The 57,671-nt window shown below is 35.9% G+C and carries 50 protein-coding genes and 1 pseudogene (1 of these 51 only partly in view); 45 read left to right on the top strand and 6 right to left on the bottom strand.

Going from position 1 to position 57,671, the window contains the following annotated elements; all coding sequences use genetic code 11:
- Positions 1-2: 2 nt before the first annotated feature.
- From GZH82_RS14015 to GZH82_RS00345, 18 genes are all read left to right on the top strand, one after another.
- Complete coding sequence (locus tag GZH82_RS14015) at positions 3-209, top strand: TIR domain-containing protein (RefSeq protein ID WP_238989592.1); 207 nt, start codon at positions 3-5, stop codon at positions 207-209.
- A 546-nt stretch (positions 210-755) separates the two neighbouring features.
- Positions 756-1,940, top strand: coding sequence for a DUF418 domain-containing protein (locus GZH82_RS00275; protein WP_343236263.1), 1,185 nt, complete (start codon positions 756-758; stop codon positions 1,938-1,940).
- A gap of 104 nt (positions 1,941-2,044) precedes the next feature.
- Positions 2,045-2,275 (top strand): hypothetical protein, encoded by a 231-nt coding sequence (locus GZH82_RS00280; RefSeq protein ID WP_162680796.1) that lies wholly within the window; start codon positions 2,045-2,047, stop codon positions 2,273-2,275.
- Positions 2,276-2,409: 134 nt separating this feature from the next.
- Entirely contained in the window at positions 2,410-2,631 is a 222-nt protein-coding gene (locus tag GZH82_RS00285) for a hypothetical protein (protein ID WP_162680797.1), read from the top strand.
- Positions 2,632-3,071: 440 nt separating this feature from the next.
- On the top strand, positions 3,072-4,187 hold the full coding sequence (locus GZH82_RS00290) for an alanine dehydrogenase (RefSeq protein WP_162680798.1): 1,116 nt from the start codon (positions 3,072-3,074) through the stop codon (positions 4,185-4,187).
- Between the two features lie 36 nt (positions 4,188-4,223).
- The gene (tdcB, locus tag GZH82_RS00295) at positions 4,224-5,264 is read left to right on the top strand and encodes a bifunctional threonine ammonia-lyase/L-serine ammonia-lyase TdcB (protein WP_162680799.1); all 1,041 of its coding nucleotides are present in this window, start codon (positions 4,224-4,226) and stop codon (positions 5,262-5,264) included.
- A gap of 35 nt (positions 5,265-5,299) precedes the next feature.
- Positions 5,300-6,613: an APC family permease gene (locus GZH82_RS00300; protein WP_162680800.1), complete on the top strand. Its 1,314-nt coding sequence runs from the start codon at positions 5,300-5,302 to the stop codon at positions 6,611-6,613.
- A gap of 1,336 nt (positions 6,614-7,949) precedes the next feature.
- Positions 7,950-9,938, top strand: coding sequence for a heavy metal translocating P-type ATPase (locus tag GZH82_RS00305; RefSeq protein ID WP_457853109.1), 1,989 nt, complete (start codon positions 7,950-7,952; stop codon positions 9,936-9,938).
- A gap of 577 nt (positions 9,939-10,515) precedes the next feature.
- Complete coding sequence (locus GZH82_RS00310; RefSeq protein ID WP_162680802.1) at positions 10,516-12,627, top strand: AAA family ATPase; 2,112 nt, start codon at positions 10,516-10,518, stop codon at positions 12,625-12,627.
- A gap of 84 nt (positions 12,628-12,711) precedes the next feature.
- Positions 12,712-13,320, top strand: coding sequence for a stage II sporulation protein M (locus GZH82_RS00315; protein WP_162680803.1), 609 nt, complete (start codon positions 12,712-12,714; stop codon positions 13,318-13,320).
- A 223-nt stretch (positions 13,321-13,543) separates the two neighbouring features.
- On the top strand, positions 13,544-14,542 hold the full coding sequence (sph, locus tag GZH82_RS00320) for a sphingomyelin phosphodiesterase (RefSeq protein WP_162680804.1): 999 nt from the start codon (positions 13,544-13,546) through the stop codon (positions 14,540-14,542).
- 334 nt (positions 14,543-14,876) lie between these two features.
- Positions 14,877-16,979, top strand: a complete 2,103-nt coding sequence (locus GZH82_RS00325) for a sialidase family protein (RefSeq protein WP_162680805.1) — start codon at positions 14,877-14,879, stop codon at positions 16,977-16,979.
- 20 nt (positions 16,980-16,999) lie between these two features.
- Positions 17,000-17,140 (top strand): hypothetical protein, encoded by a 141-nt coding sequence (locus GZH82_RS00330; protein WP_162680806.1) that lies wholly within the window; start codon positions 17,000-17,002, stop codon positions 17,138-17,140.
- A 348-nt stretch (positions 17,141-17,488) separates the two neighbouring features.
- A complete protein-coding gene (locus tag GZH82_RS14025) occupies positions 17,489-17,686 on the top strand; it encodes a hypothetical protein (protein WP_238989705.1) in 198 nt (65 codons plus the stop codon).
- 38 nt (positions 17,687-17,724) lie between these two features.
- Positions 17,725-17,940 carry a hypothetical protein gene (locus GZH82_RS14030; protein WP_238989593.1) on the top strand — a complete coding sequence of 72 codons (216 nt, stop codon included), beginning with the start codon at positions 17,725-17,727 and terminating at the stop codon, positions 17,938-17,940.
- A gap of 30 nt (positions 17,941-17,970) precedes the next feature.
- Positions 17,971-18,162, top strand: a complete 192-nt coding sequence (locus tag GZH82_RS14035; protein WP_238989594.1) for a hypothetical protein — start codon at positions 17,971-17,973, stop codon at positions 18,160-18,162.
- 128 nt (positions 18,163-18,290) lie between these two features.
- A complete protein-coding gene (locus GZH82_RS14470) occupies positions 18,291-18,548 on the top strand; it encodes a hypothetical protein (RefSeq protein WP_343236277.1) in 258 nt (85 codons plus the stop codon).
- A gap of 220 nt (positions 18,549-18,768) precedes the next feature.
- Positions 18,769-19,674, top strand: coding sequence for a type II restriction endonuclease (locus GZH82_RS00345; RefSeq protein ID WP_162680807.1), 906 nt, complete (start codon positions 18,769-18,771; stop codon positions 19,672-19,674).
- Between the two features lie 282 nt (positions 19,675-19,956).
- Here GZH82_RS00345 and GZH82_RS00350 read toward each other — a convergent pair whose 3' ends face one another.
- Positions 19,957-20,163, bottom strand: coding sequence for a hypothetical protein (locus tag GZH82_RS00350; protein WP_162680808.1), 207 nt, complete (start codon positions 20,161-20,163; stop codon positions 19,957-19,959).
- Between the two features lie 506 nt (positions 20,164-20,669).
- Here GZH82_RS00350 and GZH82_RS00355 point away from each other — a divergent pair.
- Together GZH82_RS00355 and GZH82_RS00360 are read left to right on the top strand one after the other, a co-directional pair.
- Positions 20,670-21,479 (top strand): DNA adenine methylase, encoded by an 810-nt coding sequence (locus GZH82_RS00355; RefSeq protein ID WP_162680809.1) that lies wholly within the window; start codon positions 20,670-20,672, stop codon positions 21,477-21,479.
- Positions 21,480-21,491: 12 nt separating this feature from the next.
- Positions 21,492-22,271, top strand: coding sequence for a DNA-methyltransferase (locus GZH82_RS00360; RefSeq protein ID WP_238989595.1), 780 nt, complete (start codon positions 21,492-21,494; stop codon positions 22,269-22,271).
- A gap of 62 nt (positions 22,272-22,333) precedes the next feature.
- Here GZH82_RS00360 and GZH82_RS14040 read toward each other — a convergent pair.
- Positions 22,334-22,504 (bottom strand): annotated as a pseudogene (locus GZH82_RS14040) (group II intron reverse transcriptase/maturase); the annotation flags it as partial.
- Between the two features lie 528 nt (positions 22,505-23,032).
- On the opposite strand from GZH82_RS14040, the gene tnpA reads away from it, so the two are divergent.
- The 3 genes from tnpA to GZH82_RS00380 all read left to right on the top strand — a co-directional run bounded on the left by tnpA (position 23,033) and on the right by GZH82_RS00380 (position 25,820).
- Positions 23,033-23,437 carry an IS200/IS605 family transposase gene (tnpA, locus tag GZH82_RS00370; RefSeq protein ID WP_162680810.1) on the top strand — a complete coding sequence of 135 codons (405 nt, stop codon included), beginning with the start codon at positions 23,033-23,035 and terminating at the stop codon, positions 23,435-23,437.
- A 15-nt stretch (positions 23,438-23,452) separates the two neighbouring features.
- A complete protein-coding gene (gene tnpB, locus GZH82_RS00375) occupies positions 23,453-24,595 on the top strand; it encodes an IS200/IS605 family element RNA-guided endonuclease TnpB (protein ID WP_162680811.1) in 1,143 nt (380 codons plus the stop codon).
- 220 nt (positions 24,596-24,815) lie between these two features.
- Positions 24,816-25,820: a virulence RhuM family protein gene (locus GZH82_RS00380; RefSeq protein ID WP_162680812.1), complete on the top strand. Its 1,005-nt coding sequence runs from the start codon at positions 24,816-24,818 to the stop codon at positions 25,818-25,820.
- 1,320 nt (positions 25,821-27,140) lie between these two features.
- Here the strand turns inward: GZH82_RS00380 and GZH82_RS00385 are convergent.
- Positions 27,141-27,614 (bottom strand): GNAT family N-acetyltransferase, encoded by a 474-nt coding sequence (locus tag GZH82_RS00385; RefSeq protein ID WP_203232863.1) that lies wholly within the window; start codon positions 27,612-27,614, stop codon positions 27,141-27,143.
- A gap of 479 nt (positions 27,615-28,093) precedes the next feature.
- Between GZH82_RS00385 and GZH82_RS00390 the strand changes: the two genes are divergently transcribed.
- The 21 genes from GZH82_RS00390 to GZH82_RS00490 all read left to right on the top strand — a co-directional run bounded on the left by GZH82_RS00390 (position 28,094) and on the right by GZH82_RS00490 (position 56,467).
- Positions 28,094-32,389 carry a lectin-like domain-containing protein gene (locus GZH82_RS00390; protein ID WP_238989596.1) on the top strand — a complete coding sequence of 1,432 codons (4,296 nt, stop codon included), beginning with the start codon at positions 28,094-28,096 and terminating at the stop codon, positions 32,387-32,389.
- Between the two features lie 104 nt (positions 32,390-32,493).
- The gene (gene secY2 / locus GZH82_RS00395) at positions 32,494-33,717 is read left to right on the top strand and encodes an accessory Sec system protein translocase subunit SecY2 (protein ID WP_162680815.1); all 1,224 of its coding nucleotides are present in this window, start codon (positions 32,494-32,496) and stop codon (positions 33,715-33,717) included.
- 3 nt (positions 33,718-33,720) lie between these two features.
- Positions 33,721-35,286 (top strand): accessory Sec system protein Asp1, encoded by a 1,566-nt coding sequence (gene asp1, locus GZH82_RS00400; RefSeq protein WP_162680816.1) that lies wholly within the window; start codon positions 33,721-33,723, stop codon positions 35,284-35,286.
- On the top strand, positions 35,270-36,832 hold the full coding sequence (gene asp2, locus GZH82_RS00405; protein ID WP_162680817.1) for an accessory Sec system protein Asp2: 1,563 nt from the start codon (positions 35,270-35,272) through the stop codon (positions 36,830-36,832). Before asp1 ends, asp2 begins: the two co-directional genes overlap by 17 nt.
- A complete protein-coding gene (asp3, locus tag GZH82_RS00410) occupies positions 36,822-37,343 on the top strand; it encodes an accessory Sec system protein Asp3 (RefSeq protein WP_162680818.1) in 522 nt (173 codons plus the stop codon). The genes asp2 and asp3 overlap by 11 nt, the downstream gene beginning before the upstream one ends.
- 24 nt (positions 37,344-37,367) lie before the next feature.
- On the top strand, positions 37,368-39,758 hold the full coding sequence (gene secA2, locus GZH82_RS00415) for an accessory Sec system translocase SecA2 (protein ID WP_162680819.1): 2,391 nt from the start codon (positions 37,368-37,370) through the stop codon (positions 39,756-39,758).
- 14 nt (positions 39,759-39,772) lie between these two features.
- Positions 39,773-41,281 (top strand): accessory Sec system glycosyltransferase GtfA, encoded by a 1,509-nt coding sequence (gtfA, locus tag GZH82_RS00420; RefSeq protein WP_162680820.1) that lies wholly within the window; start codon positions 39,773-39,775, stop codon positions 41,279-41,281.
- Positions 41,278-42,618, top strand: coding sequence for an accessory Sec system glycosylation chaperone GtfB (gene gtfB / locus GZH82_RS00425; RefSeq protein WP_162680821.1), 1,341 nt, complete (start codon positions 41,278-41,280; stop codon positions 42,616-42,618). Before gtfA ends, gtfB begins: the two co-directional genes overlap by 4 nt.
- A 393-nt stretch (positions 42,619-43,011) precedes the next feature.
- Entirely contained in the window at positions 43,012-43,674 is a 663-nt protein-coding gene (locus GZH82_RS00430; protein ID WP_162680822.1) for a Wzz/FepE/Etk N-terminal domain-containing protein, read from the top strand.
- A gap of 18 nt (positions 43,675-43,692) precedes the next feature.
- Positions 43,693-44,391, top strand: coding sequence for a polysaccharide biosynthesis tyrosine autokinase (locus GZH82_RS00435; RefSeq protein WP_162680823.1), 699 nt, complete (start codon positions 43,693-43,695; stop codon positions 44,389-44,391).
- Positions 44,388-45,155: a tyrosine-protein phosphatase gene (locus tag GZH82_RS00440; RefSeq protein WP_162680824.1), complete on the top strand. Its 768-nt coding sequence runs from the start codon at positions 44,388-44,390 to the stop codon at positions 45,153-45,155. The genes GZH82_RS00435 and GZH82_RS00440 overlap by 4 nt, the downstream gene beginning before the upstream one ends.
- Before the next feature lie 17 nt (positions 45,156-45,172).
- On the top strand, positions 45,173-46,999 hold the full coding sequence (locus tag GZH82_RS00445; RefSeq protein ID WP_162680825.1) for a polysaccharide biosynthesis protein: 1,827 nt from the start codon (positions 45,173-45,175) through the stop codon (positions 46,997-46,999).
- A 2-nt stretch (positions 47,000-47,001) separates the two neighbouring features.
- Positions 47,002-48,276, top strand: a complete 1,275-nt coding sequence (locus GZH82_RS00450; protein WP_162680826.1) for a nucleotide sugar dehydrogenase — start codon at positions 47,002-47,004, stop codon at positions 48,274-48,276.
- Positions 48,277-48,293: 17 nt separating this feature from the next.
- The gene (locus GZH82_RS00455) at positions 48,294-49,403 is read left to right on the top strand and encodes a glycosyltransferase family 4 protein (RefSeq protein WP_162680827.1); all 1,110 of its coding nucleotides are present in this window, start codon (positions 48,294-48,296) and stop codon (positions 49,401-49,403) included.
- A 5-nt stretch (positions 49,404-49,408) separates the two neighbouring features.
- Positions 49,409-50,611 (top strand): hypothetical protein, encoded by a 1,203-nt coding sequence (locus GZH82_RS00460; protein ID WP_162680828.1) that lies wholly within the window; start codon positions 49,409-49,411, stop codon positions 50,609-50,611.
- Positions 50,612-50,628: 17 nt separating this feature from the next.
- Positions 50,629-51,588, top strand: coding sequence for an ATP-grasp fold amidoligase family protein (locus GZH82_RS00465; protein ID WP_238989597.1), 960 nt, complete (start codon positions 50,629-50,631; stop codon positions 51,586-51,588).
- Between the two features lie 21 nt (positions 51,589-51,609).
- On the top strand, positions 51,610-52,815 hold the full coding sequence (locus GZH82_RS00470) for an O-antigen ligase family protein (RefSeq protein WP_162680829.1): 1,206 nt from the start codon (positions 51,610-51,612) through the stop codon (positions 52,813-52,815).
- A 36-nt stretch (positions 52,816-52,851) separates the two neighbouring features.
- The gene (locus GZH82_RS00475; RefSeq protein WP_162680830.1) at positions 52,852-54,096 is read left to right on the top strand and encodes a glycosyltransferase family 4 protein; all 1,245 of its coding nucleotides are present in this window, start codon (positions 52,852-52,854) and stop codon (positions 54,094-54,096) included.
- An 11-nt stretch (positions 54,097-54,107) separates the two neighbouring features.
- Positions 54,108-54,704, top strand: coding sequence for a sugar transferase (locus GZH82_RS00480; protein WP_162680831.1), 597 nt, complete (start codon positions 54,108-54,110; stop codon positions 54,702-54,704).
- Positions 54,701-55,321 (top strand): acetyltransferase, encoded by a 621-nt coding sequence (locus GZH82_RS00485; RefSeq protein ID WP_162680832.1) that lies wholly within the window; start codon positions 54,701-54,703, stop codon positions 55,319-55,321. The genes GZH82_RS00480 and GZH82_RS00485 overlap by 4 nt, the downstream gene beginning before the upstream one ends.
- Positions 55,322-55,324: 3 nt before the next feature.
- The gene (locus GZH82_RS00490; protein WP_275401863.1) at positions 55,325-56,467 is read left to right on the top strand and encodes a DegT/DnrJ/EryC1/StrS family aminotransferase; all 1,143 of its coding nucleotides are present in this window, start codon (positions 55,325-55,327) and stop codon (positions 56,465-56,467) included.
- A 162-nt stretch (positions 56,468-56,629) separates the two neighbouring features.
- On the opposite strand, the gene GZH82_RS14045 is transcribed toward GZH82_RS00490, so the two are convergent.
- From GZH82_RS14045 to GZH82_RS14480, 3 genes are read right to left on the bottom strand one after another with little or no spacing between them, the layout of a single operon-like run.
- Positions 56,630-56,857 carry a PhzF family phenazine biosynthesis protein gene (locus GZH82_RS14045; RefSeq protein ID WP_238989598.1) on the bottom strand — a complete coding sequence of 76 codons (228 nt, stop codon included), beginning with the start codon at positions 56,855-56,857 and terminating at the stop codon, positions 56,630-56,632.
- Positions 56,858-56,870: 13 nt separating this feature from the next.
- On the bottom strand, positions 56,871-57,125 hold the full coding sequence (locus GZH82_RS14475; protein WP_343236264.1) for a PhzF family phenazine biosynthesis protein: 255 nt from the start codon (positions 57,123-57,125) through the stop codon (positions 56,871-56,873).
- Positions 57,106-57,294, bottom strand: a complete 189-nt coding sequence (locus GZH82_RS14480; protein ID WP_343236265.1) for a PhzF family phenazine biosynthesis protein — start codon at positions 57,292-57,294, stop codon at positions 57,106-57,108. The genes GZH82_RS14475 and GZH82_RS14480 overlap by 20 nt, the downstream gene beginning before the upstream one ends.
- 164 nt (positions 57,295-57,458) lie before the next feature.
- Here GZH82_RS14480 and GZH82_RS00500 point away from each other — a divergent pair, with 164 nt between their 5' ends.
- Positions 57,459-57,671, top strand: the 5' end (the start) of a protein-coding gene (locus GZH82_RS00500; protein WP_238989599.1) for a DUF2975 domain-containing protein. It continues 243 nt past the right edge of the window; the window shows 213 of its 456 coding nt (coding positions 1-213); it begins with the start codon at positions 57,459-57,461; its stop codon lies beyond the right edge, outside the window.

A 57,671-nucleotide genomic window follows, 5' to 3' on the forward strand; every position in this document is an offset into this window, starting at 1 on the left:
TGATGAAATTACAAAGAAGAGATAAAAATGGAGAAAAAATCTTTATTTCATACGTGTGGGATGAAAAAGTAGTTGATCTAGTAGAAATGTTGGAAGAATATAAAGAATTAAATATAAAATTTGATAAATGGCATGTAAATAAAGGACAAGAATTACCGCATTTTGTGAACAGGAATTCAACAATCAGACTTTGTATTAGTAATTTGTAGTAAACGTTATAAAGAAAATACAGATAAAAGAATAGGAGGGAGTGGGCATGAAGCGAGATTAATGTCTGATTAATATTTTAAGAAGTATTAGTAAAGAAAGATTTTTACCCATATTATTAAACGAAGAGGATAAAGACTATATACCTAATTTCCTTAAAGGTAGTGTTTGGACAGCCTTATACCATGAAAAAGATTCTAAACAATTTAACACTGAAATGGATGATTTATTGGCAACGATAGTAGGTCATGTGTAAATGGCGGTTATAAAATGTAGGAAAATAGCCAAATAAAAGTGCTGTTTTCCTACATTTTTAATTCCCTGATTAATTACTATACCATCTCATTTATTCTGCTCGGAAAAATGTAAGGATTTAAAGAAATAGACAGCAGCCCCCTTATAAGTCCAATTAATCAAGCTACAGTACATGCTACCGCGTTGTATTCATTAACCCAAACTTAGTCGAAATCATAATACATTAAAATTAAATGCTATTATTTTGAAAAGTCGATAAATTGATGGTGATTTATGTTAAGATACACGATGAGGTGAAAAAATTGCAGAGGATTAGAGTAGCTGATGCATTAAGAGGTTTGAGTTTATTAGGGATTTTTTTAGCGAATTTATTAATCTTTCAATATGGTCTTGCAGGGAAAGAATACATAGAATTTTATCGTTTAAATACAGTGAATACAGGTACTTTTCATTTTATTAAAATATTCATTGAAGGTAGTTTCATGCCTATATTTGCGATATTGTTCGGTTTTTCATTGGATAAAATGTATCAATCGATGAAGCGTAAAAATATAAAACGTCCGAGAATTAAGCTTTATCGAAGAGCTTTTCTTCTATTTGTGATTGGTACGATGCATGCGATATGGATATGGGAAGGAGATATTTTAAGTGGTTATGCGCTTTCTATGATGTTTCTCATTCCTTTTATTTCACTTAATAAAAGCTTCTTTAAATGGGAAACAGTTCTTGTTGCGATTACGTTTATCATAATGCTTGTATTTTCCTTTTTCGATGACACAAACGTACCGCATGACACATATAAGGAAGAAACCTTTGTTCAAGAGACAAAAGATTTGTATCAACAAGGGAGTTATAGCGAAATTATTAATAAGTCACCTGATAACAATGATCCATATTTTGAACAATTAAAAGCGATGTTTGGGATTTCTCCTGGTCTTCTCATTTTAGGTGTGATTATCTTTGAGAGTTTGGTTTTTGGTATCGGTATCTATTTCTCGAAAATCGGTTGGTTTGAAAAAGATGCGAATGATTTTTGGTCGAACAAACTGTTTGTCTACTTAACGCCGGTAGTTTTACTGCTCAAATCAAGCTATTTGTGGTTTGATAATGAAAATATTACAGATACATTTAATTTTGTTTTCGGCCTTTTCCTAGCAATATGTTATATGGCACTTTTTAAATATCTGTATCAAAACCATTCTCGACATATTATTTTTCGGGGCTTAGAAAGTCTAGGAAAGATGTCACTCACGTTTTATATTATGCAAAGTATCATCGGTGTATTGATATTTTACGGCTTTGGTCTCGGCCAATTTGGAAAAGATACACTCCTTTACAGTGTCGTTTTTTTTATCATTTTATTTTTAATTCAAATGGTCATCGCATTTTGGTATCAGAAGTATTTACGTTATGGCCCGCTGGAATATGTTTTAAGAGTGTTTACATATTGGACATTTAAGAAACAACGATGGAAATAGAATGAGTAGGCCGAAATAAACGAAAAGATGACGTCTTTGTTCAGAATAATTGTGCGCATACCTCATTGAAGAAAATCATACACTCTATAAGAAGGTGAATATCATTGGAATTTAATGGTTGGAACATTGTTGTTAAATATAAAGATGCCTATGAAATACTAAAAAATGACAAGTCCGTTGTTATTTTAGATAAAGACAACGATATAGCGGCGTTAATTAAAGAAGTTAACAATGAGCTTAAAATTGCCAAAAGTGGTTATAGTAATACGTATACGATCAATGCTGAAGAAAAGAAGCTAACAGTTGAAATTACTAATCTATTTGAGGAAGATTAGCTCATCATACATTAAATTAAAAAATAGACGTCCTTCAAAGTAACATATCAAAAATGATGTTTTCTATTATCATTTTAAGCACTGTACTGTGGTATGTCTGGTGCTACAGCAAGTTTTTGTATGAGGTGTGAAGAATGTTTGAAAAACCTCAAATAGCCAATAATAAAATTTTTAATATCATTTTAATCGTTATAAGAATTCTTGGATTTGTCCTATTTTACTTTGTTTTTGATGCAGGGTATTTGTTAAGTTTTATCATTGCTTTTGTACAGGTTATAGTAGGTATCATTAATTTGAAAAAAAAGTTAAGTTCAGTTAGCGATCTTTTTATAGGTCGCTTCTTTATTTTGAGTTAGAACGATGCATCAAATCAATGGCAACGCATCAAAATCTTGTTCCTTGAATTGATGACCACCAATGAAATTTTAAGTTGCTGTCAATGCCTGTAACTATGATGCTACCTAGAAAACAAGACTCCCCTTAGACTCCCCCCGACATAGTAGTATGTGTCGTAATGTTTCTCGTATGATAGATGTATCTGCTACTTACAATCCCCTCAATCTTAACGAAACCTTAAATAAAAGTTGTAATGTTCAGATTATTTTAATAATATTTTCATTTTGAATTTATTGCATTTTCAATTGACTTTAGCTAAATTTGAAGCTAACATGTTAGTGAATTAATTCACAAACTCTATAGCTATAGACACTTCATAATGCTTTTTTAATTTTCAATAAGATATATTTAGCATTGAAATTAAAATACAGTTTCAATGACCTAACAAGGAGTGTTTAACATGAAAATTGGTATTGTTAAAGAATTAAAGCCGGGTGAAGGACGTGTAGGCTGTACACCTGAAAATGCTAAAATTCTTAAAGATCAAGGACATGAAGTATATGTGGAACATGATGCAGGCATAGGTTCTGGTTTTACGAATGAAGCCTATGAAAATGCGGGTGCGACACTTGTTTCACATGAAAAGTGTTGGGAAGCGGATTTAATGATTAAAGTGAAAGAGCCTCACGAAAGCGAGTTTCAATATTTCAAAAAAGGCCAAGTGATTTGGGGCTTCCAACATTTGGCGTCATCTAAAAAGACAGTTGAGATGATGCAACAAGCGGGTGTGACAGCTATTGGCGGAGAAACGATTGAACAAGATGGGAAAGCCATTTTATTAGAACCGATGAGCGCGATTGCTGGACGCCGTTCGATGTTAATGGGTGCGTATTACTTAGAGGCGCAACATCAAGGCGAAGGGATTTTAATTTCTGGTATTGATGCGATTTCGGGTATTCCGTCTGGTAAAGTGGTGATTTTCGGTGGTGGTTCTGCGGGTGTCAATGCGGCGACGATTGCGTTAGGTTTACAAGCAGAAGTCGTGATCATTGAATTAAAAGATGAACGTATTGCGTGGCTTGAAGCACATTTTAAAAACGACAATGTAACTGTTGTGAAATCTAACGAAGCTAATTTAGCTCGAGAAATCAAAACGGCGGATGTGTTTATTTCAACGATTTTAATTCCAGGTTCTAAACCACCTAAACTGGTCACTAAAGATATGGTACGTAGCATGAAAAAAGGTTCTGTGCTTGTAGATATTGCGATTGACCAAGGCGGAACTGTTGAAGGCATTCACCCAACAACAATTAGTAATCCGATTTATGTTGAAGATGGGGTCATTCATTATGCGGTGCCTAACCAACCTGGTGCTGTACCGCGCACATCTACAATGGTGTTGGCAGCGGGGAACATTGACTTCCTATCAGAAATTAGCAATAAAGGCATCGAACGCGCAATTAAAGAAAGTCCAGTCTTAGCCTCTGGTGTGAATATTTATCAAGGACACATTACAAATCAAGGTTTAGCACAATCACATGATATGCCTTATGAAAAGTTAGAAGACTTAATCTAGTTCGTACAACATCAATTTGAAAAGAGGATGATCGTGATGGCAACAAATGCTGTAATGATACAAACTGAAAAATATTGTAATATACATGACATTAAAGAAGCTAAAATGAAAATTCAAGATTATGTACGTGAAACACCGCTCATTAAATCAATGTTTTTAAGTAACAATATTACAGGTGGTAACGTTTATTTAAAACTTGAGAACATGCAATACACCGGATCGTTCAAATTTAGAGGCGCACTCAATAAAATCTTACACTTAACAGATGAACAAAAAGCGAAAGGTATCATCACTGCTTCAGCGGGGAATCATGCGCAAGGTCTCGCGTTGACAGGACAACTGCTCGGTATTGATGCAACGGTTGTCATGCCTGAAGAAGCACCGATTTCTAAACAAGAAGCGACGCGTGGTTATGGTGCAGAGGTCATCCTTAAAGGAGAAACGTTTAATGACTCTCGCCTGTATATGGAACAACTGGCAGCGGAAACAGGTAAAACGATTGTGCACCCTTATGATGATGTTGAAGTGATGGCGGGTCAAGGTACGATCGGTTTAGAAATATTAGATCAAATTTGGGACATTGATACCGTTGTGGTACCTGTCGGCGGTGGTGGTTTGATTGCTGGCTTGGCAACGGCTTTAAAATCATTTAATCCATCTATTCATATTATCGGTGTGCAATCTGAAAATGTTCACGGTATGGCAGAATCAATCAAAGAAGGCCAAATGACGTCACAATTTACAGCACATACCATTGCAGATGGCACTGAAGTCACCATTCCTGGTCATAAAACATATGCCGTTGTTGAAAAATTAGTCGATGAATTTGTATTAGTTTCAGAAGATGAAATTGCAAATGCCATGCGTCATTTAATGCAACGTACTAAAATCATTACAGAAGGTGCAGGGGCATTACCAACTGCTGCACTATTATGTGGTAAAATCGACCCACGTTGGATTAAAGGCAAAAACATCGTCGCTTTAGTATCTGGGGGTAATGTTGACCTCACACGCGTTTCACATATTATTGATGATTTATTGAAACCTGCTGATACGAGTGAAGGTGTGGTCGGTTAGCCCATCATCTATGGAATGAAATGGAGGCAACAGCAATGAGTACAAATACATCTCTAAAGAAAAACATCGGCTTTTTTGCATCGCTTTCACTTGTCATGGGATCAGTCATTGGCGCAGGTGTATTTTTCAAAACTTCAAGTGTGACGGAAGTGACCGGTTCAACGAGTATGGCACTCTTTGTTTGGTTGCTTGGCGGTATCATGACCATTTGTGCCGGTTTGACAGGTGCTGAACTTGCTGCAGCCATTCCTGAAACTGGAGGACTCACTAAGTATATCGAATACACTTATGGCGACTTTTGGGGATTTTTATCAGGCTGGGCGCAAGCGTTTATTTACTTTCCAGCTAATATCGCTGCATTAGCCATTATTTTTGGGATGCAAATCATTAATTTATTTCATTTATCGACATCATTGTTATTACCTATCGCAATCTTAAGTGCCGTTTCGATATTACTGATTAACTTTTTAGGATCTAAAGCAGGCGGGACTTTACAATCCATTACGCTTGTTATTAAGTTGATACCTATTGCACTTATTGTCATTATTGGCTTCTTTCATACGAGTGACGTATCATTTTCTCTCTTTCCCGTTGTTAATGGTACAAATTCGAGTTGGTTTGAAGCGATTGGTGCAGGTCTTCTTGCGACAATGTTTGCGTATGATGGTTGGATTCATGTTGGTAATATTGCCGGGGAAATGAAAAATCCTAAAAAAGACTTACCAGGTGCTATTACGCTCGGTATCGGTCTTGTCATGGTCGTATATTTACTCATTAATGCTACTTTTTTAATGACACTCCCAATTCACCAAATTGAAGGTAACTTAAATGCCGCAAGCGAAGCATCTTCAATTTTATTCGGTGCAGGGGGCGGAAAATTAGTCACGATTGGTATTTTAATTTCTGTATATGGCACCATGAACGGCTATACAATGACCGGCATGCGTATTCCTTATGCTATGGCAGAACGTAACCAACTGCCATTCAAGCGTTTATTTTTAGACTTATTACCTTCACGGACACCATGGCTCGGTGGCATGATTCAAATTGTCATCGCTGTAATCATGATGTTATTAGGTGCTTTTGACACGATTACGAATATGTTGATATTTGTCATATGGACATTTTATTGTATGGCTTTCTTAGCGGTATTGATTCTTAGAAAACGAGAGCCAGAATTACATCGTCCATATAAAGTACCATTGTATCCCGTCATACCTGTGATTGCATTGCTAGCAGGCACGTTTGTCTTGCTGAATACATTATTCACCCAACCCCTTCTTGCAATCATTGGAATCGGGGTCACAATGTTAGGTATTCCGATTTACTATTATCAGAAAAAACATTAATCATACAAATAACACTTTACTTATAAAATTTTGACACGACTACAATGCGTCCGAGACTTTCGTAATGCATAGCGAAATGTCTCGGATTTTTTCTGTTGTGTTTATTTTTGATACATATTTTCATATATTGAGGGACAATTGAGCTATCGCATGGTCTTCTCTCTTGATACATACTTTTCATTGAAGGCTGGTTTTTGACATCGATATCTCATTATCTGAGAGACGTTGATTTTGTGAGGGGAGCAGTGATTTTGACTCAAATGCTCAATTAAGTCACGACAATTTTTAAGTTTTAATTTTGTTTTTGCCTTTTTTATAATTGATATTGATTAATAATAACCATATTTATAGTAAAGTCTCATGATAGGATGTGGAATGATGTGCCAAAATTACATGTATAAAAAACCTGATGTAAGCGTCAAAAAATAAGACATATCGCAATGATGATAGCCACACCTAAAAAATCCCCTCACTCGGCAAAGTGAGGGGATTGGTGCATTCATGCTAGAATTCTTGTTAATTGATTTATAACATTGGTTAGATAGAAATGCAAAAGCATAAAATTGATACCATTTATGCTTAAAAATGATAATGTATCTAACATAAAGGACTTTTTAATACTGTGTTATGTGTTTAGGGCAAGGTTAAGGTGTAGGAAAACGGAAATTTAAAACTTTTATTTCAATTTCCTTTTGGTTGGAACCGACACATAGCATATTCCAACCAAAAGTTTTCTCGGCATAAAACGTCTCCAGACTCACACAGAGCCACACCATTTGCTTGTAAACATTTTCGCAAATCAACAAATACCCCTAACATAAAAATCACTCATAATTCGTCTCAAGTTCACTCTATACTCGGTTACATTTTGTCTCATGACAACGACAAGTTTCCATGACAAAAGATAATAAAACATGACTCATTTCCAACCACCAACTTTTTATTCTTTCTTTCAAAAAAAGTTGAATCAAAAATGGCAAACTTATGAATGCCAGCTGGAAACTTTTATTCTATTATTAACATTTACATTTTTATTATAGCTCTGTATAAATTGTATCTCTAATAAATTGACCTACATATTATAAATATACATAACAAAGTGTTTATGGAAATTTGATAAAGGTAAAATGCTATTTTTGACAACTTTGTGAGTGAGGATATACGAATATAACATCAAATGAAACTGCAACACTTCATACCCCCTATAGGTATGTGCTATGCTAGAGATGTATTGAGTTATAGCCTGATAGACAGAGGAGGCATTATTTTGAAAAACGATCAAGAGCACTATCATCACCAACACGCGCATGAAAGTCATGACCACCACAATCATCATATGCATCACGATCATGACGACCATGCGCATCACCATCATGGGAATTTTAAAGTGAAGTTTTTTGTGTCACTCATTTTTGCGATACCGATTATCATTTTTTCTCCAATGATGGGCGTACAATTACCATTCCAATTCACATTTCCAGGTTCTGACTGGATTGTGTTAATCCTTGCGACCATTTTATTCATTTATGGTGGACAACCGTTTTTGTCTGGTGCGAAAGATGAAATGGCTTCGAAAAAACCGAGCATGATGACGCTCGTTGCTTTAGGTATTTCAGTTGCTTACATTTACAGCCTGTATGCTTTTTATTTGAATCATTTCAGTAATACAACAGGTCATACGATGGACTTTTTCTGGGAACTCGCGACATTGATTTTAATTATGTTGTTAGGCCACTGGATTGAAATGAATGCGGTTGGAAGTGCTGGCGATGCATTGAAGAAAATGGCAGCACTGTTACCGAACACGGCGATTAAAGTTACGGATGATAATCAACGTGAGGAAGTTAAAATTTCGGACATCGTGATAAATGATATCGTTGAAGTAAAAGCAGGCGAAAGTATTCCGACAGACGGCATTATCGTTCGAGGTGAGACTGCGATAGACGAATCGTTAGTGACCGGGGAGTCTAAAAAAGTACAGAAAAAGGCAAGTGACCAAGTAATCGGCGGTTCTATCAATGGGTCTGGCACGATACAAGTGAAGGTGACGGCTGTAGGAGAAGACGGTTACCTTTCGCAAGTGATGGGGCTTGTGCATCAGGCTCAAAATGATAAATCTCGCGCGGAGTTATTATCTGATAAAGTGGCAGGTTATCTGTTCTATTTTGCCGTAAGTGTCGGCGTGATTGCATTTATCGTATGGATGTTGATTGAGAATCATATGGATTTCGCATTAGAACGACTTGTTACGGTGTTAGTCATTGCTTGTCCACATGCGCTAGGTTTGGCTATTCCTTTAGTCACTGCACGTTCGACGTCAATAGGGGCGCATCATGGCTTAATGATTAAAAATAGAGCGGCGATAGAAACTGCACAATATATCGATTATGTCATGATGGATAAGACAGGTACACTCACTGAAGGCAACTTTTCAGTCAATCATTATGAAAGTTCTAAAGCGGATATGAGTGACGATACTGTATTGAGTTTGTTTGCGTCATTAGAAAGTCAATCGAATCATCCATTAGCGACAAGTATTGTGGATTTCGCTAAAAATAAAAATATTTCGTCTGCTCATCCTGAAGATGTTCAAAATATACCTGGTGTTGGGTTAGAAGGGATAATTAACGGTCAAGCTTATAAAATCACCAATGTGTCATACTTGGATCAACATAAATTGAATTATGATAAAGCGTTGTTCACTAAATTAGCACAACAAGGCAATTCCATCAGCTATTTAATCGACGAGCAACAAGTTGTGGGTATCATCGCACAAGGAGATCAAATCAAAGAGAGTTCAAAACAAATGGTGACAGATTTACTAGCAAAAGAGATTACGCCGGTCATGCTCACGGGTGATAATCAAGAAGTGGCAGAAGCGGTTGCTCAAGAACTAGGAATCCGTGATGTTCATGCACAACTGATGCCAGAAGATAAAGAAAAGATTATAAAAGATTATCAAAATCAAGGTAAGAAAGTGATGATGGTGGGAGACGGTATCAATGATGCGCCAAGTCTGATCAGAGCCGACATTGGTATCGCCATTGGAGCAGGAACAGATGTGGCCGTTGATTCTGGTGATATCATCCTTGTTAAAAGTGAGCCGACTGACATCATTCATTTCTTAACACTTTCAAAACGGACAATGAGAAAAATGGTTCAAAACTTATGGTGGGGTGCAGGCTATAATATCGTTGCGGTTCCATTAGCGGCCGGAATTTTAGCGTCAATTGGATTGGTTTTATCACCAGCAGTCGGTGCAATACTCATGTCGCTCAGTACTGTTATCGTTGCTATTAATGCCTTTACACTGAAGTTGGAATAGAGTGAATATGCATACCATCTATTTTGAGTTGAGTAGGTGGTATTTTTTTATCAAAAGACGCAAAACAGTGGATGATAACCCGGGAAATATTGACTCGTAATTTAATAAACAAATCGTTAAGAATCTTTCGCTTGAAGGTATGGATTTGACGATAGAACAACAAAAGCAAGTTTTAGATGTTATTAATAATCAAAAAGAAATTACGAACGAGCTTATTCGTAAAATTGCATTGAATGAAAAGAACCCCTAAAAGTTAATCATTTTAAGCAACCATCTACACGTTTCCAGTAGGTGGTTGCTTTGTGCGTATGACACGAGTCAACATTTAATCGTTAAACGTTTGATGAGGGTAATCATAGGAACTGTTAGAGATGAACAATGACGTTTAATCTATTTTAAGTTGTCATTCTAAATTTAGCTTGACAGATAGACGTACAATTTTAATGATAGAGGTGTACAGGAAAATGGTGATGCAGGTTTTATTTCGGCGTATAGGCTAGAAATAAGGAAATGACAAAGCAGATAAGGGAGAAACATTAACATGCACATGATTAATTTCAACAAAGGGAGGATTTTTATGATTAGAGAAATTAATCTACAAAAAGATCGATTCTTAAATGAAAAAATTACGGATTTAGGCAGAAAAAATTTTATTTACGGTAAAAATGGAACAGGGAAAAGTTCGATTGCAAAGGCGATTTTAGAGCAATATTCAGATGAGTATGAGATTCGCATATTTCAAGGGTTTTCCAGTGTCATCGCAGAAAATGGTGAATTAAATGCGATTTCATTAGGTCGTGAGAATACGGCGTTGCAACCTCAAATCGATGAACAAAGGAAAAAGTATAAACAATTACGTGCTGATGTCACTAAAAATGAAGAAAATATAGAAAATACATACTCGAGGTATGAGGAGGCGAACGAAGCCTTAGATCAATTCAAAAAAACAATAGGACGTTTTTATACTAAAGCTGCAAGTCAACTCAAACGTCACCACATCACATGGACAGGTGGCTATTACAATAAAAGGCATTTTGAGGCAGATATTGAATTTGCGAGTGCTTTAAGTAAAGAAAAATTAGCTGAGTACCGAAGAGATGAAGCGCAAACGATTATCGAAAATACGCATGAACAAGTCATTATTGCACCGAATATTAAAGGTTTCTTGGCTTCAGTTAATGACATTATCACGCAAAATATTACACAATCAGCACTGTTAGAATTTAAAACAAATGATGAAATGAACTGGGTTAAAGAAGGCCTGCACTATCATAAATCGGGAGAAGCATGTGCATTTTGTGGCTCGAAAATTGAAACTTCTCGTTTAGACGATTTGAATGCTTACTTTAATAATGAGGTTAAAATTTTAGAGAAGAGAATCGCTGATGGCATCGCATTCATTGAATCTGCTCAGAAAAAAGTAAATGCGATTCAGATTATAGATAAAAGCGGGTTTTATGCGAAGTTTCATGAAGAAATTGCCAATTTAAATGTGAAAATATTGGGTGGAAAAATGGAATACCAGCATTTTTTGGAAGAATTGCGTCAAGCACTCATCTTGAGAAAGCAAAATATATTTGTCCCTTTGAATGAATTGACTCTACGCGCGCCTTCAACTTTTGATGAAATTGTTGAACGTTATAAAACGTTGCATCTAAACAATCAAACCTATAGTGATAATTTATCAGAAGTGAAAGAAATCGCTCGAGAAAAGTTGAAATATCATGAAATATATAAAAAACTGGAGAGGTTTAACTATAACGAAAAACTGAAAACTCTGAATTTTCTTAAGAATGATAGAAATATCAAGAAGACGTTACTAGAGGATAAAAAGAAAGAGGCTGAAGAAGCAAAGGCTGAATTAGAAGCCCTATTATTACAGACCGTCGATGAAAGCCAAGCCGCTATCAATATGAATGCATTATTAGAAAAACTGGGCAACCGTTCTTTTACACTTGAGAGCATCGAAAATGATGCACAAAAAGGGCAATATCAAATTTTAGGACATGATGGGAATGTGAGAAGTATCGATACGTTAAGTACAGGTGAGAAAAACATAGTCGCTTTTCTTTGGTTTGTGCTTAATCTAGAGAATGTGAACTTAACGACGAATAAACAAGAAGTCATTATTTTTGATGATCCGATGAATAGTAATGACGATACCGCACAATATTTGATTATTACAAAACTACAAGAGCTACTTCGAAATAGAAAGGATAGTCAAATCTTCATTCTCACACATAATATTCATTTCTATTTAAATGCGAGGTACAACTGGTGGCAGAAGACGAAAGAAAAGAAAACGTATCATTTATTGAAAAATGGAGATAAGGCGGCAGTAAAATACATCAAAAACCAAAAAGACGATTTCAAGACAAGTTATGACGCTTTGTGGTTAGAAGTAAAGTGGCTATATGACAATCACAAACCGAATTTAATGATAAATCCATTGCGGAGAATCATTGAAACGTATCATCATTTCAATAAAATTCAAGATGTTTATATGAATAACATTGAAGCTAAGAAGTTATTTGATGTGAACTCGCACGCAATTGACGATTTAGAGGCTGATTTAAATGGCAAAACTGAAAAAGAACTGATGCTCATGGTTAAAAGCGTTTTTGAAGATATGGGGGCAGAACAGCATTTTTCTCAATATTGGCATAAAACAGAAGAACTTAGTTTATAACGAAAAAGTGTATATTTTTGTTAGACTATTTTATACAAGGCGTTTGCTTAATCTATCATAAAAAGGAAAAAGAGAGGTTTAGTCATGCTAAGTATTCAAGATCCGAACTATTTTAAAAGAATAATGAAAATATTCATGATGGTTATTATGATTTGGTTAGTGACTTTTATTATAGCAATGATATGGAGTCCTTCTGTCGAAACTTTTAAAAATATGGGGAGCAAAGTCCCTTCACACCTTAATGATACGGAGGGGTTAAATAAAGTTTGGGGATATATTTTGAATAACGGCTTTCAAGTTCCATTTCAAATGCTCATCCTTTCTTTGATCCCTATACCTTTTTTGTACTTTCTGAATTTGATATCAACTAGTATCATTACAGGTATTGTGTTTGGATTTGCAATTAACTTTGACTTAAATAAAGGGATGATTATGGTAATTTCTTCAATACCGCATATGCTTGTTGAAATAGGTGCCATGTGTTTTGTGGTCAGTGCTTTATATCAACTAAATATATCTATGATAAGGAAAATGACTAATCTTTTTAGGAAGCACAAAAAGCAAAATATTTCGTTTAAACTAGCAATAATGGATTTGATTAAAAGTTATTTATTTATCGCACTGCCGTTGTTTGTTATGGCAGCATTTTTAGAAACATATTTAACAGACTTTATCTATCAACTATTCACTTGATGCTATGCCGTATATTCTCAATGGCGATTTGAAAATGTAGGAAAATGGCGGAATGAAAATGCTGTTTTCCTACTTTTGTTTTGTCTCATTTGCACCGCTCCAAAAACCTATTTCCACATTTATTATTAAAAACTTTATCATTGTTATTTAATATATAATTAATTATAATTTAATAACCTCTATAACTTTTTCATATATGATTTGTAAAGGAGGAGGAATAACAATGAAAAACTTTATAGCATTCAAACGTGGGATATGGATAGCAACAATGATTTTTTTGATTTTGGCAGGCATTTTTGTAATGAATAATAGAATCGCTAAAGCAGCACCAACGAATGAGGATTCAGAGTTAAAGCTCGCAACCCACAATGTTTATATGTTGTCGACTGTGCTATATCCGAATTGGGGGCAGGGGATTCGTGCTAACTTAATTCCTAAAGCGAAGTACCTTAATGGTATGGAGGTGCTTATCATCAACGAAGCTTTTGATAATAGCGCATCGGCACAATTGTTAAAAAATTTAAAGCAGCAATTTCCTTATCAAACGCCTGTATTAGGACGCTCGCGATCGGGATGGGACCGCACAGAAGGGAGTTATTCAAACTATACATTTGAAGATGGCGGTGTGACAGTCGTGAGTCAATATCCTATTGTAGAAAAAATTCAATATGTCTACAAGCATGGTTGTGGCTTCGATAATTATAGTAATAAAGGCTTTGTGTATACCAAAATTAAAAAAGGGAATAAGTTTGTGCACGTCATTGGTACACATACGCAATCAGAAGATACGAGTTGTGGTAGTGGTCGAGATAGAGCGATTAGAAAGGAACAAATGCTAGAGTTAAGTCATTTCGTCAAAGAAAAGAATATTCCAGCAGATGAAGTGGTTTATATCGGTGGCGACATGAACGTAAATAAACGTGTCTATACAGGGGAATACGAGGACATGCTTAAAAATTTAAATGCAAGAGAACCTGTATATAATGGTTACTCAAGTACTTGGGATCCGGCACATAACTCGATTGCACATTACAATTATCCTAAAAGTACCGCGGAATATTTAGATTACATTTTTGTGGATAAAGATCACAGGCAGCCTGGCACATTGGTGAATCGTGCGGTTAATGAAAAATCACCGCTTTGGAGCGTTTATGCCTTCCCTTATTGGTATACTTATGATGATTATTCTGACCACTATCCTGTCATTGCTTATAGTTGGTAGGAAGTTTACAAAATGATATGACACCCCGCTTGCCTTATACGGTAAATTGGGGTTTTTGGTTGTGAAATTTTAGCACGAGCGCTGTCATTTGTTTGAACGAAATTTTTGAAACACAAACTTTTTAAATAGAAGTATCTTTATTTATTATATTTTGTTTTGAAAATATTTTTAAAAGTGATAAACTTATAAATGAAAGCGCTTTCTAAAAATAAAGAAATATCAAAAGTCACTCTGTCACACGTTTTACATTCATGATTGAAAGTATTGTTAAAGATTTTGTCCGTTGTTGAGTGAGAAAAAGAGAATACGATTAACGAACAAAGGGGATAACGCAATGAAATCAAAACCTTTTTTATCAGTATTTAAATTTTTATTAGTCGCTTTTGTTATTTTGTCGCTGTTATTGTTTAATATGCAAACGGTGAATGCAGGCACATCAAAAAAGCACAGTAAAGGGGACGCGCATTTGATTTATAGTCAGCAAAACCTGCATTTGACCGGTAAAGGCGTCGATATAACGAAAAATCTTAAAGGTAAAATGGAGGACCAAGATTTTACGGTATTGATTCAGTTTGAACAGGACGATCATAAAGGCAATCAAGCTTTAATAGGTGCATCGAATTCGAAAAGTCAAAATAGCTACTTTGATGTGTTTGTAAGAGAAAATGGGGAACTCGGTGCAGAAGTCCGAAATGAAACGACGCAAACAAACAATCTCATGTCACGACCAGCGTCAGTATGGGGCAAATTCAAAAGCAAACCTGTATCGAACACGGTCGCAGTTGTCGGCAATGCGCATCAACAAACGTATACATTGTACGCGAATGGGACAAAAGTGGTTGAGCAAAAAGTGGATGATTACAAGAAATTAGGTGATATTGAAGGTTTGGATTCATTCGTCATTGGCGGTGTGAAACGTTCAGGTAAAGTTGCTTTTGGCTTTAAAGGAACGATTGAAAATATGCAAATTTACGATACAGCGATGAATGAAAACACAATGATTAAAATAACGACAAACGATGTGACGCAAAAATTCATTTTTAGAGCGAACGATGCGACACATTCGAACTATTTCAGAATTCCGGCGCTGAATACGTTGAGTAATGGCCGTGTGTTAGCGAGTGCGGATGCGAGATATGCTGGGACACATGACTTTACGAACAAAATCAACACGGCGCTAAGTTATAGTGATGACAATGGTAAAACGTGGTCTAAGCCACAATTACCTCTCGCATTTGAAGACTTTGCGGCAGAGCCATTAGATTGGCCACGTGATCCAGAGACAAGTAAGATTCAACTGAGTGGTGGCGCGACTTATATTGATCCTATGATTTTAGAAAAGTCAGATCATCAAGTGCTATTATTGGCCGACGTACTGCCAGCAGGAGTTAGTTCAGCAGGTGCCAAACGCGATGATTCAGGATTTAAAAAAGTAAACGGCCATTATTATATGAAATTACAAAAGCAAGGTGAATCTGCATACAATTATACGATTAGAGACAAAGGCGTCGTTTATGATGAACGCACAAACAAACCGACTGAATATACCGTAGATGACGATTTTTCAATAAAACAAAGTGGTCAACCTTTAAAAACGGATCAACTGGCTGTAAAATTTGAAAACGGCGAAAAAGTGGAATATAAAAATGGTAAAAAAGTGAACATGACTGTTTTTTATAAAGATGCATTGTTCAAAGTCGTCCCAACGAACTTCATCGCTTATACATCAAGTAATGACCATGGTACACATTGGTCTACACCAAAATTGATACCACCTGTACTTGGTGAAAATCGTAACGCACCATTTTTAGGACCAGGTCGTGGTATTGTCGAAAGCCAAAAAGGACGTATTTTGATTCCTTCATATACAGGAAAAGAATTTGTGAGCATTTATAGCGACGATAATGGTAAAACATGGAACAGTAAAGTCGTCCGATTACCATCCAACTGGTCAGCAGAAGCGCAAATTGTCGAAATCAAACCAGGTGTCTTGCAAGCCTATATGAGAACGAATAACGGTAAAATCGCTTATATGACAAGCACCGACTCTGGAGATCATTGGAGTAGCCCACAATATTTAGATTTTGTATCGAACCCAAACTACGGTACAGAACTTTCTATTATTAAATACAGTCACAAAATTGATGGCAAAGATGCGGTCATTTTAAGTACGCCGAATTCAAAAGATGGTAGACGAAATGGTCAAATTTGGATTGGTTTAGTGAATGACGACAACAGTATCGATTGGCGTTACCATCATGACGTGGATTATGCAGAATATGGCTATGCCTACTCATCGTTGACAGAGTTGCCAAACGGTAAAATCGGACTGATGTTTGAAAAATTTGATTCATGGTCTAATCTACAATTACACTTGAAAAATGTGTTACCTTACGTGATTTACGATATTGATGATTTAAAAGAGAATCAGCAGTAAGAAACATACAAAGATTGAAAATGCAGGAGAATGGTGAGGGATTGCTGTTTTCCTGTGTTTTTTATTTTGAGGAAAATGGTGTGAAAATCAATGAGCAGGGCAACTATCCGGAAAAACCGGATAGTTCAAAAGTGAGTTATGGCAAGGGTTTGAGCGAATAAACGGGGAAATGGTTGATTGAAGGAGGTAAGTAGAGAGGATGTTAAAAAGGTATTTTTTAATGAGTTAATATAGTGAAACACGGTAAAATCATAAATGTTAGGGTGATGATATTTTTAATTTACAAAATGATCTGATTTAGAGACATGATGTAAACGTTCATATACAGACGATGACATATAAAATTGATATTTTGATTGAGAGGTGACTTATATATGAAATTAGAAGAACAAATTAGAATGTACAGAAAGGCATCCGGTTTAACACAAGAAGTACTTGCTGAATAATTAAATACGACAAGGCAGTCTGTTTCAAAGTGGGAACAAGGTACATTGGAACCTAACATTCAAATGCTTAATCAACTAGCAAAGTTATTTGAAGTGAGTCTTGATCAGCTAGTAAATGGCGAAGATGACAATGAAGTAAAAAGAGTTGAAGTTTCTTCATCTGAGTCGATGAATTGTTGGGAATTTGCTTCTCAAAAATGGTGGTTGATTATTATCATTTTGTTAATTATTGGAGGAACATTATCACAAATATTCAGCTAATATATAAGTCTTCTTAATAAATATTAAGGAGCGGTTTCATGAAAATCATAGTCAATATATTAAAAATCACAGGGATGAGTTTGTTATTATTTTTCATTTCTGTATTCGCACAAAACTTAGGGATTTTATGGCATCTAATTCATTTCTTTACTTTAGAATATGTCTTACATGGATTGACCTATCTAGTGGTAGCCTTCTTGCATGTTAAATTATTAATTAATAAAGTTTTAAAGCAACGTCTAGAGGATTATTGAATTAGAGAGTTTAAAATTTTTCCGTTATGCATGTTGTTAGGAATACTATTACCTATTGGCGTAATAACATTTTACTTAATTGTTCTCCCAGGAGATTTAATATTTACTCATTTTGATACGAAAGAAGCGGCATTTGAAATGGGGATTGAAGTGATTTGGATTACTGGAATTGTTGCACCGATAGTTGAAGAAGTTGTATTTAGAGGAGTGCTATTAAAATAAATTGAAGATAAAACAAATATAGTAACGGCCATCATTGTAACGTCTATATTATTTGCTCTCGTCCATCTGTCTAATGGAAAACTGTCAGGCATAGATTTTTATTTATTGCAGGGACTATTGCTGGAATGATGTACGCTATTGCTGTTTATCGATATCATTCGATATGGGCGAGTGTAGTCATACATATGTGTTGGAATTTAGGTGGTTTATTCACTATAACAAATATTGAAGTAGACTACGGGTTTGTACAATATATAATAAAGTCGAATCATACATTGATAACTGGAGGAGAATATGGCGTAGATGCATCCATTATTTCAATATTAGGCTATTCTCTTGTTATAGTTGTGGTTTTATTTATACAAAAGTTAGAACCTTCAAAGTAGATGGTTAACTATTAAACGATAAGTCCTTAAGAAAGATATTCATAAATAATAATAAAAATGATAATATAATAACTAATAAAGTTAATAGACAGAGAACAATAAGGTGAACTAGAGATGAAAAATTACCGATACACTTGAATCTTTGTCTGTAGTGTTAGGACAAGAACCATCTGTAAGTCGTTTATAAACAGAATTTGCATCATTTTAAGGGGGAAACACATTGAAATATCAGGATTATATCGCTTTAAATGTAAATGAAAGATTAGACGTGTTTTTAAATTCGCTAAGTTCTACAAATAAGACACCGAGTTATTTTGTCAATTGGGAGAAAGTCGAAAAGGGTGGCAAGCGTTTTGAGTTAGAGTTAAACACTCTAAATTATCTTTTAGGTAAGGAAAATATTGAAGAAGAAGCGAGAAATCTATTTCTTGCACAACCGAATCTACTCAAAACCATCCCTATATTAATTGCAACTAGAGATGAAAAATTAGACATTTTAATGTTGGACAATGATGAAATGGACTTTTATAGCCTAGATTTTCGAAATATTGATATGCACAATTTTGAAGCATACATAGAGTTTATTAAAAATTCTGGACTAATGGACTTTTTACAAAATACGGCTCAAAAAAATTTAGTGGATTTTGTTTATGGCGTAGAAGTGGGCTTGGATTCAAACGCTAGGAAAAACAGATCAGGCACTACTATGGAAAGTATTTTAGAGAGAAAGGTCGCTGAAACATGTAAAGAACTAGGACTTAAATTTAAAGTCCAAGCAACATCTCATTGGATGAAACAAAACTGGGATGTCGATGTCCCGACAGATAAATCAGCAAGAAGATTTGATGTAGCAATTTTGAACCCAAAAAACAAGTCAGTGTATGTGATAGAGACCAATTTTTATAATGGTGGGGGTTCTAAGTTGAAATCTGTTGCAGGCGAATTTAAAAGTTTAAATCGATTTATTAACCAAAGTGAAAACAATGTCACTTTTTCATGGATAACAGATGGACAAGGTTGGCATACTGCTACCAAGCCATTATCTGAAGCGTTTGCTGAGATAGAAAACATATTTAACTTAGATATGTTGAAAAATGATTATATCTATTCTATGCTCACTTCATAGTGTGTGTTTTGAATAGACGAATAAACATCAATTTAAACAGCCTGGCATAGGGGGTAAATTAGAATATTACCTAGATGTGTCAGGTTTGTTCTGTTTTTATAAAATACGAAACAAGTCGTTGTAATCATTGTGATAAAATATAAGTATTGAATTAGTATCATATAGCTATATTTGTTGTATGGGTTTTGTCACATTTTTGAGGTTTAAATGATATGTAATAAGGTCTCTTTGCTTCAATCCACTTATAACAAATGTTTAATGACGACATAGTGTTTTAGTCATTTATCCCACTTCTAGGCTGTCTATTACTTGAATAAGATCTTCGTTAATAATTGAGGAAATCTCATCATTATCTAAATAGTTTAAATAAGCGATATCTAGTTTTTCATTATCTGTAATTTCGGTTAAGTGTGCTAATACACCTTTTATGACACTTTCGTGTGAATGGCTATCCAAAAATTCTTTTACAAAATACCAAGTTTCTTTCATAAAACATTTCCCCTTAAGTACATTTAATAGAATTTTAATCTATAAAAGTGATGTGTGTGTTTAATCGTTTTTAATTGGTTGATAAATAAAGTTACAAAGCTGAGAGTTACATGTAGGAAGAAAGTTGGATACACTCGCAAATAGAATACTAATTGTGTTCTAGTCAATATTAGATAATAAGCTACTAGCTTGTATGAACATTGATGTTGTATCAGTTAATTTTTAAGAGTGAGTTGAAAGTGTTGATAAGGTTTGCTATAAGTGGAATGTGAAGTTAATAATATAGTAAACTTTTTATATTATTGATGTCAAATATATTTATACTGTGATTAAAAAGTTGACAGAATGTAAAAAAGTTTTTAATGATGATAGTTAATATTAAAGTTATTAAGAGAAGAGAAAGAGAAATAACTATAGCTGCTATAACTAACGGTATTATTTTAAAAAAAATGTTACAATGACTCGTGAAAATGAAACGAGATTTATTATAGAAATGAGGAATTAATATGCTCCCTTTTGTAAAATGGGCTGGTGGTAAACGACAGTTTTTATCGAAAATTATTGAAAAGGCACCTTCAGAATTTAATCACTACTATGAACCATTCGTTGGCGGTGGAGCTGTTCTTTTTGGCTTGAATCATCAACCATCTACTATTAATGACATCAACAGTCACTTAATTCATACATATAAAGTCATAAGAGATGAGCACGAGAAGCTAATAGAAACAATAGATGAATTTGATAAGATACCACTAAACGATGAAAAATATAAAGAATTTCGAAGTCTATATAACGACCACATTATAAATAATATTTACAATATTGACACAGCAGCCTTGTTTATTTATATTAATAAGCATGCTTTTAATGGTTTATTTAGAGTGAATTCCAAAGGTCTTTATAATGTACCGTGGAATAAAAAAGAGTTGGTCAAATCGTATAATCAAGATAATATGGCTGAGATTTCTCGTTTCCTTCAGAATGTAACGATTTTGAATACAGACTTTAGTGAAGCATTAAATGGAGTGAAGAAAGGTGATTTTGTATTTTTTGACAGTCCGTATGCGCCATTAAAGCCAACGAGTTTTACATCATATGATAAAGCTGGTTTCAAATTAGAGGATCATGTCAGACTTGCAGATTTGTTTAAACAGTTATCATCAGAAGGTGTTTATTGTATGTTGACTAACCATAATACAGAACTTATAAGAGAATTATATTCAGACTTTAAAAAAGAAGAGATAAATGTGCGACGTAGTATTAATTCAGATGCAACCAAGCGAGTTGGAAAAGAGCTCATTATAACAAACTATTAAGGTGATGGTAACTTGAATAATTTAAAATATGAAAAAGGGGATATATCGATTTTTCAGGGGAATATGACAGAGATTTTAGACACATTCGATGAAGAAATGATTGATATGGTTTTTGCTGATCCCCCGTATTTTCTTTCTTCAGGAGGTATTACTTGTTCTGGAGGGAAGATGGTCTCAGTAGATAAAGGTGCATGGGATAAATCATTAAGTTTTGCAGAAAAGCATGAATATAATAAAGAATGGTTATTAAAATGTAAGAGAATTATGAAACCTAATGCGACAATTTGGATATCTGGAACACTTCATAATATTTATTCAATAGGTGCGGCATTGGAAGAAACAGGGTTTAAAATTTTGAACAATATTACTTGGCAAAAAACCAATCCGCCACCGAATTTAGGTTGCCGAAATTTTACACATTCAACCGAAACGATTATATGGGCAAAAAAGGATTCAAAAAAAAGTAAACATTATTTTGATTATCAGTTGATGAAAATGTATAACAATAATAAGCAAATGAAAGATGTATGGACAGGGCCTTTAACCCCTAAAAGAGAGAAAAAATTTGGTAAACATCCTACACAAAAGCCGCTATACCTTTTAGAACGTATTATCGAATCGTCGACAAAGCAAGGGGATCTCATACTTGATCCGTTTTTAGGTAGTGGAACGACAGGTGTGGCAGCAAAAAAATTACAGCGCAAGTTTATTGGAATAGAAATAGAAGAAGCATTTATTGATATTGCTAAAAATAGAATAGAAAATACTGAAGAAGAACCCAAATTGCTATAAAAAATTTACGTTAGGTTGCTAATAATAAAATGTTATAAAGGTAGGGGTTGGGACATACCTTATAAATTTCTTTTTGCTTCCATAGTCGGTCTGAAACGATAAACCCCATTGACCTTTGTTATTAGACAACTCAAGAACTTTAAACGTGTGACTGCTCCTACTCTACTTTTCTCTTCATTGACAACCATCTTTAATTGTTTCTCAATAAATTTTGTTACATTCCACATAGCCTTAGTATGATGTTTCTGTTCGTCAGTGCGCGTGTTTGCGTCCGACTTCCTTCAGACTTCCACTTCACAATGGACACCCTTGTCTTTCGCTAACAGTTCCTACTACCAAGCCTGTAACGGACTTTCACCGTCAAGGTGTTACCCATGCCGGGCGCACCATGAAATTTGAACTATCCGGAAAAACCGGATAGTTCAAAAGTGAGTTATCGCAAGTGTTTGAGCGAATAAACGGGGAAATGGTTGATTGAAGGAGGTAAGTAGAGAGGATGTTAAAAAGGTATTTTTTAATGAGTTGAAAGTTGAAATAAGTCCATAATGCGAAGTTTTAATTGGCGCGTGAGCAAAATTTTTTCAACATACGCATTTTAACTTAATTCAGGCAGAAGTCTCCCATCCTCTATAGGTGGGTGATGAATGCCGTTCGGTATGAGGGTTACCGTTGGTAACTCGAAAACCGACACGCAAGGCTCATCGCCTTTTTATTTTGTTCTATGTTATAATCAGTCTATATAAGAAGTGAGTTGATATAACATGAAATTAGATACTAATAATCATTCGGTGTTTCTTCTCTATTATCATCTTGTGTTGGTTACTAAATACCGTAGACAAGTGATTGATGATAAAATTTCTGAATTTGCTAAAACAACTTTTGTACGAATTGCAGCGTCTTATCATATTACTCTAGTTGAGTGGAATCATGATAAAGACCATGTTCATATTATGTTCAAAGCACAACCAAAAACAGAATTGACAAAATTCATCAATGCCTATAAAAGTGCCAGTTCGCGTTTGATAAAACGCGACTTTCCAAAAGTAAGACAGTTTCTTTGGAAAGAAATGTTTTGGTCTAGAAGTTTTTGCCTTTTGACAACTGGTGGCGCACCAATTGACGTTATAAAAAAATATATTCAGAATCAAGGTTATAATCATAAATAGAGAGGTGCGTAGCTTATGGAACGACTCAAAGCATATAAATTTAGAATCTATCCAACTGAAGAACAAAAAATTTTCTTCGCTAAGTCTTTCGGTTGTGTCCGTAAGGTCTACAATCTAATGCTTGATGATCGAATGAAAGCTTATGAAGAAACTAAGAATGTTTCTTCTAAAAAAATGAAGTTCCCGACACCAGCTAAATATAAGAATGAATTTCCATTTTTGAAGGAAGTAGATAGCCTTGCCTTGGCTAATGCACAACTCAATTTAGACAAGGCATATAAGAATTTCTTTAGAGATAAATCTGTTGGATTTCCTCGGTTCAAAAGTAAGAAGAATCCCGTTCAAAGCTATACCACTAATAATCAAAATGGCACAATATCCTTGATTGATAATAAATTCATCAAAGTTCCTAAGTTGAAGTCATCAGTTAAAATAAAGCTTCATAGACAACCTAAAGGTATTATCAAATCAGCTACAATATCACGCCGTTCAAGCGGTAAATACTATGTTTCTTTATTGTGCAAAGAAGAAGTTGTCGAGTTTCCTAAAACTAATTCTGCAATTGGAATTGACCTTGGAATCACTCATTTTGCCATTTTTTCTGACGGTCAAAAGATTGATAATAATAAGTTCACTTCGAAAATGGCACAGAAACTAAAACGTGAACAACGTAAGTTGTCGAGACGTGCCCTGTTAGCCAAAAAGAAGGGTATCAATCTCTTTGAAGCCAAAAACTACCAGAAACAAAAACAGAAAGTTGCACGACTACATGAAAAGGTAATGAATCAACGCACTGACTTTCTAAACAAGTTGAGTACAGAGATTATCAAAAATCACGATATTATCTGTATTGAAGACTTAAACACAAAAGGTATGTTGCGAAATCATAAACTGGCTAAAAGCATTTCTGATGTGTCATGGTCTAGCTTTGTGATTAAGCTACAATACAAAGCTGACTGGTATGGACGTGAAATAGTCAAGATTGATAAATGGTTTCCATCAAGTCAAGTCTGTTCAGACTGCGGACATAATGATGGCAAGAAAAATCTCAAAATTCGAGAATGGTCTTGTCCTATTTGCCATGCTCACCATGACCGAGATATAAACGCGAGCATCAATATTTTGACCGAAGGGCTACGAATGCAAACATTAGCTTAGAAAAGACCGATAACCGTAGGGTCTACGGGGATAGCTTGGTCAATAAGAGAAACCTCTGTTAGTAAAGAAATACACTTACAAGTACGCTCTATTCCCAAGAAGCTCCCACTTCAAGCGTTAAGAACCTTTATGTTTTAGCTAAGTGGTGAGTAGTTCACTTACAGAACATACGTTCTATTTATGGTATAATGTTTTTAAAATGTGACAGGAGGCGTGAAAATTGAGTAATAACTTTTTAATGTACCAAACTGAAGACGGTCAAACGAAAATTGACCTTCGTTTAGAAGATGAAACCGTTTGGATGACTCAAAAATCACTCGCTGACTTGTATCAAAAGAGTATTAAAACAATAAGTGAACATATTAAGCATATCTATGATGAAGGCGAATTGACTAAAAAAGCAACTATCCGGAAAAACCAGATTGTTCAAACTGAAGGTGATCGGGAAGTTACTCGAGAAAGTAATTTTTATAATCTAGAAGTCATTATTGCTGTTGGGTATCGTGTAAGGTCACATCGTGGGACGCAGTTTAGGCAATGGGCTACAGAAAAAATTAATGAATACTTAGTCAAAGGCTTTGTGATGGATGATGAGCGCCTTAAAGAAATGAGAAATATAGGTTCTGATTATTTTGATGAATTGTTGGAACGAATTAGAGATATAAGAGCATCTGAAAAGCGATTTTACATAAAAATAACGGATATCTATGCCACATCAGTAGATTATGATCCTCAAGCAGAAATCACGCAAACATTTTTTGCTACTGTTCAAAATAAATTACACTATGCAATTCATGGTATGACAGCAGCAGAATTAATTCGATCTAGGGCAGATGCAACCCAAAATAATATGGGTTTACAATCATTCAAAGGTGAAAAAGTTCGGAAAAACGATGTCACTATTGCAAAAAATTATTTAACTGAAAAAGAGTTGAAGTCACTTAATCGAATTGTGACGATGTATCTCGATTATGCAGAAGATCAAGCGGAAAGACAGCAACCGATGTATATGTCAGACTGGATAGAGAAATTGGATGCGTTCTTACAGTTCAACGATAGAGAGCTACTTCAAAATCCAGGTAAAGTGAGTAAACAAGTGGCAGATTCATTAGCGCACAGTGAATATTTAAACTACAATAATGCAAGAAACAGAATGAATAGCCACAGTGATTTTCTAGATTTCATTAAAGAAAATGATGTAAAGTATTTTTCCTACAGTGATTAAAGTTGCGATGGACAATGTGTGCCTTATTTCGAGAAGTCATAACCATATCAGTGTAAACCATATGTTAAATGTATTGTTAGATTAGGAAAGTTTTAGTAATGTAAGCAATGTTGGTAAAGGCAATTCAATATGTAATCAAAAGCGTCTATGTTCCCGTGCGCATAGGCGTTTTTATTTTTTGTGGAGACGTATTTTCTTCATTATAAGCTAATATTGGAAACGCAACAGAAGTATGTAAAATTTATTACTAAGTATATACATTCTTTAACTATAAAAGACATAAAGTAGTTAATAATATGACATATCATGTAATGATAGGTATACATTTGGGAAGAAGTCTGCTATGCCAATGATTGTGAAAGGATACATAGCAATAGTTTAGCGGCGAAGGGGACTTCAAATAAAAAAAGTTAATTAATACATCATATTGATTAAAAAACTATATATTTTAGAACCTTGAAATTTGCTATGTTAATAAAATAGTAATGGTATGGTGTCGTATACAAAATAGCATAAAGTAAAAAGAGAAGGGCTGATCCTTCTCTTTTACTTATACATGACCGTATTTCCCGAAAACCTCTCATCATAAAACTACTTTTGAGTATCAGACTTCCTCTTATTCAACCCTATTTATAAAGAATAGAGCTAGAGAAGATGACAGCTAACGGGCATAATATTAAGTTTATGTCGAATCCTCTCATGAAAAAGGTAACAACGAGTATGAATCCACCAACAATCATTGCGATAGCAAAAATTAAGGCTAATGTCGTTTTAACCAATGCTGTTCCTCCTCTGATATCGCTATATCGTCATCATTATATGTTTAATTTTAAAATGATTATGCTACTTTATATCCATTTTGTGCATTTGTTACATTATATTTTCAAATTATGTCATGCTATTAATGATAAATAGTAATCTCAGTGACAACTAATGGGCTATTGATTGTTTTTCCTCTTATATAACGCGTTCGAACTCGCAAATCAACGCCCATTCCTCACTTTACGCTATCATTGTCGACTGCTGCGTTTCATCATTTGTGAAAACGCCATTGATGAAAAAAACAAGAAATGTCGCGTTAAAATAGTCATCAAACCATTTTATGTATTTTTCCTTTTATTTCTTATTTCTAAATAATGTTTGGTTATTGATATTTTATAATATTATAATAGGGTAACCAAAACACATATTTTTTGGAATAACTGTCATAAAAGGGGGAGACTACTTTAATATCTGTATTGATTTTAGATTTGGATGTGGGTCGTTCTTCATGTTCATGTGGTCGGTCATTAGATTCAACATAACGCGCCTTTATGATAGTTAAAGATGCTTTGCCAATACGATTTCATCTTTAATCGCAATACCATTGTCACCTATAAGAGGAATGGAAGGTTTGATACGTCGTGCCACATCAACAGCGTTTGGTCGAATGTCAGACATGCGATAGCCATTTTTTTGATAAAAGTACAGTGCCTTGATATTTTCATTAGTCGTTATCACTTGGAGGGTATGAATATTTAAAGAATGTGCGATATTTTCGACGTGCTGAACGAGCTGACTGCCAATGCCTTGATTTTCTTTATAGCTATCTAATGAAATGATTTCCAATATGTCCATACCAATCTTATAAATTAAGACACCCATTAGACTTCCCGCTTCAAATGCTACGACGCAAGGGTATTGTGTTAAATCATAGTGGCCTGATGAAACGACCATTTTTGAATCGAATTGATGCTGTGTTTTTAATTCTGAAACTAAGTGTACATTTAGCTGTTGCAAAGATTGAAATGTGATCAATTGCAGCTCCCCTTTACCTAAAAATTTTATAATTACTTGACAACGATATGTTCCCAAAGCCTCATGTTCAAGTTTTAAACAATGATATATCGATATTTTGCATTCATTGTAACAAATGTACGAATGAATTGTATGACTTCGCTGTACAATTCGTTTTTTGTTCTTTCTAGAAAGGTTTTGTCCAATATGTATGCGCTATTATTTGAAAAGTGAAATCGTGTTTATGGTAAACATTGTTGCTAACGAAGAATGACCATATGTAAAGTTACACCCCAAAAAATTCTAATAATTCAGAAATAAAAAAGAGAATATAAATATTTCATGGTGTATGGTTACACAAGTGATTGACCGTGAACATACATTTTAAGGAGCTTGATTAAATGTCAAAAAAGGAAAAAGTATTCAATGAATGTTTGAAACAAGAAAAATCTCGGGTCAAGCTTTATAAATCAAGGAAACATTGGGTGAAGTCGGGGATGAAGGAAGTTAAGTTTTTGCACATGATGGGGTTCCCTTTGTTGATGAGTGCTTCAAGTGACGAGGACGATGAAGGACATAAGAATACAATTAAAAGAAAAGTCATCAAAGTTTCTACACTTGCGGGTGGTGCTTTTACAGCCAATCTGTTTCAAGGACATGAAGCGATGGCGGCGTCTGAGCTTCCTTTAACTTCGGAGTGGTCTACGCAAAGTGAGGCTGTTGCAAATCAAAATTCAACAGAGTTACGGTCCCCGAGCATAAGCGAAAGTGAAATGCTGTTCTCAGAAGCGCTTCAAAGTTCTGAAACAAACGACGCGAAAACACATATGCCAACATCTGAAAGCGATCAAGTATCATCAGCGAAAAGTCAAAATTTGAAAGTGACTACTCAATCGAGTGAAAGCTATAGTGAAATAGCGCAGACCAAGACGTCAGAAAGTGTGCATGCAGAAGAAAGTACACAAACATCAGAAAATAATCGTGTGCCTATGACAGAGAGTGAATCATACAGTGAAAAGAAAATACATCATAGTCAATCAGTAGAAAATCGTACATCTCCTCATGTGCAGACAACCACGAAATTTGAACCACACGATCGCACATCCACTACAACACATCCATCAAATCAACAGTCAGAAGTGAAAGTACAGGGAAAGACGCATTCGGCAGTGCCAACAAGTGAGGCAGTATCTCAACAAAGCCAACACATACATAGTGAGGTAACCACGCAGGTAGGGGAACCGACGCCACGCCCTGCTCCAGAAAGTGATGACACACCAACAACACATCAATCACATCATACAAAAAAGATTAGAAAAGCAAGATCGGTGAGTCACGTCGCGGAAAACCACACAACAACTCGTGCGACCACGACTACAGTAACGGACCAAGTCATCGTGACACGAGATAATTTTGAAAGTCATTTTAGTACACACGGGACAGCGTATTACACACCAGAAACAGGCATGGTCACGTTAACGTCGGATGTAAATAATCAAATAGGTTCCGTTACGCTGAATTCGAAAGTCAATTTCAATGAAGATTTTGAATTAACACTTGGTGTCGGATTAGGGACGCGTTATGACGGTTACAGTCCAGACGGCGTAATCGGTGGTGATGGGGTTGGTTTTGTTTTTTCACCAGGTCCTTTAGGTCAAACTGGCAAACGAGGTGCGGCTGTTGGTTTTGGTGGTTTGAAAGATGCCTTTGGTTTCAAGCTCGATACGTATCATAATACATCGAAACCTAAAGCAGGTGCTAGTGCGAGTGCTGATCCCCCAAGTGTCGGAGGTGGCGGTGCTTTTGGTGCTTTTGTGACAACGAATCATAAAGGTGTCGCGGTGACCCATACCTATAATTCAACGACAGCGACAGCAGCTAAGTTAGAAAAGCAACCGGATGGGACAGTACAAGATTTACTCATTCACTATAATGCTAAGACGAAAGTCATGACAGTCGTTTATGCGGGACAAAGATGGACGAAAAATATTTCAGATTGGATTTTAAGAGGTAGAAGTACGAACTATTCATTTGCGATTACAGCGGCAACTGGCGACGCACGAAATTTACAACAAATTCAAGTTCGTTCGTTTTATTATACGGAAGCTGCCGTCACGCGCATTTCTTATTTTGATGCCTATACAGGTAAAGAAATCATCCCACCTAAAACAGTTGCCGGCAGTGTGGGCGATGTGGTCACTGTCGATAAACAAGAAAGTGAGTTGTCCGCAAAAGGTTATCAATTCATTGCCTATTACAGTAAAGATGCACCGACGTATAATGCATCGAATAATACCGTGAAATTGACTGATGCGGTTCAAAACATGGTCTTATTTTATAAAGATTTGCAAGCACCGATTTTAATTATGCCGACAGAAACGAAAGAGCTGAATGTGCCTTTCCCACCTATTACAGTCAATACGAGAGATAATAGTACAGGGCATGTGCGAAATACGGTGACAGGTTTACCTGATGGACTATCGTATGACAAGATAGATAACGTCATTACAGGAATCCCGACGAAATTAGGCAATTTTAAAGTTACAGTGACATCGGTGGACGAAGCGGATAATGTATCAACATCTTCATTTGATTTCAAAATAGTGGATACTATCGGCCCTATTGTGAAGGTAAACGATCAATACAATACAGTGTTTCAACAGATTAAAGAGATTGTGATAGAGACGAGTGACAACAGTGGTCATACGATAGACACAGTGTCAAACTTGCCTACAGGATTAAAGTACGATCCTCTAACGAAAACAGTTAGTGGTAGACCAACGCAGATAGGTGCATTTTTGGTTAGTGTGACGTCTCAAGATGCCAGCCATAACAAGACGAACAAATATTTTGTATGGACGATTGAAAGAGATGCGCATAGTGATTCCATTTCTCTTTCACAAAGTACGTCAGTGATCAACAGTATGAAAGCTTCACAAAGTATGTCTGAATCGACGCAAACCAGTTTGTCGACAAGTGAGAGTATTTCGATAGTGGACATTACAAGTACATTATTGAGTGTATCACAAAGTGTAGTTACATCTAACAGCGCATCGATTTTGGACAGTGAAAGCATGTCTTTACAAAATTCGATGCGTGTATCTACATCAGAGAGTATGAGTGCATCAGATAGCGCCGTGATAAGTAACAGTATCTCGGTTTCTGAAAGTATGAGCACGTCGATATTAGAAAGTGAATCGTTATCGAATCGCACATCTGTTTCGGCGAGTGACAGTACATCATTGAGCGATTCAACAAGTGACAGTGCATCATTAAGTGGTTCGATAAGCAATAGTATTTCTGTATTGGATAGCACGTCAAGCTCTAATAGTATGAGCGAATCTACATCAATAAGTGACAATGCATCAATATCGAATAGTAGTTCCGCTTCAAATAGCCAAAGTCTTGCATCAAGTGAATCGATGAGTGCATCAATATCTGAGTGCAACAGTCTTTCTCTCAGCAAATCGGTAAGTACGTCTATTTCAAATCAAACATCAGATAGCATGAGTCTTTCTGAATCAAACAGCACGAGCACATCATTGAGCCTATCAGAAAGCTTATCAACTTTAGAAAGTGATTCAATTAGTGACAGTACATCGATTTCAGACAGTGAAAGCATATCTTTATCAGGCGGTGTAAGTACATCAGTGAGTGAAAGTCAATCCGCTTCAGTTAGTCATTCGATAGTCGACAGTGCTTCGGTTTCTGCTAGTGCAAGCCTATCGTTGAGTACATCAGAAAGTATGTCGACATCAGAAAGTCAGTCAGCAAGTGAAAGTGCGTCAGTGTCAGAGAGTATGATGCAGTCTACAAGTAAGTCAGCAAGTCATTCGACGTCAAATAGCCTTTCAACAAGCGAAAGTGCATCTTTGAGTGAAAGTGTGTCCGCTTCTAATAGCGAAAGTGACTCAGTATCAACAAGTATGAGTACGTCAATGAGTGGTTCCGACAGTACTTCTACTTCAACGAGTGCAAGCCTGTCGACAAGTAGTTCTGACAGTACATCAATTTCTAATAGTGAATCGGAATCAAACAGTACATCCATGAGTGTGAGCCTCTCTACATCAGACAGTACAAGTACATCGATGAGTCAATCAGCAAGTGGCAGCATGTCAATTTCAAACAGTTTAAGTCATTCATTAAGCCATTCAGTGAGCAACAGTATAGCGGCAAGTGTATCGACTTCTGATAGCACGTCAACGAGCGAGAGCGTGTCAGTGTCGACAAGTCTTTCAACTTCTGAAAGTATGTCAACAAGTGTATCTATGGTGAACAGTGAGAGCGTATCGACAAGCCTTTCAGACAGCGTGTCAATTTCTAATAGCACGTCCACATCAAGTAGTACATCGACAAGTGAAAGCCTGTCACTCAGCGGTTCAATGTCGCAGAGCACGTCATTAAACACCGATACATCAATGTCCGACAGTAGTTCGGTTTCAACGAGTGCTAGTGCTTCTCTAAGTACGTCAAATAGTACAAGTACGAGCTTGTCATTAAGTGATGCGCAGTCTACAAGCCATAGCGTATCTGAATCGGAAAGCATGCAACATCATTCAACAAGTGAGAGCACATCACAAAACATGAATCCGACAACGAGTGAAGCGATTAATCAGCAACCAAGTCAAACATCAAAAGATCATTCATCTGTGATATTACCAGATACAGGGACCGAAGAGACTTCATCTAAAGGTTTATGGGTCGGCTTGTTGTCAGTCATTCTCGGTTTTGCATTATTCGGTAAATCTAAAAAAGATAAGAAAGATCCATCCTCACGTAAGAAAGACGATTAATACCGTATGAATAGGGGCGAAAGCATCATTGTTTTAAAAAGACATAAATGAATCATTCGTGCTTTTGCCTCTTCATAAATTAACAGACGAAAAAGAGGCGAAATATGGGAGCATTGACGCGTTTGAAGCATATTAAAACGAAAGAATATAAAGTTTTATATCAACGGATTTTCTTCACATTGATGATGATTGTTATCTATATCATTGGGAGTCATATCACCTTGCCAGGAATCAAAGTACGGACGCGTGTGCCCCACAGTTTTTTAGATATTGCGTTGTCGAATGTAGGGGGCGATATAGGCACAATCAATCTTTTTTCTCTCGGACTTGGACCATGGCTCACAACAATGATGATTATGGCGCTGTTGACTTACCGCAATATCGAAAAAGAAAAGTTGGAAACACAGTTAGAACGTCATTTTAAAGAACGTTTTTTCACGCTATTATTAGCCATCATTCAAGGATATTTTGTGCTCAGTCCGAATCAAAGCAAGTTCCAGGGCGTGCATATAGGTTTCCTATTACTCATCATAGTGACGGGGGCGATGGTACTCGTGTGGCTTGCGGATCAAAATACCGTTTATGGTATTGCTGGTCCGACGCCGATTGTACTGGTTGGTATGATCAAATCCATTTTTCAACATCAACAGCTTCAACATATCGGTGTGGTTACAGTCGCCATCGGTATTGCTTTGATGTTGATTGTATTGGTGTTGTTAGTTTGGATAGAACGTATTGAGTACCGCATCAATTATCAAGATGTGATGAATGTGACGACATCTCAAAAGGATACGTACATTTCGTGGAAGCTCAACCCTGCTGGGAGCATCGCGATGATGTGTAGTTTTTCATTGTTTTTCATCGTCGGGATGTTGGCGCATGTAATAGGACGCTGGTTAACAGGAGACGCGAGCTATCAACCGGTATTTTTAGAATTGAACCATTCAGTTGGTGTATTGATGTTTCTCGTGATGCTCATTATGTTGAATTTTATGTTGTCTAAAGTGCTATTAAATCCGAAACGGAAGGCAAAAGAATTTCAAAAAAGTGGTCATTACATTGATGGTATTTATCCTGGGAAGGCGACGAGAGTGTATTTAAACAGGAAGTCTAACCAGATGAGTGCGATAGGTGCTGCTGTGCTCGGTTTGATTATGAGTTTGCCGCTACAGACTGCTATCGTGGTAAACGATATGACGCAAGAGTTATCTGTATTGATACAATTTGTCATTTTGATTTACATGACCATCAATATCACTGAAACAGTACGCACTTATTTATATTTTGATCAATATCAGTCATTTTTAGACTCATACAGTAAGGAGTAAGCTATGAAATATTTTGTTCCAGCATGGTATGACGATGACAATAGGTGGTGTCAGTTAACACAACCGTTTTATGTGCATAGTAGAAAGATACAATTTGATGATGCGATTAGTTTAATGTCGATGCATGCGCAAAATGATGTGGAATTTAAATTGTTGCATTTGAATTATCAACCGCACTTGAGACTATTTTTGCATAAGTATGATTTGTACGAAACGGCTATTTGGTCATTGTTTGATGAGATTCAAGGCTTTGATGATGCCCCGTCACGTTCGTTTCAATTTGATGATTTGGAATGGCCAGATGATGCAGAATTTGTATTTTCGCCTTATTTGATTCAAGTGATGACGGAAAATGGCATATCCAAAGTGTATTTTAATCAGGATGGCTATTTGATTTGGCTCGATGATTTTGAGCAGCATCAACAGCAGCGACGGTACATTTTTGATGAGCGCGGCTATTTGAGTGCGATTCGTTATTATGAAAATGGTGAAGTGTTTAGGCAAGATTATTTAACCGCAACGGGTGAAGTGATCCTCCGAGAAAACTGGGTGACGCTTCAAGTGGAAGTGATGGCACCGTTTCAAAGTGAGTTTGATGCACCAGTGTATGATTCGATGGGTGTACTCATTCAAGAACGTTTTGCGCGTTATTGTGCACGTCATTTAAATGAAGCGGACCAATTGATTGTGAGTGCACATTCTCAACATCAGGCATTGTTTCGGGATATTGCAACGCGGGTGACAGTGAGCTATTCAATTTTTACGAAACGCAATCAGACTTTGGATGAGGCATTCATTCAATCGATAGGACACAGTTTGAAATGGTTGGTCGATACGTCAGAAAATGAAGCACGGTTAAAGACTTTATTGGCAAATCACACCCACCCACCTGAAATATTAAGAATGACACCGTTTGATACACAACAGCTGACGAATTTAAGCAGTCAATTGCATGAAACCTATATTGGCATTTGGATAGAGGGGATGCGTAATGCGGATTTACAACAAGTGCTACAGCAGCTCATCACTTATGTTCAGCGAGAGCCTTCTTATCGACTCGTATTATTGACGCAAAAAGATGCAGCTCATGTAGAAGGTTGGATGAGACAGTTCACGGACGAAATGAATGCGCAACATAACGAAAAAGTTGTCAAAGATAAAGCGAAAGCGGAGTTGATTGAAGCGAAAGAACCGACACCGATTGAGGAAGTGATTCAAATCCAATCGGTGCCATATGAAGAAGATGTGCGCCAAGCTTTAACACGTTTGCGTATCGTCATTGACTTGAGTGACGAACCCGATTTATATGTCCAAATTGCGAGTATCAGTGTGCGCATTCCTCAAATTCATATGTTTCAAAGCCATTATGTGACAGATTTTAAAAATGGCATCATTATTGATCATTATGACGCGCTTCATTCAGCGTTAGATTACTTTTTAAAGACGTTAAAACATTGGAATGCTGCTTACACATTTAATACAAACATGATTGAAACGGTGCGTTCTGAGCGTATTATTGAACAGCTAGACCATTTTTTAGAAGGTGATAACGATGGGGCAACAGTTTAATGTGCTACAAATGGGTGGTCGTGATTTAAAATATTTATTCGACTCAAATCCAGCAGTGACGTGGAATTATTTTGATACACAGCTGTTCTACTATGACAATACGTCTATTGAAAAGATGACAGCAGTCATTGAAGAGCAAGGTGTATTCGATCTCGTGTTCGTACAAACGCCATTAGCTGAACCTATGGAGGCACTGTTAACGCTTGTGAGTACACCTTACAATACAGTCGTGGATCATCATGATTGGCAAACAGGCTACGCGGCGTTAGAAATCGTGGAAAAGTATCGTATTCGACCGATTGATTACACCGATGAAGCCGAATTACACGATAAATTAATCGCCTTGTCATTTCCCGGGCAATATGGTGACAAAATCAGTCCAGCACATACGCATATTCATACGTCTGATGCGATTCATGTCACTTACTATGGTCATAAAGCTGTGCGTTTTGTAGGTGATTTTGGTGATACATTTTGTCCGGTGCTCAGTTGGCGTCAAAATTTAATTTACGACAAAGATAAAGTGATTGAAGTATGGCCGGAATTTCATACAGAAGGTGATGTTGAACTCGAATATGTCGTACGTTTGATGTCGCTCAATCCTGAAGAAGGCGTGTTAGAAACGTTTGTCTTATCGGAAGACGCATTGGCAGAACCGCTTCGCTTATCACGACGCCCTTATACGGCATATATCACGATTGCGGTAAGGGCACGTTACAGCGGGGTCGTGCATATCGGTGCGGTACATAAACGTTTGTCTCGTATTGAGTTTGGACAATTGTTGTTAGGTGGCGAACGATTTGTCGATGACCGACGAGAAGAATTTTTCTACTATTTTAACCCAGGTGATTTCAAGCCACCATTAAATGTTTATTTTAGTGGTTATCGCGAGGCTGAAGGGTTTGAAGCGTATTATTTAATGCAACAACTCGGCGCACCATTTTTACTCATCAGCGACCCACGCATTCAAGGCGGCGCGTTCTATTTGGGGTCGACTACGTATGAAAATGGTATTAAACAAGTCATTCAGCAAACGCTGGCCACGCTTGGATTCCATCATGACGCATGTATCTTTTCCGGATTGTCTATGGGCTCATTCGGCGCGTTATATTACGGTGCGCAATTACATCCGAAAGCCATCAATGTCGGCAAACCGCTCGTGAATATCGGAACTATAGCACAAAATATGAAATTGCTCCGTCCACAAGATTTTGACACATCACTCGATATCGTGTTGGCACATCAGTATGAAGCGGTTGACCCTGATGCACGTATTGCTCGGTTGAATGAAAAATTTTGGGACGTGTTGACAAACAGTGATTTGCAGGATACTTCTATCCCGCTGACGTATATGGTGCATGATGATTATGATCCAACTGCATTTCGTGATTTACTGCCGGTTCTCAGCCGACAACATGTCCATGTCATGAATAAAGCGATACCGGGGCGCCATAATGATGATACGGCGACGGTTGTGAGTTGGTTTATGAACTTTTATCACATTTTATTGAAAGATCATTTTGGGAGAGATGTTCATGCAAACTAAACAGACGATGACGATTTTTTGGCGCAATACGAATGGAGAAACGTATCAGCATGGCTCGACAATTCGCTTTCAACCGAATGGTACATATTTTGAAAATCAGCTGATGCCGTCAGGATTACCCATTCATTTATGGACAATGACGACGCAATTTGATAAAGAGGGACGTACGCCAAGTTTGCCTATTTTAAAGAGAGGACATCGCTATCGTCTGACATTTGAAGTGGCGGTAAATCCAGTTGGAAGTGTATATTTCGTGCTTACCTTTTATAGAAAAAACGATACTGAAATTAAGCAATTGATGATAAATGAAACGAATAAAGACTTCGAATTCCCGAAAGCGGCATATCGTTATGACATTCGATTGATGAATGCAGCGTGTCATCAGTTGCTGTTTCGACGTATTGTTATTGCAGAGTTAGCGCAAGAGGATGATGTTAAGTCGACACCTTCACTTTATGAGGCGCAAGTGAACGACATCATTCGACGGACACGTGCACAGGAAACGTTGTAGTCGTTTTTGGAAAGGAGGTCGCCCATGGGATTCAATCTTAATGGAACAATCAATCGTATGCGGCTGAAGCAACTGACAAAAATGTTGAAAAAAGTGAACCGATATTGTGAAATGATGGTCCAATATTCAGATGCAGAACTTCAACAAAAGACGGCAATGTTTAAACAGCAATTGCGTAACGGTGAAGTAACATTGACGGACTTGTTACCTGAAGCGTATGCAGTGGTGAGAGAAGCGTCACGGCGTGTTTTAGGGATGTACCATAAAGATGTGCAAGTGCTCGGTGCGATTGTCATGCACCAAGGCAATATTGCTGAAATGCAGACTGGTGAAGGGAAAACGCTCACCGCAACGATGCCGTTATATTTAAATGCGTTAACGGGGAAAGCGGTATTTTTAATTACGACCAATGATTACTTAGCAGCGCGAGATTATTTAGAAATGAAGCCATTGTACAATTGGTTAGGTTTATCGGTCTCGCTCGGTTTTGTAGAAAATGCAGAGAATCCGGTGAATAATGCGGAAAAACAGCAGTTGTATCAACATGACATCATTTATACGACAAATGGGCATTTAGGCTTTGATTATTTAATCGATAACTTAGCGGACACGTTAGAAAGTAAGTTTTTGCCAGAATTACATTATGCGATGATTGATGAAGTGGATTCGATTATTTTAGATACAGCACAAACACCCCTCGTCATTTCTGGTGCGCCACGTGTCCAATCCAACTTGTTCGCAACCGCCAAAGCATTTGTCGCCACGCTTCAAGAAGGTGAAGACTTTAAAATGAAAAAGACTAAGCGGGAAATTTGGCTAACAGAACAAGGGATTGAGAAAGCGAATGCGTATTTTAACGTTCCGAACATTTATGACAAGGTGTATGTGGATCTGGTACGTACAATCAATTTATCTTTACGTGCGACTTATGTCTTGGATGTGAATTTAGATTATATTGTGTTAGACGGTGAAATCATGTTGATTGACCGCATTACAGGGCGTATGTTGCCAGGTACGAAAATGCAAGCGGGACTGAATCAAGCATTAGAAGCGAAAGAAAACTTGGATATTTCCAACGATATGAGTGTGATGGCGACGATTACGTTCCAAAATTTATTTATGCAATTTGACCGTTTTTCCGGTATGACTGCAACAGGAAAATTAGCTGAAAAGGAATTTTTTGAGCTTTATTCGAAAGTTGTGATTCAAATTCCAACCGCGCATTCGGTCATTCGCGAAGACTTTCCAGATCGTGTGTTTGTGAATATTCACGATAAAAATGATGCAATTTTGGCAGAAGTGAAGGCGTTACATGCACAACAGCGTCCCGTATTGTTGATTACAAGAACAGCTGAAGCGGCAGAATATTTCTCGGATGTGCTGTTTAATTTGCACATTCCTAACAACTTGCTCATTGCACAAAATGTTGCCAAAGAATCGCAAATGATTGCAGAAGCGGGTCAGTTGAGTGCAGTGACCGTGGCGACGAGTATGGCTGGCAGAGGAACAGACATTAAACTTTCTCCCGAAGTACATGCGCTGGGCGGTTTAACTGTATTGGTGCATGAACATATGGAAAATAGTCGTATTGATAAACAGTTGAGAGGACGTGCAGGGCGACAAGGTGATCCGGGTCGGTCCCAAATTTTTATTTCGCTCGACGATTATTTAGTCGAACGATGGAGTGATGCGTCATTAACTCAAAATGACAGATTCATGTCAGAGAATCATGCATATTTATCTGAAAGTGTGCTATTTCGCAATAAAGTGAAGCGTATTGTCACAAAAGCGCAACGTGTCGCTGAAGAACAAGGGATGAAGTTAAGAGCATCGGCCAATGAGTTTGAAAAAAGTATGAGCCTACAACGTCAACTCATTTATCGCGAGCGAAATCGAATATTAGAAAGTGAGCAGTTAGCGTTGCTTAATTTTGAACAATTGGCACGAGACGTTTTTCATCATCATTTTAAGACAGCGGGCACAGTGACGGCATCGGATATTGCGCAATATATTTATCAAAATGTGAGTTTTAGTGCTGTTGATATTGAAATTAATCGCACAACAGGCAACGTGGATGCAATGGTGGCTTTGTTAATGGGACAGTTTAAGCAACAATTTGAGAAAAACAAACAGAAGATTAACAATGACGCCTTGTTTCAGCAATTTTTGCGTAAAACGGTGCTTAAAGCGATTGATACGGCGTGGATTGAACAAGTGGACTACTTACAACAATTAAAGGCAAACGTCAATCAACGCCAAAAAGGCCAACGTAACGCGATGTTTGAATACCATAAAGTAGCGCTAGAGTCATTCAATCGGATGGTGTGGGAGATAAAGCATCGCATCATTAGAAATATTTGTTTGAGTATGATGGACCAACAACAAAATGGCAATGTAACGATTCATTTTCCTTAATGAGGAGGTGCGGTATGACGATTTATAATATTAATTTTGGCATCGGTTGGGCGAGTAGTGGTGTCGAATATGCACAAAGTTATCGGGCACAATTGCTACGTCAATGCAATGAGGAGGCGAAGTTTATATTTTTGGACTTTATTGCTTCCGAAAATATCCAAACATTAACTGCCAATTTAGGATTTAAAGACGAGGAAATCATTTGGCTTTATCAATATTTCACGGACATTCATATTGCACCAACGACTTACACGCTTCAAGAATTACAACGTGAACTTGGCCAGCCGATAACGTACATAGAAGATATGGGTAAAATACAGCGGCTCTATTTTCAGCATCCATCGCAAACATTTGTCACTTGTTATTTAAAAAATGAAGATGAACCCTATGTCGATCGTGCTGAATTTGTCGTCAATGGAATGCTCATACGTAAAGATTTTTTCAGTTATGTGCGGACATTTTCAGAGTATTACGCCCCGAGTGAACAACGCGCTAAATTGTATATGCGTCAATTTTACAATGAAGACGGCACGGTTGCGTATCAAGAAATCATTGATGGGGATATGCACATGTACCGTTTTCAGGACGCTATTTTATACAGTAAAGAGGAACTTGTGGCGTATTTCATGCAAAAATTAAATTTAACATCAGATGATATCGTTTTGTTAGATCGAGCGTCACATATCGGTCAAGCTGTTTTACAAAATAAACAAGCGAGTCGTATCGGTGTAGTGATTCATGCAGAACATTTCAGTGAAAATACGACAGATGGGACACATATTTTATGGAACAATTATTATGAATATCAGTTCAAAAATGCGCGGTTTATCGATTTTTATATTGTCGCAACAGAATTGCAAAATACCATTTTAACAGCACAGTTTCGTCAATATACGGCTAACAATCCACGTATTTACACGATTCCGGTCGGGAGTTTAAAACAATTAACTTATCCTGCACAAGCGCGGACACCTTATGCGATCATCACTGCTTCAAGGTTAGCGTCAGAAAAGCATGTTGATTGGATTGCATTGGCAGCTATTAAAGCGAAACAGCATGTATCAGAACTCCAGTTGGATATATACGGCCATGGTCCTGAACGCGAACGTATTGAAAAAGTGATTCAACAATATAACGCAGAAAGTTATATTCGCCTTAAAGGCCATGTTGATTTAACACATATTTATGCGCAATATGAATTGTTTGTATCCGCCTCGCAAAGTGAAGGTTTCGGTTTAACATTGATGGAGGCAGTTGGTTCGGGGCTCGGTATGATAGGGTTTAATGTCAATTATGGCAATCCAACTTTTATTAAAGAAGGGCAAAACGGTTATTTACTAGAGATGCTAGTGCCGAATGAAACGATTGATGCAACGACGGATCGTATGGCGGCCAAAATTGTGCAATATTTTCAGCACGGACCTGCAGACCCACACGCGACCTCCTATGCGATAGCGAAACAGTTTGAAACGACAGAAATTGTGAAACAATGGCAAAACGTATTGGAAGAGGTGCGTACATGATTAACTTATTTGAACATTATCATCAACCGACACAATTATTACATCAAACACTCATCCAAGCAGGCTTTCAAAACTTCACAATCTGTTTAGAAGATGACGGCTTTTTACCCCAAAATGTCACATCGCCTTACCAATTTTTTGCGGCGAATCAATTATATGACAACGACCAACCGTTATTTTTTAATGAAGTCGACATTCCACCGTATTGGGAAATTGTCGGTGATCATCATGGTGCAAAAATTAAAGATATGGGGCAAACACGTGGTGAAATTGTTTATCGTCCGCATGATAAAACGAGGATTGTGAGTCATGTACGTTGGCTAGATCAGCATGGGCGTTTGCGTTCGATTGACCATTATACACAGTATGGCTTTAAATTTGCTGAAACGATTTATGACTTAGATGGGACAGCTATTTTCAAAAAATATTTAACAAGTGATAGGAAAGAAGTCATTTATGAAAATGATGTCACAGGCGATTATGTATTAAACTGGCAAGGTCAAACATATTTTTTTGATTCCAAAGTTGCCTTTATCACTTTTTATTTACAACAGGTGCAAGTTGATTTGAGCGACATTGTCATTAATTCATTATCAACACCTTTTTTAGTGTTATATCATATGAATTGGACTGGTCGTGGGGGACTGTTTTGGCAAGAAGAGAGTCAAGGTCAAGTCCCAGGAAATATGTTAGCCCTGTTAGATCGTGAACAAAGCCGTCGATTCTCTGTGATGATTCCGGATAAACAAGAATATGAAAACATTGTCGCACAACTACCTCCAGAACAAGCCGTCAATGTTCATGGAGCGGGCTACTTGTATCATTTCGATAAAACGAATCAACAGTCGAAGCATATCTTAACATTGACGAACTCAGATGAGATGCCGCATCTAGAAGAACTTGTCACTGCAAATCCCGCATGGCATTTTCATATTGCGGCACGGACCGAAATGTCGTCGAAGTTAATGGCTTTTGATCAATATCCTAACGTGAAGTTGTATCCGACAGCAAAGAAAGACACGTTTTCCCAATTGTATCAGCTGTGTGACATTTATTTAGATATTAACCGTGGAAATGAACTTGAAAATGCAATTTCGCGTGCTTTTTATCATCAACAGCTTATTTTGGCATATGACGAAACAGTACATCATCGTCCGCTGATTGCACCGAATCACATTTTCTCGGTAGATACATATACAAAATTGAATCAACTGTTAGATGACATTGATGCTAACCCTCATGCATTTGAACAAAGAATAGAACAGCAACTTCAACATGCACATCACATCGAACGAGATCATTTTGTTCAGTTAGTCACAAAGGTATTTCAAAAATAATGATTAATAGCGCAAGCATCCTTTTCATTTTGGTCGCAACCAACGTGGAAGAGGATGCTTTTTTATGCTTTGTACACTACATCAAACGCTTAAAATGAGGAGATTTTAGTGTTGATATACATATTGAAAGGCGCACAAAACACTATTAAATTTTTATATTTAAATAGATATTAATGAGCATTATCTACAACAATACAAACTATCCAAACGATAAATTTCTTTCAATAAACAATAAACTAATTATTAAAAAAATTGTTTGTAATTTATAGAATAAAATAGCGTTAAGGTGTATGATGAAAAAGAAAGTTAAAAATCGTAATTAAAAGGATAATTAACTGAATAAAAACAGAACATGTTCGCAAAATGTAAATTTTTATTTAATTGGGAGGAACTATGGAAGAGACAATCGATTTAGGTCACCTTTTGAAAATATTCAAACGTAATTTGAAATTATTGATTATTTTGCCTATTACCTTTTTGCTTTTATCAATCGTGTTAACATTTTGGGTATTAAAGCCTCAATATGAAGCATCAACACAGATTTTAGTGAATCAAAAGGAAAATAAAGGCAATTTGAACGCTCAAGTTGTCCAAAATAACTTGCAGCTCGTTAATACATATTCAGAAATATTGAAAAGTCCTAGAATTCTCGAGGAAGTGGCGAAGGAATATCATCACAAATACAGTTACGATGAATTAATTAAGATGGTGAATGTGACAAATTCTGCTGAGTCTCAAGTAATTAATATTAGTGTGACGAGCACATCGCCAAGTGAAGCAGAAAATATCGCGAACACGATTGCGAATGTGTATGCTGAACAAATGCCGAAAATTATGAATGTTGATAATGTTTCCATTCTATCAAAAGCAGGAGACAATGCTGAAAAAGTTTCTCCTAAAACAGTCATCAATCTAGTCATTGGCTTGCTACTTGGCTTAGTGATCGCAATTTTGATGATTTTGATGAAAGAAATGCTAGATAAACGCATTAAGACAGAACAAGATGTAGAAGAATATCTCAAACTTCCGGTTATCGGATCTATAGAGAAATATTAGGGGGAAAGTAGGGGTATTATGGCAAAATCTAAAACTAAAACAGCAGAAGAACAGTTAATCGTGCGCCATCAACCGAAATCATCGGTCAGTGAAAAATTTCGGAGCATTCGTTCCAATATTATGTTCGCAGGAGTCGATGCACCGATTAAAAGTGTCATTGTAACATCATCATCGCCGTTTTCAGGAAAATCAACTGTTTCAGCAAATTTAGCAGTGACGTATGCGCAAGCGAATTACCGTACTTTAGTGATTGATGGCGATATGCGTAAACCGACACAGCATTACATTTTTAATTTACCCAACAACAAAGGTTTATCGAGTATTTTGATGAACTGGGGCGACTATGAACAGACTATCCAAGAAACAGAAGTAGAAGGATTAGACGTACTTACTTCAGGGCCTATCCCTCCCAATCCTTCAGAGCTTATCACATCACAAGCTTTCCAAAAAGTATACCAACATTTATTAAAAAGCTATGACTTTATTGTGATTGATACACCTCCGATTAATTCAGTCACAGATGCACAGTTATATGCCAAAATTTCGGGACATGCAATTTATGTCATCGATGTAGAAAAAAATAATCGCCATTATGTCATGAAAGGTCAAAAAGAGTTGGAAAAATCCAATGCGCAAATTTTAGGTGTCGTCCTTAATAAAATCAAACCTGACAAAGATGAAGGGTACTATGCTTATTACGGAGATGAGAAACAATGATTGACATCCACAATCATATCTTAATCGGTGTAGATGACGGCCCTCAGACTGAAACAGATATGATTGCGCTCATACAACAAGCAGCCGAACAGGGGGTGACGGGTATTGTCGCAACACCCCATCATCTCAAACCAGGCATTCATAACGAAGCAAATGTTGTAATGGAACAACTTGAGAAGATGAAAAACCATCCAGAAATCCAAAAGTTAGGGATGACATTTTATCCAGGACAAGAAGTTCGAATTTCAGGTGACATCATTCAAAGGCTTGAACAAGGCACAGTGATGGGATTGAATCATTCCAAATATGTATTGATTGAATTGCCATCGAATGAAGTGCCCCATTATACGAAGGCATTATTTTTTGAATTACAACAACGTGGTTATATTCCGGTCATTGCCCATCCAGAGCGGAATAAAGCCATCGCTAAAAATCCGGAACGCTTGTATGAACTCGTTCAAAATGGTGCGTTAAGTCAACTGACAGCAGGCTCCCTTTTAGGCACATTTGGCAAAAATATTCAAAAGCTGTCACTACAGTTTATCACATGCCATTTAGCACATGTGATTGCGTCTGATGCGCATTCAACAGAAGAAAGACCTTTTCAATTACAAACATTAATAGAAGCAAACAAACTCAGACCTTATAAAGAAACGATACGACAATTGATTAATAATGGAAGCACAATGGTTAACAATATCGAAATCAAACGAGAGAGACCGTTAAAGCCGACAAAACATAAAAAATTCTTTGGTCTAATTTGAACAAGTGGGTGATGTCATTGTCAAAATTAACGGTGAAGCAGAGATTAGCTTTACTCATATTAGTAGATTCGTTAATTGTTACATTTTCAGTCTTTCTCAGTTATTACATATTAGAACCGTATTTTCAAAACTATTCAACAAACTTACTATTTTTTACGTCTATATCATTATTAGTGACACACCATATTTTCGCTTATATTTTTAACATTTATCATCGCGCGTGGGAATATGCGAGTGTGACGGAATTATTTCTCATTGTCAAATCGGTGACATACGCAATCGTTACGACGATGGTCATTGTCTTTGTTTTAATGGATGGCAATATGTTTGTCAGATTATATTTAATCACATGGATGATGCATTTAATTTTAATCGGTGGTTCGAGACTATCCTGGAGGGTATATCGCCGCGTATATATTAAAAATGATTATAAAAAGGTTCCGACACTCATTGTAGGGGCGGGACGAGGTGGTTTGTTGCTACTGCGACAGATGACAAACAGTCCTTATATGGGGATGGAGCCGGTTGCAATTGTGGATGATGATCCGAATAAACGGAATATGACATTATCGACGAATATCAAAGTGGAAGGCACGATTGATGATATTCCGGACCTCGTGAAGCGGTATAAAATCAAAAAAGTCATTGTAGCGATTCCGACTCTCCCTGTTACACGATTGAAAGATATTAGCGCATTAACGGCAAACTTGAGTATTGAAGTTTTAAAAATGCCTAATATTGAAGAAGTCATGACAGGCGAGATTGAGGTTAGCCAACTTAAAAAAGTGTCCGTAGCAGATTTGCTTGGACGGGATCCAGTGGAACTTGATATGTATTCGATTTCAAAAGAGTTGACGAATCAAACGATATTAGTGACAGGTGCGGGTGGTTCGATTGGTTCGGAAATATGCCGTCAAGTGTGCAAATTCAAACCGAAACGTATCATTCTCGTCGGTCATGGTGAAAATAGTATTTATTTGATTCACCAAGAGCTCATCCGCGAATATCAAGAGACGATTGATATCATTCCTGTCATTGCGGATATTCAAGATCGTGAACGAATGTTTCAAGTGATGTCAAAATATGAACCGTTTATCGTTTATCACGCAGCGGCGCACAAACATGTGCCATTAATGGAATATAACCCAGAGGAAGCACTGAAAAATAATATTATTGGGACGAAAAACACTGCAGAAGCTGCAAAACATGCTAAAGTTTGCAAATTCGTCATGATTTCGACTGATAAAGCTGTCAACCCACCGAATGTCATGGGCGCAAGTAAAAGAATCGCCGAAATGATTATTCAAAGCTTAAACGATGCGAGCAGTGAAACAGACTTTGTCGCTGTACGATTTGGCAATGTCCTCGGTTCACGCGGCTCAGTGATACCGTTATTTAAAAAGCAAATTGAAGCAGGTGGTCCAGTCACAGTCACACATCCTGAAATGACGCGTTATTTTATGACGATTCCTGAAGCATCACGTCTCGTCCTACAAGCAGGGGCGCTGGCAGAAGGTGGCGAAGTGTTCGTACTGGATATGGGAGAGCCTGTCAAAATTGTCGACCTTGCCAAAAACCTTATCCGTTTGAGTGGTAAAAAAGAAGAGGACATTGGGATTGAGTTTTCAGGTATTCGTCCAGGCGAGAAACTGTATGAAGAACTGCTGAATGAAGATGAAATCCATCCTGAACAAGTCTATGAAAAGATATATAGAGGGAAAGTGAGTAGGGTTGATATAGATGACATGGAATATATCATCAAACTTTTAAAAACAGACTTTTCTAGGGAAGAAATTTTAGATATAGCAAATGATAGATGGACAATAGAGTGGAGGAGGAAATAAGAATGAGTGATATGAAAATTGGAGTGATTGGAATGGGATATGTAGGTATGCCGTTAGCAATTGCATTTGCCAAACATTACCATGTAATTGGCTTTGATATAGATAAGGAAAAGATTGAAAACTATAAAAATCATATTGATCCAACTGGAGAAGTTGGAGAAGAAGTATTAAAAAAAACAACTTTAAAATTCTCTTCAAATGAAGGAGATTTACATGAGGTTAATTTTTTCATTATTACTGTACCTACACCAATCAATCCAGATAATACGCCCGATTTGTCTCCTATAGAGAATGCGACAGAATTAGTTGGAAAGTATTTGAAAAGGGGAGACTATATCATTTATGAATCAACAGTATACCCTGGTGTAACTGAGGATGTCTGTGTACCACTTTTAGAAGAAATATCTAGTTTAAAAGTACGTGACGACTTTAAAGTAGGTTATTCACCTGAACGCATTAATCCAGGAGACCGTAAAAATACAGTTGAAAATATTATAAAAATTGTGTCTGGAATTGATCGAGAAGCATTAGATACGATTGCTGAAACATATGAAAAAGTCATCAAAGCAGGTGTCCATAGAGCTTCAACAATTAAAGTAGCAGAAAGTGCTAAAGTAGTAGAGAATAGTCAACGTGATATTAATATAGCGTTTATGAATGAGTTATCGCAAGTTTTTGATTTAATGGGAATTAATACATTTGAAGTCATAGAAGCCATGAATACTAAGTGGAATGCTTTAGGCTTTTACCCAGGATTGGTTGGAGGACATTGCATCGGTGTAGACCCTTACTATTTTATTTATCAAGCTGAAAACCTTGGCTATCATTCCCAAATTATCTCTACTGGTCGAAATATAAATAATTATATGCCTAGTTTTATAGTGAAGAATTTAATTAAAGAATTAATGAAAAAAGGCAAAAATAGAGATAGCAATATAGTTGTTTATGGACTCACGTTTAAAGAAAACACCCCCGATTTTAGAAATTCAAAAGTGATAGAAGTCATTAAAGAATTGAATGATTATGACATTATACCGATAGTCATTGATCCTTTTGTTGAAAACTTTAAAGATAGTTGTCTGAAGTTTAGTACTGCATCATTTGAAAATATAAAATCCGATATTGATGTCATGATATATGCTGTAGATCATGATTATTTCAAGAAAATGGAAGACAAGAGATTTATAGATTTATTAGCATCAGAAGCCATTATATTTGATTTGAAAAATAGATTCAAAAAATATGAAACTAATCGTATTTCGTATTGGTCTCTTTAAAAATTCAGGAGGAAAATATGCAAGTTCTTCATATTAATTCAAATTATATGCATTCGCGCTTACATAGCGAACTATTGGCTTATCTTGAATTATTAAATGTAAGTAATGAAGTAATCATGCCAAGAAAAGTAAATGATGACAAACATTGTATTAATGATTTAAATTACAGCAATGTCTATCATAAAAAATTTTTAAAAAGTAAAGACAGAATCTTTTATTTTAGTAAGCAAAAGAAAATAAAAAAGTGGATTGACACATTGGATTTAAAAATAGAGCAGTATGATATGGTTCATGCACACACGCTTTTTACTGATGGTTATGTTGCATACAAACTAGGTAAACCTTATGTGATAACAGTACGAAATACAGACTTGAATTTTTTTATACGATTTTATAAACATTTACTGCCATTAGGGAGAAAAATTCTCAAACAGGCAAGTACTATTGTTTTCTTATCTGAGTCATATAAGAATAAAACAATTAATGCATTATTTAAACGTTCATCTGAAATAGAAGAAATAAACAAAAAAGTAGTAGTCATACCTAATGGCATCAATAACTTTTGGATAAATCATCAGAGTACACGAAAAAAGAAATTATCATCGCAGCTTAACATTTTATGTGTAAGTAGAGTGATGAAAAATAAAAACATAGAATTCTTAGCGAAGTATTTAAATGATGAAACGCTAGGTATAGTGACAAATATATATGTAATAGGTGAAATTCTAGATAATCATTATTATAATGTTTTATCCTCCTATAAACATATACATTTATTGGGAAAAAGAAACAAAGAAGACATTAAAAGTTTAATGGAGAGAATGGATGTTTTTGCACTAGTTTCTTTCTCTGAAACATTTGGTTTAGTTTATTTAGAAGCGCTCACTCAAAATTTGCCTTTGATATATACCAAAGGAGAGGGATTTGATCGTTATTTTGAAGAGGGGCTTGTTGGATATGCTGTTTCACCTTTTGATGCTAAGGGGCTTGTCAAAAGCATGTTAAATATAATCAGTCATTATAAAGAAATACAAAGTAACATCGCTCAAATAGATAAAAATAAGTTCTCTTGGTATGAGGTAGCAGCTCAATATAAGGAAGTTTATGAAAAAATAAAAGGCTTGTGATTGAAATGAAATTTATAAAAGATATGTTAATCAATATTTTGTCACAAGGTTTGTTTATTATTGTGCAGCAAGTGTTTTTATTTCCTAATTTTGAAAGAACTTTAGGGCAAAATCATTTTGGTAGATTTCTTATTGTATATGGGATTTGTAATGTTGTCATTATCACTATTAATACAAGTTTTACGAATTTATATCAAAAAAACTATCATATGTTTGGAAATGAATTTGAAGGAAAAAAAGCGCTCTATAGTTATTACAAAAAGTTACTAGGATATATTCTAGCTGTTTCCATAGCAGGATTAATAGCATTGTTCTATGTAGATATCAGTTTTTTGACCTACTTCTTACTTGTTTTACTCATATTGTTAACGTCAAGTCGAATGTTTTTACTCGTATTTTATAGAGTGAAAAAAGCATTCATGAAAATACTTAAGATTAATATGATTTTGAGTTTATTCTACATTACGCTCTTATTTATCGATATGCATAACATTAATGAAATTCTGTTCTACTTTGTCATGATTGAATTTGTAATCAATGTGTTTACATATGTATTGGTGAAAGTGGATTTGCGTATGTTACTCGTAGTTCGAAATAAAAGTATCGAGAACTCGGCATTAGTATTTTTACTCACATCAGGTTGTGTAGGCGCTTTAATGAATTATTCTGACAGATTTATTATTAATTATTTATTTGATGCGAGTAGCGTCACGATTTTTTATATTGCAACACTACCGACCAAAATGCTGTTGTTTCCATTCACAATGATTTCTTCAGTTATTTTAAGCTATTTAGCTAATACGGATGCCATTACAAAAAATGTTAAACGTAGGGTGTATATAATTTTACCTTTAATTATTGGTATGGTTTTTATCTTGTCTTACTTTTTAGGTTTGATATTAATTCGCATGCTCTATGTAGATTACGTTGAGTCGATTGAAAATATATATATATTTGTGACAATGACATTTAGTCTTATTAGTGCCGACTATATTATTAGAAGTTTCTTAGTTAAATATTATTCATTAAAACGTAAAGCAATCTTAGACACACTTACATTAGTGTTATTTATGCTTCTCTCCTTAGTTTTATACACGATTTCACAGAATATTGTTGTTATTGCTTTGGCTCAGCTGTTGACATATGGAATTAAGATTATTGTACAACTTATCATTTTTAATCGTTTGGAAACAAAGCACTTAAAATAATATGAGGTGTTTAAATAGTGAAAAATTTTAAAATAATCATCAGGAATATATTTTTAAGAGAAAGAACAAAGACTTTGTATAGAAAATTAAGCAAGTTGAAAAGCATCATGATGTTACCTTTGAATGATGAACAATTTACTAAAATAAATATTAGAATGAATTCGGGTATAAAGCTTGAGTTAAAAAAACCAGAACGCTTTATAGACAAAATAAACTGGCTTAAATTGAACTACCGGAATCCATTACAAACAGAATATACTGATAAATATTTAATGAGAAACCATTTAATCAATCACGGTTATAACCATTTGTTACCACCGTTAATAGGAGTTTTCGAAAGTTTTGATGATATCGATTTTAATCAAATGCCAGAGAAAGTGTTTTTAAAAACGAATCATACATCAGGTGTGAATCAATTAGTAGAGAAAGGTAAAACAGATCTCCATAAAGTAAAAAGTAGATTTAACAGAGCTCTGAAAGATAATTACTACAAATATTCAAGAGAGTGGAATTACAAAAATATACATCCGAAAATACTTGTTGAAGAATATTTAAGTGATGACAAATTGGTAGACTATAAATTTTTTGTATTTGGAGGAAAAGTAGAGTTTTTTGGTGTTATTAAAAATATTATTGATAAAGAAGGACGTGCTTCTCTCAATAGTCAAATTAATTTATACGAGAAAACATTAAAAAAATCAGACATTGATATAAATAGAACCGGTTTTGATGATAGTGATTTTGAACTGAGTCAATATGTGACGGAAATGATAGAAGTCGCTGAAACATTAGCGTCTCCTTTTCCTTTTTGTAGAGTAGATTTTTTAGTGGGTCAAAACAAGTTATATTTTGGGGAAATGACTTTTCATCCAAATGGAGGTCAATTAGTACTAAATCCAATTGATAATGAAATTAAATATGGCCAAAAAATAGATTTAACACGTATTCCTCGAAACCATTTGAAACCAGATAATTAAAAAGCATTGAGGTGGTTGATTGTGAAAGTCAATTCAATAGAGGAGCAATTTGTTTTTAAGGTATCCACCATAGTTGTTTTTGCGCTGTATTTTCTTATTCTGTTGGGGTCTCTTAATGCTACTGTATCATCTTTTGTAGTTATAGGCCTAATAGCATTGTTTTTAGTTTTTGGGATTACAAATATAGGTTTAATCGTTTATTTATTCAAAGGTGCGAACTTAAACAAATTACAATTGACTATTTTATTTTTGATTCTTTTACTTGCTGTTATCTGTGTGCTTTCTATTTTGAATAATAGTTATCAACTTAAGGATCTGATAAATACTGTTCAAATGGTTGCTTGTTTGAATATGATACTATATTTGAATTTAATAAAACTGGATTACAGTGATTTAAGGCCTATCAACATGTTAGTAATATTTTTTACGATGTGTCAATTCTTTATTTTTATTTTAGAAGGAGCACCACAGTTATTTTCAAGTATCTATAACAACTCTAACTTAATAGGTCCTTATATGTTTTACACCTCCTTTTTTCTAATATGTGGAATGAAGTTTTCTAAATATAAAATTTTATATTTTGTTATGTTAGCGATAAGTTTTATTCTGATTTTAGCAAGTGACACGAGGTCTATACTGTTAAGCATTGTTGCTACTTTTCTAGTTTATATATTTTGGAAATTCATAGTGAAATCTCGTTTTGTGGCTATGGCATTTTTTCTGGTTTTAATTACTACAAGTATTGCATTTATATACATTTATCCATTATTGCCCACGTTTCAATTCTATTTACCTTTAGAAAATTGGGTATTAGCACATACAGGCAAAAGTATCATGTCAGGTCGAAATGAACTGTGGATACCACTAACAGAATTTATCAGTCAGAAACCGTTACTAGGTTATGGCCCAGGAACACTAGCGCAAGGACTATATTTACATAATCAGTCTCCTCACAATTTATATTTGAATATTTTAATGCAAATAGGCTATCTAGGACTTATATTGATTCTTATTATTTTTCTTTTAATATGGCTCAGCATGACACGATACAAAAATCATTTTTTAGTTAGATTATCAGCTAGTTTTTTTGTTGGAATTATAGTCCATCAATCTTTTGAAACAACATTATTTCAAAACCAACTGTCTATTGGATTGTTACAAATATTTATCATAGGCGTGGGTTTCAGTATGGCGACACATATGAATCAAAATGAAAAACATGAATGAATAAATTGAGTGTTTATTAGAGAGGGGGTTTAATTTGTGAAAAACATTTGGATTATGAATCATTACGCAACAGATCAATATTTTAATGAAGGTGGCAGACATTATTGGTTTGCTGAAAATTTAAAGAAACAAGGTTATCAGGTGACCATTTTTTGCGCAAATACAAGACATAATTCCAATGAAACAATTGATAGCGAGAAAAATCAATATGGTGAGCGCGTTGTTAACGAAATCCCTTTTGTTTTTATAAAATCACACGCTTATCAGTCTAATAATCATCATAGAATTTTTAATATGATTTCTTTTGCTCAAAGATTACTCACTGTTGCAGAAAAATATCGTAAAAGATATGGGCGCCCAGACGTTATTTTAGCTTCTAGCGTTCATCCTCTAACATTAATAGCGGGATTAAGAATAGCTGAAAAGTGGGATATTAAATGTGTGGTTGAAATTCGAGATTTATGGCCTGAAAGTATTGTAGCTTATAGCATTTTAAGTAAGAAAAACCCACTCGTAAGAATAATGTATCACATAGAAAAATTGATTTATCAAAAGGCGGATTCTATTGTAATGACTTGGCCAGGTGGTTATGAATATATAAAAAATAAAGGCTGGAATAGTCAGATATCTGAAAACAAGGTGCATCATATTAGTAATGGAGTTGTATTAAGAGACTTTTATCAAAATGCATCCAACTATCATCAAGATGATGTTCATTTATTGAATCGAGATTTTAAAAATTTTATCTATACAGGATCGATTCGAAAAGTGAATGATTTGTCACTATTAATCGATGCAGCTCGTATAATAGAAGAGTATTATTCAGAAGAAAAAATTCGAATACTCATATACGGTGATGGAGATGAAAAAAGCCAACTTGTAGAAAAAGTGCATCAATTAAGCCTTAACAATGTTTTGTTTAAAGGTAAAGTTCCTAAAAGATTTATACCATTTATTTTAAAAAATGCGTACGCCAATATACTTCATAATCGTAGCACAAAACTAGATCAGTATGGACAAAGCCAAAATAAACTATTTGAATATCTTGCTGCTGGAAGACCTATTCTACAGACATATACGACAGGTTATAGCGTGATTGAACAGAATCATTGTGGTGTCTGTGTCAGTGAGCAAACACCTCGAAAAGTAGCTGAAGCAATTGTGGCTATGTCTAGAGATGAGAATTTAGCATCTCAACAAGGAAAAAATGCTGCTCAAACTGCTAATTACTATGATTTTGAAAATTTAACGAAGAAACTTGTTCAAATCTTGGAGAGTTAGGAGCGTGAATCATGTTAAAACGTGTGTTTGATTTTACTGTCAGTGTGATGGCATTGGTTGCGACGTCTCCTTTATTCATCGGTTCGGCTATTTTGATACGAAAAGAGTTAGGGGCGCCAGTTATTTTTAAGCAAGTCAGACCTGGAAAAGATGAAGTGCCTTTTAAAATATATAAATTTAGGACAATGACTGATGAAAAGGATGATTTTGGACAACTTTTACCAGATGAAGCACGTATGACGAAAGTAGGGGCATGGATTAGAAAAATGAGTATTGATGAGTTACCACAACTGATTAATGTGTTGAAAGGCGATCTGAGTTTAGTTGGACCTCGCCCTTTGTTGATGGAATATTTGCCTCTATACAGCGAGGAACAACGTCAGCGACATCGTGTGAAACCGGGCATTACAGGTTGGGCACAAGTGAATGGTAGGAATGCTATTACTTGGGAACAAAAGTTTAAACTGGATGTATGGTATGTGGAAAATCAATCCTTTAAATTAGATATGTTTATTCTATATCAAACTATTAAAAATGTACTTCAAAAAAAAGATATTAGTGCTGAAAATCATGTGACAATAGAAAAGTTTAGAGGTAACCCTATATGAAAAAACTGATCTTAATTGGCAATGGTGGGCATGCAAAAGTTGTGAGAGACATTGCCGACATGAGTAATGAATATGAAGTGGTAGGTTATTTAGATGACGCAATTCATCAATATGTTGAAAAAGAGGGCGTATTCTATGACAACCTTGGGCAAATTGAAAACTACCGTTCAGATTTTTATTTTTGTATCGCAATAGGAAATAACGTTGTACGTGAACAAATTTTTAATAAGATTCAAATTGACATCAAGCGATTTGCGACACTGATTCATCCGACTGCAGTGATTAGTCCGAGTGCTAGCATTGGAGTAGGGTCTGTAGTAATGGCACAAGCAGTCATTAATGCAGATACAAAAATAGGGAATCACGCAATTATCAATACAGGTGCCGTTGTTGAACACGATAACCAAATTGCAGATTTTGTCCATGTTTCACCACACGCGACGTTGACAGGTGGCGTTACAGTTGACGGATTTGTGCATATTGGTGCCGGTGCTGCAATTCTTCCAACGATTCACATTGGACGTCATGCAATTGTAGCAGCGGGTGCAACAGCTGTTAAAGATGTAGGCAAACATATGACAGTCATTGGGACACCTGCTAGACCAAAGGAGGAATAAGGTTTGGGAAATGAAAGGATATTTTTATCAAGACCCCATATGGGAGGCACTGAACAACAATATATTGAACGCGCATTTGAACAAAATTGGATTGCGCCACTAGGTGAAAATGTGAATGCATTTGAAGATAGCATCAAGTCATATGTAGGTAGTGATTACGCGCTTGCATTGAGCAGTGGTACGGCAGCAGTACATCTCGCTTTAATTGAAAGTGGTGTAGAAGCTGGTGATGTGGTCTTTTGTTCGACACTGACGTTTTGTGCCACTTCTAATCCCATCTTATACCAAAATGCGACACCTGTTTTTATTGATTCAGAAAAAGACTCTTGGAATATGTCACCGATTGCACTCGAAAAAGCGTTTAAGGCATATGAAGACAAAGGGATTAAACCTAAAGCTGTCATTGTAGTAAATTTATATGGCCAAATGTCAAAATTTGATGAGATTCAATTGTTATGTGATCGTTATCAAGTTAAACTCATTGAAGATGCAGCGGAATCTTTAGGCGCTTCTTATCACGACCAAATGAGTGGTACGTTTGGTGATTACAGTACGTTTTCGTTTAATGGCAACAAGATTATCACGACAAGTGGGGGCGGGATGCTTGTTTCAACGCAACACCCATTAGATCATGCCTTATTTTTATCAACACAGGCAAGAGATCAAGCATTACATTATGAGCACAGTGAATTAGGCTACAATTACAGACTGAGTAATATTTCAGCAGGGATTGGTCGAGGCCAAATGGAAGCATTGAATGAAAGAATTGCGAGAAGAAGAGCGATATTTGAAAACTACCATAGGGCTTTTCGTGATTTAAAAGGATTTGAGTTTCAGCCAGAGTTAAAATCATCTAAAGGCAATCGTTGGCTCACTGCTTTGACAATCAATCCAGACGAAGCAGGAATAACTGTTCATCAAATCATTGAAAAATTGAGTGCTGAAAATATTGAAGCACGACCAGTTTGGAAACCGATGCACTTACAACCTTTATACCGCGATTATGATTATATTCCTGAGTCATCAGATAATGCTAAAACATTGTTTGAAAATGGTATCTGTCTGCCCTCAGGATCGGATATGACTGATGAACAACAAGCCCGTGTTATATCAATCATTAAAAAGATATATGAAGCGGCGAAGTAAATACGATAGACAACTGGGGAGTGATATATACTACGGTTCACTCCCCGTTTTATTAAATATAAAGCTCACTTTTGGCAAACAACACTGCTTCTCCAGCCAATGTCAGCACGCCATCTTTGAATGTCGTATAAATCATGCCACCTCTGCTGAAGCTTGATATGCTTAAATGTCGGTTTGGTTTAGTGTTTTAGCCCAGTATGGCACAATATGACAATGTCCTGAACCGCATACCGGATCTTCTGCAATACTGTGTTTTGGCGCAAAGCTTCGAGAAACGCAATCTGTGTCAGTACCTGGTGCAGTGACATGTACGAGTAGGTCATCGAGTTGTTTGACTTTTTCGATGTCAGGTTTCAAATGTATCACTTGTTCACTATTTTTCAAAAACACATAATAAATCTCTTCATAAATATACTTCTGTTGGTGTAGCCCCTAACGCATCAATCATTTCTTGAGTCAATTCAACGCGATTTAAGTCAAACGGTGGAAAAATCATGCGATAAAGTTGATCTTCTCGTATAACTGTCAAATCACCACTCAATGTTGAAATTGTGACATCTTTAAGGGTTGTATCTACTTCATTCATAAGGACAAACGCCGTTGCTAATGTCGCATGGCCACACAAATCAATTTCGCCTCTAGGTGTAAACCAACGCAATTGGTACTTCCCATTTTGTTTTACCGCAAAAGCTGCTGTCAGATAAATTTTTTTCTTGTGCAATCAATAACATTGTTTGGTCATCCAACCATTCATCTAAAATACATACCGCTGCGGGATTCCCACTAAAAACACGATTTGTAAATGCATTAACTACATATTGTTTCACCTCAAACACGCCCTACCTTGTTGAATTAAGTTCCATTATACTGAATAGCAGTGAGCAAGTGGAAGTCTATATTTTAAGTTTTTATTGTTTATCGATAAAAAAGGTGGTATAATTTTATCGATAATCAATAAAAAGGGGAGGTTTCTATGACGATACCCAAACACATGAGAGTGATTCAAATGCTAGCTGTGATAACGTCTATCTTATATCTTGTTGGAGGAATTAAAGACTTAATCCAATATTATCAATTGCTTGAAACGTCAATTTGGCACACGCCATTACCATATCAACTTTATGCAGTGGTGTATATTGTCCGTTTGCTAATACTGGTGGGTGTTTTTGGCTTAACGATCATACTCATCAATGACATATACAAG

Origin of the sequence: Staphylococcus sp. MI 10-1553 (assembly GCF_010365305.1) — a bacterium.
Classification (GTDB): domain Bacteria; phylum Bacillota; class Bacilli; order Staphylococcales; family Staphylococcaceae; genus Staphylococcus.

Excerpts from the sequence above, each read along its gene's own strand:
- GZH82_RS00285 (WP_162680797.1), top strand. The coding sequence starts at position 2,410 with ATGTTTGAAAAACCTCAAATAGCCAATAATAAAATTTTTAATATCATT.
- GZH82_RS14015 (WP_238989592.1), top strand. The coding sequence starts at position 3 with ATGAAATTACAAAGAAGAGATAAAAATGGAGAAAAAATCTTTATTTCA.
- asp1 (WP_162680816.1), top strand. The coding sequence starts at position 33,721 with ATGAAATATTTTGTTCCAGCATGGTATGACGATGACAATAGGTGGTGT.
- tdcB (WP_162680799.1), top strand. The coding sequence starts at position 4,224 with ATGGCAACAAATGCTGTAATGATACAAACTGAAAAATATTGTAATATA.
- GZH82_RS00480 (WP_162680831.1), top strand. The coding sequence starts at position 54,108 with ATGTTAAAACGTGTGTTTGATTTTACTGTCAGTGTGATGGCATTGGTT.
- GZH82_RS00310 (WP_162680802.1), top strand. The coding sequence starts at position 10,516 with ATGATTAGAGAAATTAATCTACAAAAAGATCGATTCTTAAATGAAAAA.
- GZH82_RS14470 (WP_343236277.1), top strand. The coding sequence starts at position 18,291 with ATGTACGCTATTGCTGTTTATCGATATCATTCGATATGGGCGAGTGTA.
- GZH82_RS00330 (WP_162680806.1), top strand. The coding sequence starts at position 17,000 with ATGCAGGAGAATGGTGAGGGATTGCTGTTTTCCTGTGTTTTTTATTTT.
- GZH82_RS00355 (WP_162680809.1), top strand. The coding sequence starts at position 20,670 with ATGCTCCCTTTTGTAAAATGGGCTGGTGGTAAACGACAGTTTTTATCG.
- GZH82_RS00390 (WP_238989596.1), top strand. The coding sequence starts at position 28,094 with ATGAAGGAAGTTAAGTTTTTGCACATGATGGGGTTCCCTTTGTTGATG.
- gtfA (WP_162680820.1), top strand. The coding sequence starts at position 39,773 with ATGACGATTTATAATATTAATTTTGGCATCGGTTGGGCGAGTAGTGGT.
- GZH82_RS00450 (WP_162680826.1), top strand. The coding sequence starts at position 47,002 with ATGAGTGATATGAAAATTGGAGTGATTGGAATGGGATATGTAGGTATG.
- GZH82_RS00460 (WP_162680828.1), top strand. The coding sequence starts at position 49,409 with ATGAAATTTATAAAAGATATGTTAATCAATATTTTGTCACAAGGTTTG.
- sph (WP_162680804.1), top strand. The coding sequence starts at position 13,544 with ATGAAAAACTTTATAGCATTCAAACGTGGGATATGGATAGCAACAATG.
- tnpB (WP_162680811.1), top strand. The coding sequence starts at position 23,453 with ATGGAACGACTCAAAGCATATAAATTTAGAATCTATCCAACTGAAGAA.
- GZH82_RS00315 (WP_162680803.1), top strand. The coding sequence starts at position 12,712 with ATGCTAAGTATTCAAGATCCGAACTATTTTAAAAGAATAATGAAAATA.
- asp2 (WP_162680817.1), top strand. The coding sequence starts at position 35,270 with ATGGGGCAACAGTTTAATGTGCTACAAATGGGTGGTCGTGATTTAAAA.
- secY2 (WP_162680815.1), top strand. The coding sequence starts at position 32,494 with ATGGGAGCATTGACGCGTTTGAAGCATATTAAAACGAAAGAATATAAA.
- GZH82_RS14025 (WP_238989705.1), top strand. The coding sequence starts at position 17,489 with ATGCTTAATCAACTAGCAAAGTTATTTGAAGTGAGTCTTGATCAGCTA.
- tnpA (WP_162680810.1), top strand. The coding sequence starts at position 23,033 with ATGAAATTAGATACTAATAATCATTCGGTGTTTCTTCTCTATTATCAT.
- asp3 (WP_162680818.1), top strand. The coding sequence starts at position 36,822 with ATGCAAACTAAACAGACGATGACGATTTTTTGGCGCAATACGAATGGA.
- GZH82_RS14035 (WP_238989594.1), top strand. The coding sequence starts at position 17,971 with ATGTTGTTAGGAATACTATTACCTATTGGCGTAATAACATTTTACTTA.
- GZH82_RS00430 (WP_162680822.1), top strand. The coding sequence starts at position 43,012 with ATGGAAGAGACAATCGATTTAGGTCACCTTTTGAAAATATTCAAACGT.
- GZH82_RS00305 (WP_457853109.1), top strand. The coding sequence starts at position 7,950 with ATGCATCACGATCATGACGACCATGCGCATCACCATCATGGGAATTTT.
- GZH82_RS00350 (WP_162680808.1), bottom strand. The coding sequence starts at position 20,163 with ATGAAAGAAACTTGGTATTTTGTAAAAGAATTTTTGGATAGCCATTCA.
- GZH82_RS00325 (WP_162680805.1), top strand. The coding sequence starts at position 14,877 with ATGAAATCAAAACCTTTTTTATCAGTATTTAAATTTTTATTAGTCGCT.
- secA2 (WP_162680819.1), top strand. The coding sequence starts at position 37,368 with ATGGGATTCAATCTTAATGGAACAATCAATCGTATGCGGCTGAAGCAA.
- GZH82_RS00485 (WP_162680832.1), top strand. The coding sequence starts at position 54,701 with ATGAAAAAACTGATCTTAATTGGCAATGGTGGGCATGCAAAAGTTGTG.
- GZH82_RS00435 (WP_162680823.1), top strand. The coding sequence starts at position 43,693 with ATGGCAAAATCTAAAACTAAAACAGCAGAAGAACAGTTAATCGTGCGC.
- GZH82_RS00455 (WP_162680827.1), top strand. The coding sequence starts at position 48,294 with ATGCAAGTTCTTCATATTAATTCAAATTATATGCATTCGCGCTTACAT.
- GZH82_RS00300 (WP_162680800.1), top strand. The coding sequence starts at position 5,300 with ATGAGTACAAATACATCTCTAAAGAAAAACATCGGCTTTTTTGCATCG.
- gtfB (WP_162680821.1), top strand. The coding sequence starts at position 41,278 with ATGATTAACTTATTTGAACATTATCATCAACCGACACAATTATTACAT.
- GZH82_RS00290 (WP_162680798.1), top strand. The coding sequence starts at position 3,072 with ATGAAAATTGGTATTGTTAAAGAATTAAAGCCGGGTGAAGGACGTGTA.
- GZH82_RS00440 (WP_162680824.1), top strand. The coding sequence starts at position 44,388 with ATGATTGACATCCACAATCATATCTTAATCGGTGTAGATGACGGCCCT.
- GZH82_RS14030 (WP_238989593.1), top strand. The coding sequence starts at position 17,725 with ATGAAAATCATAGTCAATATATTAAAAATCACAGGGATGAGTTTGTTA.